The organism is Nonomuraea sp. NPDC049028, assembly GCF_043197735.1.
GTDB lineage: Bacteria > Actinomycetota > Actinomycetes > Streptosporangiales > Streptosporangiaceae > Nonomuraea.
This window is the reverse complement of sequence record NZ_JBICTR010000005.1, coordinates 501,661-556,075: the sequence shown is the minus strand read 5'-3', so window position 1 is coordinate 556,075 and position 54,415 is coordinate 501,661. Positions and strand designations below refer to the sequence as shown.

The 54,415-nt window shown below is 69.6% G+C and carries 60 protein-coding genes (2 of these 60 running past the window's edge); 19 read left to right on the top strand and 41 right to left on the bottom strand.

Going from position 1 to position 54,415, the window contains the following annotated elements; translation table 11 throughout:
• Positions 1-533: the 3' portion of a sulfite exporter TauE/SafE family protein gene (locus tag ACGFJ2_RS22190; RefSeq protein WP_393471423.1), read on the top strand. The gene continues 223 nt to the left of window position 1, outside the view; 533 of the gene's 756 nt are visible here — the last part of the coding sequence; its start codon lies beyond the left edge, outside the window; the stop codon is at positions 531-533.
• 4 nt (positions 534-537) lie between these two features.
• Here ACGFJ2_RS22190 and ACGFJ2_RS22185 read toward each other — a convergent pair whose 3' ends face one another.
• The 11 genes from ACGFJ2_RS22185 to ACGFJ2_RS22135 form a co-directional block, all read right to left on the bottom strand.
• Positions 538-1,926: a lanthionine synthetase LanC family protein gene (locus tag ACGFJ2_RS22185; protein WP_393470973.1), complete on the bottom strand. Its 1,389-nt coding sequence runs from the start codon at positions 1,924-1,926 to the stop codon at positions 538-540.
• Entirely contained in the window at positions 1,923-2,915 is a 993-nt protein-coding gene (locus tag ACGFJ2_RS22180) for a T3SS effector HopA1 family protein (RefSeq protein WP_393470970.1), read from the bottom strand. Before ACGFJ2_RS22180 ends, ACGFJ2_RS22185 begins: the two co-directional genes overlap by 4 nt.
• On the bottom strand, positions 2,908-4,119 hold the full coding sequence (locus ACGFJ2_RS22175) for a phosphotransferase family protein (RefSeq protein WP_393470967.1): 1,212 nt from the start codon (positions 4,117-4,119) through the stop codon (positions 2,908-2,910). The genes ACGFJ2_RS22180 and ACGFJ2_RS22175 overlap by 8 nt, the downstream gene beginning before the upstream one ends.
• A gap of 3 nt (positions 4,120-4,122) precedes the next feature.
• Positions 4,123-4,389: a hypothetical protein gene (locus tag ACGFJ2_RS22170; RefSeq protein ID WP_357939282.1), complete on the bottom strand. Its 267-nt coding sequence runs from the start codon at positions 4,387-4,389 to the stop codon at positions 4,123-4,125.
• Positions 4,390-4,520: 131 nt separating this feature from the next.
• A complete protein-coding gene (locus ACGFJ2_RS22165; protein ID WP_393470964.1) occupies positions 4,521-5,402 on the bottom strand; it encodes an alpha/beta fold hydrolase in 882 nt (293 codons plus the stop codon).
• Between the two features lie 78 nt (positions 5,403-5,480).
• Complete coding sequence (locus tag ACGFJ2_RS22160; RefSeq protein ID WP_357939278.1) at positions 5,481-6,110, bottom strand: GNAT family N-acetyltransferase; 630 nt, start codon at positions 6,108-6,110, stop codon at positions 5,481-5,483.
• Between the two features lie 142 nt (positions 6,111-6,252).
• Positions 6,253-6,768 (bottom strand): hypothetical protein, encoded by a 516-nt coding sequence (locus ACGFJ2_RS22155; protein WP_393470961.1) that lies wholly within the window; start codon positions 6,766-6,768, stop codon positions 6,253-6,255.
• Positions 6,769-7,043: 275 nt separating this feature from the next.
• Positions 7,044-7,583, bottom strand: coding sequence for an RDD family protein (locus ACGFJ2_RS22150; RefSeq protein WP_393470958.1), 540 nt, complete (start codon positions 7,581-7,583; stop codon positions 7,044-7,046).
• Positions 7,584-7,878: 295 nt separating this feature from the next.
• Positions 7,879-9,075, bottom strand: coding sequence for a hypothetical protein (locus ACGFJ2_RS22145; protein ID WP_393470956.1), 1,197 nt, complete (start codon positions 9,073-9,075; stop codon positions 7,879-7,881).
• On the bottom strand, positions 9,075-9,572 hold the full coding sequence (locus ACGFJ2_RS22140; RefSeq protein WP_393470953.1) for a sigma-70 family RNA polymerase sigma factor: 498 nt from the start codon (positions 9,570-9,572) through the stop codon (positions 9,075-9,077). The genes ACGFJ2_RS22145 and ACGFJ2_RS22140 overlap by 1 nt, the downstream gene beginning before the upstream one ends.
• Positions 9,573-9,655: 83 nt before the next feature.
• Complete coding sequence (locus ACGFJ2_RS22135) at positions 9,656-9,910, bottom strand: winged helix-turn-helix domain-containing protein (RefSeq protein ID WP_358532978.1); 255 nt, start codon at positions 9,908-9,910, stop codon at positions 9,656-9,658.
• Positions 9,911-10,032: 122 nt separating this feature from the next.
• Between ACGFJ2_RS22135 and ACGFJ2_RS22130 the strand changes: the two genes are divergently transcribed.
• Both ACGFJ2_RS22130 and ACGFJ2_RS22125 read left to right on the top strand, forming a co-directional pair.
• Positions 10,033-10,260, top strand: coding sequence for a hypothetical protein (locus ACGFJ2_RS22130; RefSeq protein ID WP_393470950.1), 228 nt, complete (start codon positions 10,033-10,035; stop codon positions 10,258-10,260).
• Positions 10,257-10,493 carry a hypothetical protein gene (locus ACGFJ2_RS22125; protein ID WP_393470947.1) on the top strand — a complete coding sequence of 79 codons (237 nt, stop codon included), beginning with the start codon at positions 10,257-10,259 and terminating at the stop codon, positions 10,491-10,493. The genes ACGFJ2_RS22130 and ACGFJ2_RS22125 overlap by 4 nt, the downstream gene beginning before the upstream one ends.
• 395 nt (positions 10,494-10,888) lie before the next feature.
• Here ACGFJ2_RS22125 and ACGFJ2_RS22120 read toward each other — a convergent pair whose 3' ends face one another.
• The gene (locus ACGFJ2_RS22120) at positions 10,889-11,494 is read right to left on the bottom strand and encodes a TetR/AcrR family transcriptional regulator (RefSeq protein ID WP_393470944.1); all 606 of its coding nucleotides are present in this window, start codon (positions 11,492-11,494) and stop codon (positions 10,889-10,891) included.
• Positions 11,495-11,651: 157 nt separating this feature from the next.
• On the opposite strand from ACGFJ2_RS22120, the gene rph reads away from it, so the two are divergent.
• On the top strand, positions 11,652-14,300 hold the full coding sequence (gene rph, locus ACGFJ2_RS22115) for a rifamycin-inactivating phosphotransferase (RefSeq protein WP_393470941.1): 2,649 nt from the start codon (positions 11,652-11,654) through the stop codon (positions 14,298-14,300).
• Here rph and ACGFJ2_RS22110 read toward each other — a convergent pair.
• Positions 14,279-15,253, bottom strand: coding sequence for a YihY/virulence factor BrkB family protein (locus ACGFJ2_RS22110; protein ID WP_393470938.1), 975 nt, complete (start codon positions 15,251-15,253; stop codon positions 14,279-14,281). The two genes, rph and ACGFJ2_RS22110, sit on opposite strands and share 22 nt — an antisense overlap.
• A 128-nt stretch (positions 15,254-15,381) precedes the next feature.
• Here ACGFJ2_RS22110 and ACGFJ2_RS22105 point away from each other — a divergent pair, with 128 nt between their 5' ends.
• The gene (locus ACGFJ2_RS22105; RefSeq protein WP_357939255.1) at positions 15,382-16,011 is read left to right on the top strand and encodes a helix-turn-helix domain-containing protein; all 630 of its coding nucleotides are present in this window, start codon (positions 15,382-15,384) and stop codon (positions 16,009-16,011) included.
• Here ACGFJ2_RS22105 and ACGFJ2_RS22100 read toward each other — a convergent pair.
• Positions 15,999-17,315, bottom strand: coding sequence for a M28 family peptidase (locus ACGFJ2_RS22100; protein ID WP_393470935.1), 1,317 nt, complete (start codon positions 17,313-17,315; stop codon positions 15,999-16,001). The two genes, ACGFJ2_RS22105 and ACGFJ2_RS22100, sit on opposite strands and share 13 nt — an antisense overlap.
• A gap of 75 nt (positions 17,316-17,390) precedes the next feature.
• Between ACGFJ2_RS22100 and ACGFJ2_RS22095 the strand changes: the two genes are divergently transcribed.
• A complete protein-coding gene (locus ACGFJ2_RS22095) occupies positions 17,391-18,218 on the top strand; it encodes an alpha/beta hydrolase (RefSeq protein ID WP_357939251.1) in 828 nt (275 codons plus the stop codon).
• On the opposite strand, the gene ACGFJ2_RS22090 is transcribed toward ACGFJ2_RS22095, so the two are convergent.
• The 10 genes from ACGFJ2_RS22090 to ACGFJ2_RS22045 are packed head-to-tail and all read right to left on the bottom strand — an operon-like array spanning position 18,215 to position 28,484.
• Positions 18,215-19,159 carry a phosphotriesterase gene (locus ACGFJ2_RS22090; RefSeq protein WP_393470932.1) on the bottom strand — a complete coding sequence of 315 codons (945 nt, stop codon included), beginning with the start codon at positions 19,157-19,159 and terminating at the stop codon, positions 18,215-18,217. The two genes, ACGFJ2_RS22095 and ACGFJ2_RS22090, sit on opposite strands and share 4 nt — an antisense overlap.
• Entirely contained in the window at positions 19,156-20,373 is a 1,218-nt protein-coding gene (locus ACGFJ2_RS22085; protein ID WP_357939247.1) for an FAD-dependent oxidoreductase, read from the bottom strand. The genes ACGFJ2_RS22090 and ACGFJ2_RS22085 overlap by 4 nt, the downstream gene beginning before the upstream one ends.
• Positions 20,370-21,062, bottom strand: coding sequence for an SDR family oxidoreductase (locus tag ACGFJ2_RS22080; protein ID WP_358200800.1), 693 nt, complete (start codon positions 21,060-21,062; stop codon positions 20,370-20,372). Before ACGFJ2_RS22080 ends, ACGFJ2_RS22085 begins: the two co-directional genes overlap by 4 nt.
• Positions 21,059-21,823, bottom strand: coding sequence for an SIS domain-containing protein (locus ACGFJ2_RS22075; RefSeq protein WP_357939243.1), 765 nt, complete (start codon positions 21,821-21,823; stop codon positions 21,059-21,061). Before ACGFJ2_RS22075 ends, ACGFJ2_RS22080 begins: the two co-directional genes overlap by 4 nt.
• Positions 21,820-22,674, bottom strand: coding sequence for an ROK family protein (locus ACGFJ2_RS22070; protein ID WP_358200782.1), 855 nt, complete (start codon positions 22,672-22,674; stop codon positions 21,820-21,822). The genes ACGFJ2_RS22075 and ACGFJ2_RS22070 overlap by 4 nt, the downstream gene beginning before the upstream one ends.
• Entirely contained in the window at positions 22,671-24,671 is a 2,001-nt protein-coding gene (locus tag ACGFJ2_RS22065; RefSeq protein WP_393470927.1) for a GH36-type glycosyl hydrolase domain-containing protein, read from the bottom strand. The genes ACGFJ2_RS22070 and ACGFJ2_RS22065 overlap by 4 nt, the downstream gene beginning before the upstream one ends.
• Positions 24,668-25,468, bottom strand: a complete 801-nt coding sequence (locus ACGFJ2_RS22060; RefSeq protein WP_357939237.1) for a carbohydrate ABC transporter permease — start codon at positions 25,466-25,468, stop codon at positions 24,668-24,670. Before ACGFJ2_RS22060 ends, ACGFJ2_RS22065 begins: the two co-directional genes overlap by 4 nt.
• Complete coding sequence (locus ACGFJ2_RS22055; protein WP_393470924.1) at positions 25,465-26,382, bottom strand: carbohydrate ABC transporter permease; 918 nt, start codon at positions 26,380-26,382, stop codon at positions 25,465-25,467. Before ACGFJ2_RS22055 ends, ACGFJ2_RS22060 begins: the two co-directional genes overlap by 4 nt.
• Positions 26,379-27,665, bottom strand: a complete 1,287-nt coding sequence (locus ACGFJ2_RS22050) for an extracellular solute-binding protein (protein WP_393470921.1) — start codon at positions 27,663-27,665, stop codon at positions 26,379-26,381. Before ACGFJ2_RS22050 ends, ACGFJ2_RS22055 begins: the two co-directional genes overlap by 4 nt.
• 51 nt (positions 27,666-27,716) lie before the next feature.
• Entirely contained in the window at positions 27,717-28,484 is a 768-nt protein-coding gene (locus tag ACGFJ2_RS22045; RefSeq protein ID WP_393470918.1) for a GntR family transcriptional regulator, read from the bottom strand.
• 108 nt (positions 28,485-28,592) lie between these two features.
• On the opposite strand from ACGFJ2_RS22045, the gene ACGFJ2_RS22040 reads away from it, so the two are divergent.
• The 3 genes from ACGFJ2_RS22040 (at position 28,593) to ACGFJ2_RS22030 (ending at position 32,001) form a co-directional block, all read left to right on the top strand.
• Positions 28,593-30,017: an FG-GAP-like repeat-containing protein gene (locus tag ACGFJ2_RS22040; protein ID WP_393470915.1), complete on the top strand. Its 1,425-nt coding sequence runs from the start codon at positions 28,593-28,595 to the stop codon at positions 30,015-30,017.
• 115 nt (positions 30,018-30,132) lie between these two features.
• Positions 30,133-31,296, top strand: a complete 1,164-nt coding sequence (locus ACGFJ2_RS22035) for a pyridoxal phosphate-dependent aminotransferase (RefSeq protein WP_393470912.1) — start codon at positions 30,133-30,135, stop codon at positions 31,294-31,296.
• A gap of 111 nt (positions 31,297-31,407) precedes the next feature.
• Complete coding sequence (locus ACGFJ2_RS22030) at positions 31,408-32,001, top strand: DUF305 domain-containing protein (protein WP_393470909.1); 594 nt, start codon at positions 31,408-31,410, stop codon at positions 31,999-32,001.
• Positions 32,002-32,010: 9 nt separating this feature from the next.
• On the opposite strand, the gene ACGFJ2_RS22025 is transcribed toward ACGFJ2_RS22030, so the two are convergent.
• Positions 32,011-32,454 carry a protein-tyrosine phosphatase family protein gene (locus ACGFJ2_RS22025; protein ID WP_393470907.1) on the bottom strand — a complete coding sequence of 148 codons (444 nt, stop codon included), beginning with the start codon at positions 32,452-32,454 and terminating at the stop codon, positions 32,011-32,013.
• A 19-nt stretch (positions 32,455-32,473) separates the two neighbouring features.
• A complete protein-coding gene (locus ACGFJ2_RS22020; RefSeq protein WP_393470904.1) occupies positions 32,474-32,788 on the bottom strand; it encodes a cupin domain-containing protein in 315 nt (104 codons plus the stop codon).
• 71 nt (positions 32,789-32,859) lie between these two features.
• On the opposite strand from ACGFJ2_RS22020, the gene ACGFJ2_RS22015 reads away from it, so the two are divergent.
• Positions 32,860-33,852, top strand: a complete 993-nt coding sequence (locus tag ACGFJ2_RS22015; RefSeq protein WP_393470901.1) for a GlxA family transcriptional regulator — start codon at positions 32,860-32,862, stop codon at positions 33,850-33,852.
• Here the strand turns inward: ACGFJ2_RS22015 and ACGFJ2_RS22010 are convergent.
• Positions 33,749-34,591, bottom strand: coding sequence for a BTAD domain-containing putative transcriptional regulator (locus ACGFJ2_RS22010; protein WP_393470898.1), 843 nt, complete (start codon positions 34,589-34,591; stop codon positions 33,749-33,751). The genes ACGFJ2_RS22015 and ACGFJ2_RS22010 overlap by 104 nt on opposite strands.
• Before the next feature lie 118 nt (positions 34,592-34,709).
• On the opposite strand from ACGFJ2_RS22010, the gene ACGFJ2_RS22005 reads away from it, so the two are divergent.
• Positions 34,710-35,615, top strand: coding sequence for a hypothetical protein (locus tag ACGFJ2_RS22005; protein ID WP_357939215.1), 906 nt, complete (start codon positions 34,710-34,712; stop codon positions 35,613-35,615).
• Positions 35,616-35,674: 59 nt separating this feature from the next.
• Here ACGFJ2_RS22005 and ACGFJ2_RS22000 read toward each other — a convergent pair whose 3' ends face one another.
• Positions 35,675-35,977 (bottom strand): metalloregulator ArsR/SmtB family transcription factor, encoded by a 303-nt coding sequence (locus ACGFJ2_RS22000; protein WP_357939213.1) that lies wholly within the window; start codon positions 35,975-35,977, stop codon positions 35,675-35,677.
• Between the two features lie 24 nt (positions 35,978-36,001).
• The gene (locus ACGFJ2_RS21995) at positions 36,002-37,486 is read right to left on the bottom strand and encodes a long-chain fatty acid--CoA ligase (RefSeq protein ID WP_393470894.1); all 1,485 of its coding nucleotides are present in this window, start codon (positions 37,484-37,486) and stop codon (positions 36,002-36,004) included.
• Between the two features lie 164 nt (positions 37,487-37,650).
• On the opposite strand from ACGFJ2_RS21995, the gene ACGFJ2_RS21990 reads away from it, so the two are divergent.
• Positions 37,651-38,472: a PaaX family transcriptional regulator C-terminal domain-containing protein gene (locus tag ACGFJ2_RS21990; protein ID WP_393470891.1), complete on the top strand. Its 822-nt coding sequence runs from the start codon at positions 37,651-37,653 to the stop codon at positions 38,470-38,472.
• Between the two features lie 5 nt (positions 38,473-38,477).
• On the opposite strand, the gene mmsB is transcribed toward ACGFJ2_RS21990, so the two are convergent.
• Genes mmsB through chvE form a run of 3 tightly spaced genes read right to left on the bottom strand, consistent with a single transcriptional unit; the run spans position 38,478 to position 42,416 of the window.
• Entirely contained in the window at positions 38,478-39,740 is a 1,263-nt protein-coding gene (gene mmsB / locus ACGFJ2_RS21985) for a multiple monosaccharide ABC transporter permease (RefSeq protein WP_393470888.1), read from the bottom strand.
• The gene (mmsA, locus tag ACGFJ2_RS21980; RefSeq protein ID WP_357939207.1) at positions 39,737-41,275 is read right to left on the bottom strand and encodes a multiple monosaccharide ABC transporter ATP-binding protein; all 1,539 of its coding nucleotides are present in this window, start codon (positions 41,273-41,275) and stop codon (positions 39,737-39,739) included. The genes mmsB and mmsA overlap by 4 nt, the downstream gene beginning before the upstream one ends.
• Before the next feature lie 4 nt (positions 41,276-41,279).
• Entirely contained in the window at positions 41,280-42,416 is a 1,137-nt protein-coding gene (chvE, locus tag ACGFJ2_RS21975; RefSeq protein ID WP_357939205.1) for a multiple monosaccharide ABC transporter substrate-binding protein, read from the bottom strand.
• Between the two features lie 338 nt (positions 42,417-42,754).
• Between chvE and ACGFJ2_RS21970 the strand changes: the two genes are divergently transcribed.
• From ACGFJ2_RS21970 to ACGFJ2_RS21960, 3 genes are read left to right on the top strand one after another with little or no spacing between them, the layout of a single operon-like run.
• Positions 42,755-43,225 carry a VOC family protein gene (locus ACGFJ2_RS21970; protein WP_357939203.1) on the top strand — a complete coding sequence of 157 codons (471 nt, stop codon included), beginning with the start codon at positions 42,755-42,757 and terminating at the stop codon, positions 43,223-43,225.
• A gap of 38 nt (positions 43,226-43,263) precedes the next feature.
• Positions 43,264-43,884, top strand: coding sequence for a YciI family protein (locus ACGFJ2_RS21965; protein WP_357939201.1), 621 nt, complete (start codon positions 43,264-43,266; stop codon positions 43,882-43,884).
• Positions 43,881-44,663, top strand: a complete 783-nt coding sequence (locus ACGFJ2_RS21960) for a CPBP family intramembrane glutamic endopeptidase (protein WP_393470883.1) — start codon at positions 43,881-43,883, stop codon at positions 44,661-44,663. The genes ACGFJ2_RS21965 and ACGFJ2_RS21960 overlap by 4 nt, the downstream gene beginning before the upstream one ends.
• A gap of 44 nt (positions 44,664-44,707) precedes the next feature.
• Here the strand turns inward: ACGFJ2_RS21960 and ACGFJ2_RS21955 are convergent, their stop codons facing one another.
• Positions 44,708-45,106 carry a substrate-binding domain-containing protein gene (locus ACGFJ2_RS21955; protein ID WP_393470880.1) on the bottom strand — a complete coding sequence of 133 codons (399 nt, stop codon included), beginning with the start codon at positions 45,104-45,106 and terminating at the stop codon, positions 44,708-44,710.
• 394 nt (positions 45,107-45,500) lie between these two features.
• Here ACGFJ2_RS21955 and ACGFJ2_RS21950 point away from each other — a divergent pair, with 394 nt between their 5' ends.
• Genes ACGFJ2_RS21950 through ACGFJ2_RS21940 form a run of 3 tightly spaced genes read left to right on the top strand, consistent with a single transcriptional unit; the run spans position 45,501 to position 47,353 of the window.
• On the top strand, positions 45,501-45,863 hold the full coding sequence (locus tag ACGFJ2_RS21950; protein ID WP_358200636.1) for a YbaB/EbfC family nucleoid-associated protein: 363 nt from the start codon (positions 45,501-45,503) through the stop codon (positions 45,861-45,863).
• 14 nt (positions 45,864-45,877) lie between these two features.
• Positions 45,878-46,780 (top strand): hypothetical protein, encoded by a 903-nt coding sequence (locus tag ACGFJ2_RS21945; protein ID WP_358200628.1) that lies wholly within the window; start codon positions 45,878-45,880, stop codon positions 46,778-46,780.
• Between the two features lie 3 nt (positions 46,781-46,783).
• Complete coding sequence (locus ACGFJ2_RS21940) at positions 46,784-47,353, top strand: hypothetical protein (RefSeq protein WP_358200621.1); 570 nt, start codon at positions 46,784-46,786, stop codon at positions 47,351-47,353.
• 8 nt (positions 47,354-47,361) lie between these two features.
• Here the strand turns inward: ACGFJ2_RS21940 and ACGFJ2_RS21935 are convergent, their stop codons facing one another.
• Entirely contained in the window at positions 47,362-47,727 is a 366-nt protein-coding gene (locus ACGFJ2_RS21935) for an ArsC/Spx/MgsR family protein (RefSeq protein ID WP_357939188.1), read from the bottom strand.
• 447 nt (positions 47,728-48,174) lie between these two features.
• On the opposite strand from ACGFJ2_RS21935, the gene ACGFJ2_RS21930 reads away from it, so the two are divergent.
• Positions 48,175-49,056: a CAP domain-containing protein gene (locus ACGFJ2_RS21930; RefSeq protein WP_393470875.1), complete on the top strand. Its 882-nt coding sequence runs from the start codon at positions 48,175-48,177 to the stop codon at positions 49,054-49,056.
• A 135-nt stretch (positions 49,057-49,191) separates the two neighbouring features.
• On the opposite strand, the gene ACGFJ2_RS21925 is transcribed toward ACGFJ2_RS21930, so the two are convergent.
• The 7 genes in view from ACGFJ2_RS21925 to ACGFJ2_RS21895 are tightly spaced (at most 25 nt apart) and all read right to left on the bottom strand, a layout consistent with a single transcriptional unit that may run on beyond the window.
• On the bottom strand, positions 49,192-49,599 hold the full coding sequence (locus ACGFJ2_RS21925; protein WP_358200598.1) for a cupin domain-containing protein: 408 nt from the start codon (positions 49,597-49,599) through the stop codon (positions 49,192-49,194).
• A gap of 10 nt (positions 49,600-49,609) precedes the next feature.
• Positions 49,610-50,431, bottom strand: a complete 822-nt coding sequence (locus ACGFJ2_RS21920; RefSeq protein ID WP_358200589.1) for a phosphoenolpyruvate hydrolase family protein — start codon at positions 50,429-50,431, stop codon at positions 49,610-49,612.
• A gap of 25 nt (positions 50,432-50,456) precedes the next feature.
• Positions 50,457-51,686, bottom strand: a complete 1,230-nt coding sequence (locus tag ACGFJ2_RS21915; RefSeq protein ID WP_393470871.1) for a Tm-1-like ATP-binding domain-containing protein — start codon at positions 51,684-51,686, stop codon at positions 50,457-50,459.
• A 1-nt stretch (position 51,687) separates the two neighbouring features.
• Positions 51,688-52,056, bottom strand: coding sequence for a carboxymuconolactone decarboxylase family protein (locus tag ACGFJ2_RS21910; RefSeq protein WP_393470868.1), 369 nt, complete (start codon positions 52,054-52,056; stop codon positions 51,688-51,690).
• 5 nt (positions 52,057-52,061) lie between these two features.
• The gene (locus tag ACGFJ2_RS21905) at positions 52,062-52,811 is read right to left on the bottom strand and encodes an SDR family NAD(P)-dependent oxidoreductase (RefSeq protein WP_357939175.1); all 750 of its coding nucleotides are present in this window, start codon (positions 52,809-52,811) and stop codon (positions 52,062-52,064) included.
• 11 nt (positions 52,812-52,822) lie between these two features.
• Positions 52,823-53,641 (bottom strand): carbohydrate ABC transporter permease, encoded by an 819-nt coding sequence (locus ACGFJ2_RS21900; protein ID WP_357939173.1) that lies wholly within the window; start codon positions 53,639-53,641, stop codon positions 52,823-52,825.
• Positions 53,638-54,415 carry the 3' portion of a carbohydrate ABC transporter permease gene (locus ACGFJ2_RS21895; protein ID WP_393470864.1) on the bottom strand. Its footprint extends 134 nt past the window's final position, so the window shows 778 of its 912 coding nt (coding positions 135-912); its start codon lies beyond the right edge, outside the window; the stop codon is at positions 53,638-53,640. Before ACGFJ2_RS21895 ends, ACGFJ2_RS21900 begins: the two co-directional genes overlap by 4 nt.

The window sequence follows — 54,415 nt, the reverse complement described above, 5'->3', positions numbered from 1 at the left end:
GTGCCATGCTGGGCGGGCTCGCGGGCGCCACGCTCCTGCTGACGCTGCCCGCCACGGCGTTCGAGACGATCGTGCCGGCTCTGGTCGGCCTCGCCCTCGTCCTGGTCGCGTTCCAGCCCTTGATCAGCAGGTACGTACGAAGCCGCCGCGAATCGCGCGGTAACCCCGGCAGCCGGGACGGCGGTCCGCTGCTGTACATCGGCCTCACGCTGGCCAGCGTCTACGGCGGCTACTTCGCCGCCGCCCAGGGCATCATCTACGTGTCCCTGATGGGCATGCTCCTGGACGAGACCCTGCAGCGCCTCAACGCCATCAAGACCGTTCTGGTCGCCGTCGTGAACGCCGTCGCCGTGCTCTTCTTCCTGTTCGTCGCGGACTTCGACTGGACGGCCGTCATACTCATCGCGCTCGGGTCCGCTCTCGGCGGCCAGATCGGCGCCCGCGTGGGCCGCCGCTTCAGCCCCGCGGTGCTACGAACCCTGATCGTGGCGATCGGCACCGTCACCGTCGCCCGCCTGCTGCTGTGGCCGTGATCGGTCACCGGTCCCACCGAACCGGCAACAGCGCGGACGGGACCTGCGGCACGGCCAGCCGCAGGTAGAAGTAGCCGATCCCGGCAAGACCGAGCATCAGGTTCGGGGTCTCCGCGGTATGAGTCCCGCACGGCCAGCTCACACCGGTGCGCGCGTACCGCTCCAGACCGTGGTCGGCGACAAGCCGCGGGATGTCCATGCCGACGGCGTCGGCGCCGAGCCGTGGGATGACCGTGCCGACGGCGCCGAGGACCTCGCGGGCCTCCTCGAAGGGTTCCGCGTTGCCGGCGAGCCCGTGGCAGAGCGAGAAGTCGGCCCCGCCGCCGTTCGTCAGCGGGCGTGTCACCCGCTCCGTGGTGGCGAGTGCCGTCATCGCGTCATGCCGCCACCGCGCCTCGCCGAGCAGCTCGTACGCGTACAGCCGGGACAGCGCGATGCCCGGCGCGCCATGGCACCACAGGGTCACGAAGGTGCGGGCGCGGCGGTCGGCGGTGTTCTCCCGGAAGTCCGGCCAGTTGCCCTCCCCAACGTCCAGCCAGCGGTCCTCGTAACGCATCGCGTTGCGGGCCCCCGTCGCGAACATCTCCTCGCCGGTCAGCCGGTACGCCTCCAGAAAGGCCACGGCGACCCCCGCCGCCCCGTGCGAGAGGCCGGTGAGGTCGTGCTGATTGCGCAGGCCGGGCGAGCGCCAGGACCAGCCGGTACGGGACTTCCTGGCGGATCTCCCCAACCAGAGGGCCGCCGTGACCGCCGCCTCGGCCATCCGCTCGTCGCCGGTGCACCGGTATGCAAGGGCGAATGCCGGAACGGACCCGGCCACCCCGGACATGAGGTCGTACTCCTGCTCCCCGCCCTCCGTCACTCCGGACATGAGGTCGCGTTCCTGCCCCTCACTCTCCGTCACTCCGGACATGAGGTCGCGTTCCTGCCCCCCGCCCTCCGCCATCCCATGGAGCTGCTGGGCGAGGTCGCGGAGCAGGCCGCTCCCGGCGTCGACGAGCTCCGCGGAGTCGAGCAGCCGGCCGATGCGCAGCGCGGTCGCCGCCATTCCGGCCCAGCCGCTGTAGAAGCCCAGACGGGCGGCCGGGCTGACGTCGTCGCGCCGGGAGACCGCGTGCCGCATCGCCGCCAGCGCCGTCCGGCGGAACTCGTCCTGGCCGGTGGCAGTGGCCAGCTGGGCAAGGAATAACGCGACGCCACTGCTGCCCACGTACAGATTGGGGCCCAGCGCCCGATACGTCAGCGCACCGACTCGGTCCCGCAGGTCCACCGGCTCGGCACCGACCCAGTTGCAGCGCTCCCCCGACCAGACAGCCTCCTTCACGAGCCGCTCGCCGATCGCCACCGCGACCGTCAACTGCTCGGCCGCGGGCCCGCCAAGCGGCGCGGTCATGGGGCGAGAGCCAGGTCTGCGGGCGGGTCAGGGCTCAGGTGTGGGGCGTCCAGGTCGATCCCGGCGCGGGCGAAGCGTTCTTCGACGGCCGCCAGTCTGGCCGCGTCGTCCGTCCACCCCGATTCGTGCGACCGCACCAGCGCCTCCGCGAGCAGCGGGCAGCGGTGCTCCCCGAAGCTCTCCCCCGTTCCCGGATCTTCGGCGAACCCCAGGCCGGGCGCCAGCTCGGCGGTGAACACCGGTGTCCGAGGCGACAGGAATCCACCGATCTCGGCATGCAGCGCCAGCATCAGGTCGGCCAGCTCCGGGTAGTCGTCACGGGCCAGGTAGACCACCCCCGCGTCGCACCGGCTGAAGGCGCCGGGGTCGTTCAGCACCTTGAGCTGGAAGGCCGCGCCCGCCGAGTTGAGCAGCCGCGTCGCGGCCCCGACGAACGGGACGGCCCCGTCCGCGCGGAGGTTCCAGTACAACCGCACCACCCGGCCGCTCGGCCCGGTGTCCATCGGGCGGTCGGCGCGGGCCAGGTAGAAGCCCGGGGAGATCTCGAAGAGCTCCTTGGGCAGCCGCATCGCGGCCCGTTCGCCGACGACCGATACGCCCGCCAGCTCGGTGGCGTGGACGGTCAGCTCCAGCCCGTTCTTGGCGACCATCACCCCGCGCTCGTCGATTCCGCGCACGTGCCAGCCGTCGTCCAGATATCCCTGCCCGCGGTTCGCCGCCGACAGCGCGGCCGCGAAGCCGCTACGGCTCGCGGACGACCCCTGGACATTCCAGCGTGGCGGCTCGGCCCGGCCGCGCCGGTAGAAGTCGCCGTACAACTGACCGGCCAGCCGGTGCACCAGATAGTCCCGGCTGGCACGCGGGCTGAGCACCCGGGCGACGCGCGCGGTCAGCCGGGGCGACATCCGCCCGAACCAGGTGTAGCGCGTCGGCGGGTGAATACGCGTCGCGGCGACGGCCTCGGCCACCAACGCGCGGCTGTCACTCATCAGCCCCTCCTTGCAGGCTCACGCCGACCAGGTCAGCTTCTCGCCGTAGGGGTACACCCAGTCGGCCAGGTTCGCCTCGCAAAGGCACACCGAGCAGATGCTCGACCGCTTCTTCCGGCCGTACCAGCACGTTCTCCGCCAGCTGGGCCAGGCACACCACGGTCGTGGAGACGCGGGCAGCACCCTGGGCCCGTTCGTACGCCGACTGCAGCAGGCGCGCCCCGGCGTAGCGGGCGCTGCGGATCAGCGCCGCGTCCGCCGTCGCGGCGTCCCACCCGCGCGCGCCGGCGTACGCCGCCCAGAACGCGCGCATCGCCGGCCGCATGCGCGTCAGCGGGTACTCGGCCAGCTCCAGATAGCGGTCGGGCAGCTCGCTGCCGGTCACCGGGATCGAGGCCAGCCAGCAGCCGAGGTAGGAGCCGAACACCGAACCGGTGTCCCAGCACGCGTCTCCCAGGTCTGCGAACTCCCAGTCGACGAGCGCCATCCGGGTACGCCGCCCCGACGCCCCGCCCGCAAGGACCAGGCAGTTGTCCCATTTGACGTCGTGGTGGACGAAGGCATCCTGACGCCAGCCGGTACGCAGTGCCGCGAGCGCCGCCCGGAGCTCCGGGGACGACTGCAGGATGCGGACGAGTTCGAGGCCCGCGTTGCTCATCGCGCGGTAGAACGCCGTTCCCGGACGGTCGATCCCGAGAACCCAGGGCAGCCGCCCGGGAAAGTCCGCCGGATTTCGCCGCGCCGCGTGAAAGGCGCGCTCGTGCAGGTCGGCGAGCGCGGTCCCGAGCCGGGTTCCGACGGTGGCCGGAAACCGGCGTGTACGAGAGTGGTACGAGGTGAGATCCGACGCGTCCGGCAGCGATTCCAGGATGAGCAGATCGCGGTCGGCGTCGAATCCACGGCAGCGCGGCAGTGCTCCCGTTATCCCCCCGCCGCTGGAAGGGCGCGGTAGTGAGTCGAGCAGAGAGTAGACCGCCGCCTCGTGCGCCAGCGATCCGCTCCCGGTCCAGCCGGTAGCCGACTGGACCGGATCGGAACGACCCTGCTTGACGAACAGCCCGACCGCCGGCTCAGCACTCACCAGGACGTTGTGATTGCGGCGGGACGCGTCGACGATGGTGAGACCACCGTCGACCACCGCCTCCGGGTGAACGTGCCGCCGATCCAGCAGGTACGTGGTGAGTTCCGGCAGAGCGAGAACCATCGGCTAGCACACGAACTCGCGGGTCGGGCAGAAGGAACCGGTCGGCGTGTCAGGGCAGCGGTTGGTGCAATCGGTCGTCGGGAATCGGCAGGTCGGGATGTGCTGGTTGATCGAACAGTCGATGCCCTGCGTCCCCGAGGCGCGGACGTAGGGGTCCCGGCGCACCGCGAACGGAGCGACGTCGGCCGAAGGCAGGTACCGGGCCGCGATGCCGCCCTGGAGAAAGGACGCTTGCGCCGTGACCGCGGTGACGCCGTACTGAATGCTCATGCTTGTTCTCCCCAAGGATGTGCGGCGAATGATGTCGTCGCATCCGTTTGTGAGGCGGCCCCCTGGAGATATGGCGTTCCACTACGTTCCAACCCGTTCCATGCCGCATGGCCGGGAACCCCGGGGTGAGATCAGCGGCCGGCGAGCTCGGCGAAGATGTCCACCAGCTCAGGCCGGTCGAACGGCCCGAAATGGGGTGCCGCGATGCTTCGCACGTCAGTCGGGTTGTCCGGAGTGAGGCGGTCGGCCTCGTTGATGAACCGGTCCTGCAGCGCCGGCGGAACCAGCCGGTCGAGGGTGAAGCGCACATAGGTACGGGGAATCCGGCCCCAGGTCTCCGCCTGGCCTCGGGCTTCGGCCATGGGAATGGTGGCGGTCTCGTCTGGTTCGAGCAGGTTGAGCAGCCGGCTCACACCTTCGTCGGTGAAGTCACCGGCAACGGCCGCTTTGACGCCTTGGAACACCGCCGGGTCGGCCGAGCGCCAGTTGAGCCGGCTCACCCCCAGGGCCGCTGGGTCGGCGACCATCGCCGCGGTCAATTGGGGGAACAGGCTCTCGCTGTTCTCCGGCGTTTCGAGATAGGCGGCCATGTTCGGCAGGTCGACGCAGCAGTACGCCGCGACATAGACCACCCGGTCGAGCAGGTCGGGGATGGCGTTGCCGACCCTGCTCACGGTGACACCGCCCTGGTCGACGCCGGCGAGGATCACCGGCCCGTGGCGGCGGGCGCGGCGCACCACATCAGCGACCCGCTCGACATAGTCGTCAATGGTGATCTTGGCGAGCGGCGACGGCTCGGTCGCCAGCGCCTCAAGATCCTGCGGCGCCTGGTACCCACGGGGGAAGAACGCCTCGCCGCCGTGTCCCGGAAGGTCGACGGCCACGCTCCGGTGCCCGCGCAGGTTGAGTTCGGTGATCAGCCCGGATGCCAGGGCGGACGAGGAGTTGGTGCCGTGGACGAACACCAGGGTCGGCGGGCGCCGATCAACGTTGGCCGCTGCTTCGTCGTTCATCTGTTCTTCCCTCGTGGTTATTGGGTACCGCTGTGTTTGCTGGATGCCGCGAGTCGGCGGCGTTGTCGTACGTCGCCGTCAACGGCTGGGTGGGCGCCACATCGGCCACAGGAGCGGGCTGTCGGCCACGCGAAGCGGTTCGCCGAGATTCTCGAATCCGTACCGCAGGTAGAGGGCACGGCTCCGGGGCGAACTCGCCTCCAGATAAGTGCCGAGCCCGTCGGCGTCCGCTCGTGCCAGCCGGTGCCGCAGCATCGCCGAGCCCAGCCCGGCCCCCCGCCGCTCGCCGACCACCCCTATGCACGGCAGGTAGAGGTGCGGTTCGTGAGCGGGGTGCCGCTCAGCCAGCGCCTCATCCAGAGCCCGCGCCCGCGCACTGCTCTCACTGAAGAGCATGTCCGGGCCCGTCTCTGGTGCATCCGGACGCCCCTCAGAGACCGGATGCTCCGCAGAGAGCGTCTGGCCCGCCGCCAACGTCAGCCACACCGACGCCCCCTCGCGACGGCCGATCAGGTATGCCTCCCCGGCGGGATGGCTGAGCAAGGAGCGGTAGAAGCGCGGCTGCAGCCGACCTCTCTCGCCCGCCTCAGGGAAGGCCCAGCAGGCGACGGGATCGTTCATGAACGCCACGGCGAGGACGTCCAACACCGCCTGATGGTCTTCGACATCCGCCCGCCGCACGGATGCGTACGCCGTATCAAGTGCCATGCGCACACGGTATCGATGCCGTCGGCTATACGCGCCCTATCCGGACATTTACCGAAAACAAGTGCACTAGTGCTACCAGGAATTGCACTAGTACACCTCCGACCTCACCACCAAGAGATCGGGAGCTCCAACCCGAACATGGTCATGAGGATCCGCCGCCCAGCCCCTGAGGCCGCTCCCACACGTCACGGCCGTTGCGCCAAAGCTCGGAAGCATGCTGCGCGAGCCGGTCGAACAGGCCGTCGTCCTGATGGCGCCGCAGGTGCAGCATCGGTGAGTCGTGCCCCACCAGCTTGGCCAGATGCGGGGCGACAAGCATCTCGGAGTCGAATCGGAAGACACTCATGGCGAGATGCTCATCGCCGAACCGGGCCTCCACCCCCGCGACGTCCCGCAGCCGCTCGATCTCGGACAGAGTGATCCGGATGCGGGTCGAAACGGTCAACGGGGCGTTCTCCGCCTCCTCACGGCGACGGGTCACGTCGCTGTCCGGGTCTCCGACCACGAACCAGATCCTGCATCCCTGCTGGGCTTTCCGCTCAAGGAGCGTTGCGAGGTTGGGGTGTTCGAGCCACAAGAAGTAGTTGGTGTAGTCGGCGAAGACGATCTCGTCGCCCGCGGAGTTGATCAGATTGCACCAGATCGACTTTGGACACACGGAGCGATACGGATAGACGGTCAGGACTTCGCGATCCGGCCCAGTTTTGAGGGTGTTGCGAAGGGCGTCTGGCCATAGCACGGATGTCTCAGCTCCTAGTGCCTCTCCGACGGACCACTGGCGTCGAAGGCGTGGAAGGCGAGTTCGTCCTGCAACCAGCGTCGGCCACGGTGCACCTCGGGGGACTGAGGACGTCGGGGACGTTTTGACGGTAACGCCGCAAGGTCCTGGACGTCTCGATAACGCGGTGTGCACGGCAGGTGACGCTCGGGGAACTATGGCGACGGTACGACGCGAGTGGCCACCACGACGTCGTGCAAGGCGGCCCGGTCGCGGCGGACCAGCAGGAGCGCTATCGACACCCCGGCCAGGGCATACGTCGCCACCAGAAGGGGCATGGCGACGATCGTCTGGTGGCCGCCTGCCAGCCGAGACACCGCCATGTGACCGCACTGCCACGGGAGCACCTTCACGGCATTGCGCATCACGATCCGTGCCGCACCGGGCCGCGCCCCTCTGGTGGTGACCACGGCAAGCCCTGCTCGCCGCTTGCCCCAAGTGGCCTGGTGCCGTCCTGCCTCGCCAATGATCAGATACGCGCCGACCGGCAGTACGGTCAGCGCGGTGATCAGCAGATCGCCGCCCACCGTGCCGGGCCCATCAAACGGCCGTACGCCCGCGAGACGCGGGGGGACGAACACCACGGCCAGCAGGGCCAGCCAGCCGACGATCGCGAGATAGTCCCAGCCGGCCGCCACCAGTCTCGGACGTAACTTCGCCCGGCCACCCTGCGTCTTCCCCAGTTCGTTCGGCATACGGCGCCTCCTCGGCCGGCACGATTGTCCCACTGCGTGCGCCGGCGAGCGCGGTCGCGCCCGGGGCTGACGTCAGGGGCGCTACCCGACCTGCTGGACGATGTTCAGGTCCCTGTCCGGCGGCAGCCGGCCCAGGCGCGGGCCCTTCTCAAGGCGTCGTTGCCACGTGGGGCGAACCGGCTTTGATCCTCACTTCGCCCGTCCCAATAGCCGCGAGACTTCCCGGAAATGCCTCCAGGATTCCGGACATGGACACATATGACCGATGATCCAGTTAAGGAGACCGGATGGGAGATCAGTCAGGCACAGCTGCCAGGTTGAGCACCACCAGTTCGGGGGCCTTCCCCTGACGGCAGGGCTTCGCGCAGGGCGGCGCGTCCCAACTGATCACCAGGCTGGCTGAGGACGAAAGGCCCACACTCATGGCTACCGAACCTTTCGCGTCCTTCCGCCCGATCTCGGCGCTCTGCCAGGTCGCGAGGTCGTACACCTGCGGGCCGGTGTTCACGAACCGATCCGCTCGGATCTGCGAGAACATCGCGTCGAAGATGCCGCGCAAGGGCTGCGGGGAACCGCCGTCGCGACGCCACGCCACCGCCTGCTCGCCCTGCATGCCCGCGCACCAGGTCGGGGCGCAGCGCATTTGCTTGACTCCCTTCGGCGCGCGCAGAGGAGTGCGCTTGCCGGTCTCCAGGTTGACCAGCACCCGCTGGTTCACCTGGTGATCGATGGCCTGCCCAGCGTCGGCCGCCCAGGGCCAGGACACCAGGTGCAGGCCATCTGTGCCGGGCATGGCCCGCGCCGTGCCCCCGGTGATCGGGACCGAGTACAACCCGCCCTCCTTGACCGACCAGACGACGCGGTCACGTAGGACCCCGATGCGGTCGATCGACATCAGTGGCCCGCTGATCCGGCCCACCCTGGCCGCCGTTCCGCCCGAGCGGGGCAGCACCCACAGATCGACGGCGTCGCGGGCATTCAGAACCGTGGCCCACCAGAGGATGTAAGTGGGACCGAGCTCGACGCCCTGGGGGAAGGAGTAGTCCCGCACGTTAGGAATCTCGCCCAGGACCGTGGCCTTTCGCCGCGCCGTGTCGTACACCTCCAGCCTGCGGCCCTCTTGGGGTGACTTGTCCGCCCGCAGCAACAACTCGGTGGCGCTCATCGCGGTGACGGGCCGGTACGTCCAGCCGTCCGCCGCCTTGGCGGGGATGGTGGAGACCGCGGACGGCCAGACCTCGGCGGCGGGCCGGAGCGCACCGGTGCGCGTGGGTGAAGGGCTGGTGGCCATGTCCCGTCGGCCGGACGCGGTCAGCGACCCGGTCGCCAGCACCAGCGCGGTGGCGGCCGCGGCGGCGACCGGCACCAGGACCGCCAGCGCCCGGCGGCGGTGGCGGAGCCTGCGTCCCGCCTGGATGGCGCCCTTCACGTCCACCCGCGAGGGTGGCTGCTCTTCCGGCACCAGCGTGTCGAATATTGGCTTGAGGTCCATCAGCGATCCTCCTTGGTCGCCGCCATGTCCAGCAGCGCGCGCAGGGCCGCCAGTCCGCGGGCGGTCTGGGTCTTGACGGTTCCGGTGGAGCAGCCGAGCACAGCGGCGGTCTGCTCCACGCTCAGGTCGCAGTGGAAGCGCAGCACCAAAGTGGCCCGCTGCCGCGGTGACACCAGGTCCAGCGCGCGGTGCAGATCCATGGCGAGGTCCGCGTCCCCCGCGCGGGCCGCTGCCTCGGGCGGGGCCGCGCTCAGCCTGGTACGGGAGAACCAGCCGGCCCGCTGCTCCTTCAGGAAGACCCGGACCAGGATCACCCGTACGTACGAGTCCAGGTCGGCGGCCTCGCGGGCGTGGCGCCACTTGACGTACAGCCGCGTGATCGCCGTCTGCACCAGGTCGTCGGCCCGATGCCAGTCCCGGCACAGCGCGTACGCGATACGGCGTAACCAGAGCAGGCGTCCGCTGACGTACGCGGTGTACTCCTCGTCGGTGTTCACGCCTGGTGGATGCCTCCGGCGGCCCGCCAGGTTGACAGACGGCTGGGACGAATCTATTTCACCGTCACGATGATGCGGCCGCGCTAGGTGGTCTCAGGCTCCCAGTGTTCGCGATCCGCGACCTTCGAGCCAATGCCCGGCTCTGTCCGGATCAAGCCGTCCGCGCGAAGCTGCCGGATGACCTTCTGTGCCGTGGCGTTCGCGATGCCGAACTCTGCCGTCAGGTCCACGAGCGACGGGACGCGCTCCCCGACTTCGATTTCTCCTGAGCGGATCCGTCCGCTGATCACCGCGTACACCTGTCGCCAACGAGGCTGTTCGGTCTCGATCTGTGCCACGTGATCACGCTAGGGACATCTGCCTCACGTGGCGATGGCGGCGCACCTAGTAGACCTAGCGCACGTAGCGCACTAGTCCTACTCTTGGCACCAGGAAAGACAGGTGAGCGAGGCGAGGCTCAATGGATCAGCCCGATTACGAGACCCCGACCCCGATGGTCGGCTTCGAGGTCTGGCGCCAGGATGACGGGACGTGGCGCGCTCGGCACAAGGACAGCGGCCGGGAGATCAGCGCGGAACACTGGGAACTGCTCATCTGGCGGGCCCGCGAAACGGTCATGTTCGTAGCGATCACGAACATGACCGATTTTCTCCAGCGAGCCACCCCAGACACTGGCGAATCAAAGTGACCGCCGTTCATGTCGCCCTGGAGTGGACCCCGTACATCAAGCGCGTCGAGCGCTCCCGCGTGCTGGAGTTCGTCGCGATGGGCAGAGTCGAGTACGAACTGTGCGGCGAAGGTGGACAGTGGGTCATCCGGCGCACCGACCGAACGAACGGCCCGACCGTCGTCACGGAGTCGAGCCGGGGACGGCCACGCGATGTTCAAGAAGTCTGGCGGAGGATCTGGCTATGGGGTTGACCACTCAGGGCTGGCCGTGTCGCTTCAGGAGGCCACCGCAAGGGCCACGGCCCGTCATCAGGGCGGAAGAAGGAGCGAGCCATCGGCCACCAGCGGTCAACGATTCTGTTAATGGGGAGAGGCTTAAGGGGCTCGAATACTTGGGTTTCGCTGCCGACCAACTCCGGTGTCCCCCTGGACGACAATGCGCTGCTCGCTTTCGACCGCCAGTAACTGGACGGGGTCGAACCGGCTGAACGCCGGGGAGCGCGAGGGGCTGGCAAGCCCCTCGCCCGGGGGCGAAGCCCCCAATAAGGGCGCCCGAGCAGAGCGAGGACCATGCCTTTGCGCGCTGAGCCCCCATAAAACAGTCTGACTTCTATAGCGCGAAGCGCCCCAAGGGAAGTCCTTGCTTGTCAGGGGTGGTAGCCGACCTGCTGGAGTACGGCCGTGAGGTATGTCTTGACGTCGTCCGCGCTCGTCGAGTCCGGGTACGCGCCGAGGTGGTGCAGTATCGCGCCGGTGAGCAGCTGCTGGATGATGTTCAGGTCCCTGTCCGGCGGTAGCTGGCCGTTGTCGCGGGCCCGGCTCAGTGTCGTGACCTCGGCCGAGGCGCGGCCGCCGCCATAGGACTTGCGGTACGTCTGGAGCAGCTCGGGATAGTCGTCCACAGCGCCATAAAGCCTGCGGAGCATGCAGCGGTTTCGCGGCATGCTCAGATAGGTGGCCCAGTCGGTCAGCATCCGGTCGATGTCCGGCCAGTCGAGGACCTCCGACTCGGGGGCCTGGTGGACCGACTCGATGGCCTGGATCAGCAGTGAGGTCTTGTCGGGGAATCTCCGGTAGACGGTGGCCCGGGTCACGCCGGCCCGCTGGGCGACCTGCTCGATGCTGGTGAGCACGGCGCCCCGTTCGATCAGCAGGTCCAGTGCGGCGGCGAGGATGGCCGCGTCCACCTCCTGGCTGCGGGGCCGACCGGCCGGCCGCTGCGAGGTTCCGGTCATGTCGAAGGGGCGAGACACGACCGCATTCTAGCCGCGCGGCGCCGGACCGGCCCGAGCGGCGAGCCTGGGTGATCGAAGGGCATGGGGCCTCCTGCGGTTTGATTTCAATACAGTACTGTACTGTATTGGTAGTGGCTCGAAGCCCTTCACACGAGAGGGCAGATGGGATTCAGCGATGAGCGCCTACGTACTCGGCTTCCACGAGATCGACAAGACCCTGCTCCCCCAGGTCGGTGGGAAGGGCGCCAACCTCGGCGAGCTGTCCGGCATCGACGGCGTTCGCGTGCCGGACGGGTTCTGCGTGACCACTGCGGCGTATCGGGCGATCGTGGAGGGGGATCCCACGGTCAGCATGCTGATCGATGGGCTGGCCGGTCTGCGGGCCGACGACCGCCCGGCCATCGCCGCCGCCTGCGCCCGCCTTCGTGCGACGATCGAGGCGCTGGCCGTGCCCGCTGAGATCGAGCGGGACATCATCACCCACCTGGCGGACCTCGGCGACGTCCCCTGTGCCGTACGGTCGAGCGCCACCGCCGAGGACCTGCCGTCGAGTTCCTTCGCCGGCCAGCAGGACACCTACCTGAACGTCCGCGGACCCGAGTCGGTGGTCCACAACGTCAGGCGGTGCTGGGCGTCGCTGTTCACCGACCGGGCGGTGGCGTACCGCATCAGGAGCGGCTTCGACCACCGCGCGGTCCAGGTCTCGGTGGTCGTGCAGCGGATGGTCTTTCCCGAGGCGGCGGGCATCATGTTCACCGCCGACCCCGTCACGTCCAACCGGACGGTGGTCTCGATCGACGCGGGCTTCGGCCTGGGCGAGGCGCTGGTCTCCGGCCTGGTCAACGCCGACACCTACCGGGTCAAGGCGGGGCAGATCATCGACAAGGTGGTCTCCGTCCAGACGATGGAGCTGCGCGCCTCGGCGGACGGCGGCACGGAGGAGCGGCCGGTGGAGGCCGCGCGGCAGAACGCGCAGACCCTGGCCGACGAGCAGATCCTTCAGCTGGAGACCCTCGGGCGGCGGATCGAGGCCCACTTCGGCCGGCCGCAGGACATCGAGTGGGGCCTGTCCGACGGTGTGTTCCACGTGCTGCAGAGCCGTCCCATCACCACGCTGTACCCGGTTCCGGCCTCGGACGACGGCAAGAACCACGTCTACATCTCGTACGGGCACCGCCAGATGATGACCGACGCGTTCACCCCGCTCGGCCTGTCGTTCTTCCTCCTGCTGGACGAGTGGCTCGGCCGCCCGAAGATGGCGGTGGCCGGGAACCGGTTCTACAAGGACATGTCCAACGAGCTCTCGTCGACGTGGGCCCGGCCGGTCACGATCAAGAGCCTCGGCCAGGTCGACGTGCTGATGGCCAACGCCCTGCGCACCGTGCTGAGCCGGAAGGACTTCGTCAAGTCGCTGGCCCACGGAAAGACGTCGGTGATGAACTTCGGCAAGGGCGGTCCCCTGCCGATGGCTCGCCAATACCTCAAGCTGTCCCGCGAGGACGACCCCAGCGTGGTCCCCGAGCTCATCGCTCAGAACGAGGAGTCGGTGGCCAGGCTCCGGGAGGCGATCGCCGGGAAGTCCGGTGACGACGTGTTCGCGTTCATCATCGAGGACCATCGCGAGCTGACCGACATCATGTTCGAGCCGCGGAGCGTGGCGGCGGCCTTCCTCGGCATCCAGTCGGTGAACTGGGTCAACAAGCACATGAACGCCTGGCTGGGTGTGAAGAACGCCGCCGACGCCGTCGGCCAGTCGGCCGACCACAACGTCGTGGCGGCGATGGGGCTCGACCTGCTCGACGTCTCCGACGTGGTACGGCGGTACCCGGCCGTCGTCGACTATTTCGCGGAAGGCGCGGGCAAGGGCGGACCCGAGCGCGACACGTTCTTCGCCGGGCTCTCCGACCTCGACGGCGGCGACGTCGTGCGCCAGGCCATCGAGGAGTACCTGCACAAGTACGGCATGCACTGCCAGGGCGACATCGACATCACCAGAACGCGCTGGAGCGAGGACCCGACGCTGCTCGTCCCGCTCATCCTCGGCAACATCAAGAACTTCCCGCCCGGCGAGCGCGAGCGCCGCGTCGAGCAGGGGCGCGCGGACGCCGAGCGCTCGATGAACGACCTCCTGGACCAGCTGAGAAGCAAGGTAGGCGGCCGGAAGGCGAAGAAGGCGGCGCGGCAGATGAGCCTGGTGCGCCACTTCATCGGGTACCGGGAGTACTCCAAGCACGCGTGCCTGCAGCGCTACGGCCTGTACAAGCAGGCGCTGATGGGCGAGGCCAGGAAGCTGGTGGCGCAGGGCGTGATCAAGGAGCCGGAGGACGTCTACTTCCTGTCGCTGGAGGAGTTCAGGCAGGTGGTCAACAGCGGGCGGCTGGACTACGCGGTGATCACCGAGCGGCGTGAGGCGCACGAGACGTACCAGAAGCTGACCCCGCCGCGAGTGATCACCTCGGAGGGCGAGGTGATCAACGGCGAGTACGACGCGGGCGACCGGCCCGAGGGGGCGCTGGCGGGCATCCCGGTGTCGTCCGGCGTCGTGGAGGGCCGCGCGCGGGTCGTCCTGAGCATGGAGGACGCCGAGGTGGAGGAGGGCGACATCCTGGTCACGGTCTTCACCGACCCGAGCTGGTCGGCGCTGTTCGTCTCGGTGAAGGGCGTCGTCATGGAGGTCGGCGGGGTGATGACGCACGGCGCGGTGGTCGCGCGGGAGTACGGCCTGCCGTCGGTCGTCGGCGTGGAGGGCGCCACCCAGCGCATCAAGGACGGGCAGCTCATCCGGGTGAACGGCAGCGAGGGCTACGTGGAGCTGCTGTCCTGATCACGGGTTCCGTCAATGTCCGCATCATCGATCTTCGTGGTGTCGCGCGGCTGGACGTACGGCTCCCGTCCGGGGGACTGACCGGCCTCGATGGCGCGTTCGCGGGCGAGCTCGGCGTCGAACTCCACGCCGAGCAGCACGGCGATGTTGGTGATCCACAGCCAGATCAGGAAGACGACGACACCGGCCAGCGCGGCGTAGGTCTTGCTGTAGGTGGCGAAGTTGGCCACGTAGAAGCCGAACACGGCGGACGCGACGATCCACACCGTGACGGCCAGCAGGCTGCCGGGGGTGATCCACCGGAAGCCGGGGTGTACGACGTTGGGCGCCGCCCAGTACAGCAGGGCCAGCACGAACGTCACGACAAGGACCAGGATCGGCCACTTGGCGATGCCCCACACGGTCAGGGCGGTCTGGCCGATGCCGAGGAGCCGGCCGGCCTGGTCGGCGAGCCCGCCGGTGAACACGACGGCGACCGCGCCGGCCGCCATCAGGACCACCAGCACGGTGGTGATGGCCAGGCGCAGCGGCAGTGTCTTCCAGACGGGGCGGCCTTCCGGCATCTCGTACATGACGTTCGAGGCCCGCATGAAGGCCCCCACGTAGCCGGAGGCCGACCACAGGGCGATGGCGAGGCCGACCACGGTGGCGAGGCTCGCGGCGCGCGGGCTCTCCTGCAACGCCTGGAGCGCGGTGTCGATGATCTGCCGCGCGGGTCCCGGCGCCATCGCGCTCAGGTTGTCCACCAGCGGCTGCGTGGCCGACTGGCCGAACACGCCGAGCAGCGAGACGACCGCCAGCAGCGCCGGGAAGATCGACAGGACCGCGTAGTAAGTGAGCGCCGCCGCCCAGTCGGTGACCTTGTCGTCCCTGAACTCCTTGACGGTCCGCTTGAGCACTCCCCACCAGGAGCGCTTGGACAACTCCGCCGGCCCTTCGACTACCTGCGTCACGATCTTCCCGCCCTCAGCTGGTCGTGGCCTGGCGGCTACCCTCGCCCTCCATCCCTATGCCTACGACCGCTATACGCACGCATAGTAGGCTTTCTCAGCAGGCAGCGAGCTATACAAAAGGTGGCAGCGTGACGATCGCACCCGACCCCGAAGACCTCACCGCCCGCGCCCGGATCCGCGACGCGGCGCTGCGGCACTTCGGCGAGCACGGGTTCGAGCGGGCCACGATCCGGGGCATCGCCGAGACCGCCGGTGTGTCATCCGGGCTGGTACGCCACCACTTCGGCTCCAAAGAGGCGCTGCGCGACGCCTGCGACGAGCATCTGGCCAAGTTGATCCGCCGGATCAACGACCAGGTCCGGAGCGACCCCATGCCGAGTGACGTGAACTATATCGCCGTCGCCCGGACCCTCCTGGGGCCCTACCAAGCGTATGTGGGGCGGGCTCTGGCCGAGGGACGGGCCGAGGCGGTCTTCGACGAGCTCGTACGGCTGGGCGAGGAGTGGATCGAGGAGTACGACAGGACCCGGCCCGATCCCTCTCCGGTGCCCCGCAAGGCCCGGGCGGCGGCGGTCACCGCGATGGCGCTGTCGGTCACCGTCCTGCGCCACCACATGTCCCGGGCCATGGGTGTCGAGGTGCTGAGCCCGGAGGGGGACAAACTGCTCGCCAAGACCCTGATCGACATCTACTCGCATCCCATGCTCAGCCTGGAGGACGCCGCCAAGGCCCAGGCCGCCCTCGATCAGTCCCGCTGAGGCGCCGGGTAATCGCCGGGTGACCACCCGGCGGTCCCGGCCACGATGCGCACGGCCGCGCGGGCCAGCGGCTCCAGCCCCGCCACATCGATCTTGTCGAGAGTGTCGGCCGAGTCGAACAGGTACATCGGCGCCGACAGGAAGTGCACGAGCGGCACCCCTTCCGGATGGAAGAACGCCCCGTCGGTCGGCGGCATGGGCGAGAACGCGTCGGGCGGCAGCACGAAGGACCGCCGCAGCCCCTCCTCCGCCAGCGTCTCGGCGACCAGCTTCTCCAGCCGCGGCACCCGGCTGGTGAACCACCACCTGACCTCGGGGTCCGCGGTGGGGACGAGCTCGCCGTCCACGGCCTCGCAGCGCAGCGCCGCGTGTTCGAGATGAACTTGAAGCACCACGTCGGCCAGCGCCGGGCGATGGCGCTCGATGAACGCCCTGGTGCCCGCCGCATGCGCCATGTGCCCGGATGTGAGCAGGAACATCAGGTTGTGCGGCCGCGCCGAGACGGGCACAGCGGCCCAGTGACGCGCGGCGGCCAGGACGAGCGCGATGCCCGAGGCGTCCTCGACGGCCGAGGCCCACGGCCCGTCGTGGTGGGAGCCGACGATGACCGTGTGGGGCGAGTTGCCAGGCAGCGTGGCGACCACGTTGTGCGTGGTCACCGTGTCGGTGACCGACTGGGCGACCAGCTCGCCCGTGCAGGGCAGCCGGTCCAGGAGCCGCCGGGCATCAGCCCCGGACAGCCACAGAGCGGGAATCGGCCGCTCGATCGCGTCATAGGGCACGTAGTAGTCGCGCGTCTCCCACGGCAGCCCGGTCAGCGCCCCGATGAAGCCCGCCGCGCCCGCCTCCAGCGCGGGCTCGACGACCTCCATCATCCGCGGTCCGAACGGGAGGGTCTGGACGAGCGTGTCGAAGACGCCCTCCGGGTCGTAGGACGACGTGGCCAGCGTGCTGACGTACGACTGCGGCAGCTCGGTGAAGGCCAATTCGTCCACCGCGATGTCGCCGGGCCGCGCGTCGGCGAGCGGCGCGATCCTGGCGCGCAGGCCGTCCGTCGGCAGGGTGTGCGGGAGCGGGAACCCGGTCAGCTCCGTGCCGTCGTCGAGCCGCAGCACCCCGGTGCCGGGCTGCCATCGGGGCACCTCCACCGGCTCCAGCGAGACCTCCAGCCCGAACTCCGTCAGCCGCTCGGCCAGCCACCGCTCGGTCCACGCGTCCGCCGGATAGCCCGGCCGCCGGATGCCCCGGGACACGACGGTCTCGATCCAGCCGAGCATCTCGGCGGCGGAAGGCACGTGATCCATGGGCTGATCCAACCATTGACAGCGGTCCTTTGTGAAGCGACAGTTTCGGTCATCCGTACAACTTGTGGAGGCTGTATGAAGCTCGTCGTGGCCGTCATCATGGTCCTGCTGGGGATCATGGCCAGACCGGCCCAGGCCGCGGACACCATCGAAGCGCACTACAAGGTCGCGGGCCCCTGGGCGGTCACGACCGCCGACGCCCCGGGTTACAAGCTCTACTACCCGGCCGACCTCGGCGCCGGAGGCGTCAAGCATCCGATCATCACCTGGGGCAACGGCACGGGCGCCGTGCCCACGCAGTATTCCGGGTTACTCAACCAGCTCGCCTCCTGGGGCTTCGCCGTGGTCGCCTCGACCGACACCACGACCGGCACCGGGTCGGAGATGATCGCCGCCGCCCAATACCTGATCGCCAGGAACACCGACAGCTCCAGCGTCTTCTACGGCAAGCTCGACGTGACGAAGGTCGGCGCGGTCGGCCACTCCCAGGGCGCCGGCGGCTCGGTGAACACCGCGACCAAGTCCGGCGGCCTGATCGACACCGTCGTCCCCATCGCGCTGCCCGCGCCCATCTGGGTGGGCTCGGGGGACAAGTTCTATGTCGACCAGCTGGCCTGCCCGGTGCTGTTCGTCAGCGGCGCCAACGACACCCTCATCTCGCCCAACTCGGCCCTCCAGACGTACTACGGCCAGGTCCCGGGAGCGGCGGCGAAGGCGCAGCTCAAGGGCGCCGACCACAACACGATCCAGGGCACGGGCGGCGGCTTCCTCGGTTATGTGACGGCCTGGCTGATGTACCAGCTCCAGGGCGACACCTACGCCAGGGGCGCCTTCGCCGGCACCACCCCGGAGCTCAACACCAACGCCAACTGGCAGAACCAGGTGGAGAAGAACCTGCCCTAACGGCGCAGCGCGAAGGCGGCGCGCGGGTTGCCGATCAGCGCCGCCTTCGCCACCTCGCCCAGTCCCGCGGCCTCCAGCCGCGGCACGAATCGCCCCAGAAGGTACGTCAGGCCGGGCCCGCCGCCCAGGCTCGGCCAGTACGACCTGCGCGCCAGGTCCATCCCGAACAGCACCCGATCCCCCAGCCCGCGCTCGGCGAGCTCGGCGACCAGCGAGACGATCTCGCTGTCCGGGCCGTACTTGACGCGGCCCGGCCGGTCGAAGGCCAGATAGGCCCCTCTCTCCGCCAACGAGGCGAGATATCCGGCGTCGGGATTGTGGTCGATGTGCCCGAGCACCACCCGATCGGCCGCCACCCCTTCAGAGGCCAGCGCGTCGAGCAGCTCGTGTCCCATCGTGCCCTTGTCGCAATGGGTGACGACCGGCACCCCGGTCCGCCGGGCGGCGGCGGCCACCGCGCCGACCAGCCGCGCCACCCCGCGCCCGAACGAGTGGTACGCCGTGGCGATCTTGATGGCGCCCGCACGGGCCGACGACCGCCGCACCAGCGGCCCCACCAGCCCGTATTCGTCCATGCCCTGGTCGATCTCGGCCACGAGGAGCTCCGTGATCTCGTCGACCGAGTAGCGGTGCATCCAGTGCATGTCGCTGTAGTAACCGCTCTTGTGGAACCCGGTCACCGCGATCACGTGCAGCCCGGTCCGCTCCGCCAGCTCCTTCATCAGGGACGGACTGCGGCCGAAGCCGAGCGGCGTCATCTCGACCACCGCGGAAAGGCCCAGCCGCTGCGCCTCTGTCACCTCCACCACGGCCGCGTCGAAGGAGTCGAGCCGGTAGTCCGGCTCGTTGCGCACCGGCCAGCCACCGGTCATGAACAGGTGCTCGTGCGCATAGGTGATGCCAAGCTCCTCGACATCTCCCAGCACGGTACGGACGGTCACAGAAGCGCTCCTTCTTCTCGCAGCCGCGTGCGAAGCAGCTCCACGTCCACCGCCGCGGGCTCCACCCCGGCCTGTACGGCCAGCGCCGCGGCCGTCCCCGCCGCCTGCCCCATCGCCATGCACTGCCCCATGGACCGGGCGGAGGCGTGAGCGTCGTGCGTGGCCGACAGGCAGCGCCCCGCCACGATCAGCCCGTCTACCTCGACGGGGAGCAGGCACCGGTAAGGGATGCCATAGGTGCCGAAGTCGTGGACGTACTCCCAGCGGGTGGCGGCCCCCGAGTCGTGGTCCTCGATGGGCGCGCCGCACCGCGCGATCGTGTCGGGAAAATCCCTCCCGGCCAACACATCATCAGAAGTCAGGACATATCGTCCGACCAGGCGGCGTGACTCCCGTACCCCGATACGTACGGACGTGCTGAGCAGCACGGCCGAGCCGTACCCCGGGACCTTCGCCCGCAGGAAGGCGACATAGTCGCGGACCTGCCGCCGCCCCACCCGCTCGGCCTCCGCCAGCTCGACCGGGTCGGTCGGATCGAGGCCGGTCACCCGCGTGAGGTTGGTGTGCACGATCCCGTCGTTCACGGTCCGGTGCACGGACCCCTCACGCCTCGGCAGGTCGGCGTCGGCCATCAGCGCGTGCAGCTCCGCCGTGCTGGTGGCGGACAGATCGACCCCGCCGAGCCGGAACGTGGCCGTCATCGGCTGGAGCCGCATCCCGGGCCGTTCGAGGGTGGCCCCGGCCCGCCAGGCCACCTCGGCGTCCCCGGTGGCGTCGATCACCACCCGGGCCTTGACCAGGAACCGGCCGGCCACGGTCTCCACGACGACGCCGGTGCCCGGCACGAAGTCGCAGACCCTGGCGTGCAGGAGCGCGTCCGGGACCAGCTCGTCCCAGACCAGCTTGAGCTCCTCGGGCTCGTAGGTCACCCCGGTGCCCGCGCCGTAGGTGTTGGGCCGCTCGAAGGCGGCCCCGGCCTCGAAGAGCCGCTCGCACACCTCCCAGCCGACGCCGCCGACGACCCGCCGCGAGACGGGGCCGGGGGCGTAGAAGCCGTAGAAGGTGTCGAGCACCGCGGCACCCGTACCGCCGAGGAAGCCCGCCGACTCCACCAGCAGGCACGACGCCCCGGCACGCGCCGCCGCGACGGCGGCCGCGCACCCCGCGCTGCCTCCGCCCGCGACCACGACATCGCCTTCCCACAGGACGTTCATCGCAGGTGCCACCCTCCGTCGACGGGAATGACCGCGCCCGTGGTCCGTCCGGACGACGGCGACAGCAGCCACAGCACGGCCTGGGCGACCTCCTCCGGCTGGCACAGCTCGGCGCCGAGCGGCATCAGCGACGGCAGCTTGGCCTTGATCGCCTCGGAGGTCTGGGCGCGGCGGCTCATCGGCGTGGCCACCAGCCCGGCCGAGATCAGGTTGACCCGCACACCGTGCGGCGCCGCCTCGCGGGCCGCGGTCCTGATCAGCGGGATCAGCGCGCCCTTGGCCGAGGCGTAGGCCACGGTGCGGAAGTCGTCGTCGAGCGACGAGGCCAGCGCCGAGCCGATCACCACGATCGACCCGCCCTCCCGCATCGCGGGGATCGCCGCGCGCAGCAGCCGGAACACCGACTCGTGGTTGACCCGGTGCACCTCGTGCCACGCCGTGTCGGTGCACTCGACCACGCCGCCGTCGCCGAGCGAGCGGCCCGACATGCCGACCGCGTGCACGACTCCGGAGATCTGCCCGTGCGCGGCCGTCGCCTGGGCCAGGGCCTTCTCCGCGTGCCCCGGCGTGGTGATGTCGATCCCGCCGGCCAGGTCCACGCCGAAGGCGGCCCCGCCGGTGGCCTCGACCGCCGCCACGCAGGCCCGGCCGATGCCGCCGTCCGAGCCGGCCACCAGTACGGCGCTCATGGTTTCCTGAGCACCGCGGCGGCGCGGCGGGCGTGTTCGAGGTAGGCGGCCTCGAACAGCTCCTCCGAGCGCGGGCCGCCGACGAGCTTGGCGCTGGAGATGACCGGCGGGACCCAGCCGCCCGCGACGAGCAGTTCGGCGGTACGGACCTTGATCTCGTTGACCACGGAGACCGCGGCCAGCGTGCTGCCAGGACCGACCGGCTCGGCCAGCCCGTCGACGGAGCACAGCGCGTCGCCGACCGGGGTGCACAGGTCGATCACCACGTCGGCGTGGTCGGCGAGCCGGGTCCCGCTGGGGTGACCGGGCTCGACGGCCGTGGTCTCCCGCATCGACGTGACGGCCACCACGGGCAGTCCCGCCTTGCGCAGCCCCATCGCCATCTCGATCGGCACGGCGTTCAGGCCGCTGACGCTGAACACGATGGCCGCGTCGGTCGGCCGCAGCTCGAAGTTGGCCAGGATGGCGTCGGCGAGCCCTTCGACCCGCTCGATGAACATCGCCTGCCGCATCCCGTTCGACCCGGCCACCTGCGTGTAGAACGTCGTCGACAGGTCCACGATGGGGTGGAAGCCGGGATAGGAGCCGTAGCGGGGGAACATCTCCTCCACACCCATCCGCGAATGTCCGGTCCCGAACGTGTGCACCACGCCCCCGCCGCCGATGGCCGAGGCGGCCGTCCGAGCGGCCGCGGCGAGCGCGTCCTCCTGTGTCCGCTCGATCTCGCCGAGCAGGTCCATCGCGCGCCGTATCCATTTCATCCAGATCTCCTCCCGTAGAGCGCGGCACCGATCGCCCCGGCCATCGGGCCGAGTACGGCGGGTAGCACCGCGATTTCCCCGATGAGCGGACGTCGCCGCTCAAGTTCCTTGTCCAGGGCGGATCGCATGAGATCGAGCGCGCCGGAGATCCCGCCGCCCACGACCACCGTGCCGACGCCGAAGAACGCCGCCGCGTCGCCCAGCGCGATACCGAGCGCCCAGCCCGCCCTGGACAGCACGCCCAGCGCCCGCCCGTCGCCCGTCCTGGCGGCCTCGGCGACCTCCTTGGGCGAGCCGGAGCCGAAGGCCCGCACGATGCCCGGCCCGCCGGCGAACGTCTCCACGCAGCCCCGGTTGCCGCAGCAGCACACCGGCCCCCAGGGGGAGACCGTGACGTGCCCGATCTCGCCGAGATTGTCGCGCGGGCCGACGAGTATCCCGCCGCGCAGCGCCACCGCCCCGCCCACCCCGGTCCCGAGCACCGCGAACAGCACGTCGGGCAGCCCGCGAGCCGCCCCGAGGAGCAGCTCGGCGAGCCCGAACGCGCGGGCGTCGTTGACCACGGTCACCGGCGCCCCGGTCAGGGCGCCCAGCCGCGAGCCGACCGGATAGCCGTCCCAGTCACCGGGCGGGTTCGGCACGAACAGCGCGGTCCCGGTGTCGCGGTCCACGTGGCCGGGCAGCCCGATCCCGATGCTCTCCACCCGGTGGGCGGCAAGCGAGGCCACGAACGTCATCGTCTCGTCGGGGTCCGGCGGCGTGGGGACGGTGCCCTCGCCGACCACCCTCTCGCCCTCCAAAACCACCCATTTGGTGTACGTGCCGCCGACGTCGATCCCGAGCCGCGTCACAGCCCGACCCTCAGGACCCGCGAGGCGAACCCGGCGTCCTCGGGCACCGCGACCGGGCGGAACGGCTCGACACCGAGCAGCCGCAGGTAGGCCAGCAGCGGCTGGGAGTGGCTGTGCAGGTTGGCGACGGGGTACGCCTGCATGGCCACGCCGACGTCGGCCAGGTCCCAGGTGCGTCCCGGCCGCTCGGTCTCGGGCGCGAGGTAGGCGTCGGGGCCGGACAGCGTGCCTTCCCATACGTCCGGATAGGCAGCCGTATGGGCGGCCAGGGACATCCGGCGCCACCACTGCCAGCCGAGCTCGGGAGCGTGCTCGGCGGCGGCCCAGATCAGCGTCATGTTGATCGCGTACCAGATCGTGCCGACCCCGCCGGGGCCGTAAGCGCCCTTGTCGGGCCAGCGCAGCCGGGCGCCCAGCGGCGAATCGGCGGCGGAGGTCCGCTCGATCGTGTGCAACAGCTCCACAGCCCGCTCAGGAGGAGCGGCGCCGCACAGAATCGCCCAAGGCTGCACCTCCAGCCACAGGTCGGACTCCCCGACGATGGCTCCCGGGCCGTACGCGCGCCGGTACCATCGGCCGTTCCACTCCCCCGCCACCAGCTCGCGCAGTTCCTCGCCGAGCTTGCGGGCCTCGGCCGCGGTGGCGTGGTCGCCGAGCCGCTCGGCCAGGACCGCGTAGCGGGGCAGGACCCAGGCGGCCATGGCGGAGTTCAGGACCGACTCGCCGTGGGAGATCATCAACTCGCGGTCCACCCCGCTCTCGGTGATGGCCATGTCGTTCCAGTCGGCGTTCAGTATCCGCAGGTGGCCGTGCTCTCCCCGGCCCACCACGTCGGTGAGGAACCTGAACTGCCGGCGCAGGTTCGCGCCGAGCGACACCGGCGCCGCCCCATGGACCGGGTGGTACGACACGGGGTCGCCGAAGGCCGCCAGGTCGCCCGTCGCGCTCAGGTATTCGGCCGCCAGCCACAGGGCCCACAGGTTCTGGTCCGAGGGCCGGAACAGGTCGGTCCATGGCTGCTTGTCCGGTCCGAGCGCATAGGGCAGGTCACCGTCGGGTCCGCCCCAGGCGCAGGTGTTGCGCAGCACGGACAGGGCCAGCTCCGGCTCGATGTACACCAGCGGCAGGGCGTGCTGGAGCGGGTCGCGCGCGGCGCCGTTGAAGCCGTGCCGGAAGGAGTAGCACGAGCCCTGGTCGAGGGTGTGCCCGCCGAGCACGCCGTCGGCGCAGGCCGCGCCGGTCAGCAGCGCCGCGTGCCACGGGACCTCCCGCTCGGCCGCGGGCGCCCGCGCCGCGACCGCCCGCGGCAGCCGCTCGCGCAGCGCGGCGAGGCTGCTCGCGAACGCCCCCGTCACCTCGCCAACTCGGCCGTCCGTCTCGTCGTCCAGCAGCCCATATCTCAGCTCCAGCAGGCGCTGTCCGCCCGCCGCCAGCTCCAGGGGTACGGCCAAGCGGCCGGACCTGGTCCTGGGGCCGCCGACGAGCTCCAGCTCCAGCCCGGGATCCTCGGTCGGCTTCGCGCCGCTGATGAGCTCGACCCGGGCCGCCCCGGCCGTCCACTCCTCGGTCAGCTCCAGACGTACCGGCTCGTCCAGCAGGTTGCGCACGTGCAGCCGGATCAGCACCCACGGGTGCTCGCCCTCGGGGCACAGCACCGTGCGGTCCAGCGCCACGCGGTCGTCGGCGACCCGGACGATCGCGAACGTCGGCCCGAAGATCCGCTCCGATGTCGAAATATCGGTGGAAAGGGTGCCGACGCGCGTCACGCCGGTGCCACGGGTGAGCCACAGCAGCCCGGTGTGCTCGTCGAACAGGTCGCTGAGCCCGTAGTTGTCCGCGACCAGCGTGATCCGCCGGTTCCCGACATGGACGAAGTGCCGCCGGGTGAGCGGGTCCAGGACGGGATCCCACTCCGCGCGCGGGTCGCTCTCCTGGTCCGTCGTGTAGGCGAAGGCGGGCAGCCCGTACGCGGTGGTCCATGCGCCGAACGCGCTCATTTCCGTACCCCTCCCAAGGTCAGCCCCGCCACGTAGTAGCGCTGCAGCAGGAACATCAGCACCAGCGGCGGCACCGCCGTGATCAGGGCCGCGGTGCTGACCAGGCCGATGCTGAAGTCGTACTCCGTCTGGAGCTGCGAGAGCCCCACGGGCAGCGGCCAGAGGCCGGGATCGTTGGCCACGATGAGCGGCCACAGCAGGTTGTCCCACTGCGCGAGGAACTGCAGCAGGAAGAGCGTGAGCAGGGCGGGCCGCAGCAGCGGCACTCCAATGCGGAGGAAGATCCGCAACTCGCTCGCGCCGTCCACCCGCGCCGACAGCAGCAGCTCATGCGGCAGGGCCAGGGCGAACTGGCGGACCAGGAACACCCCGAACGCGCTCATCATGAACGGCACGATCATCCCCTGGTAGGAGTTGATCCAGCCCAGCTGCTTGACGATGAGGTACATCGGCACGAGCACCACGATCGGCGACAGCGACAGCGTCCCCACGATGACCGCGAACAGCACCCGGCTGCCGGGGAACCTGAGCTGCGCGAGCGCGTATCCGGCGGCCGAGGAGAAGATCACTTCGAGGACGCCGATGCCGAGCGCGAGGATCAGGCTGTTGCGCAGGTAGACGGGGAAGCCGCCCTGGTCGAACAGCTGCGAGACGTGCGCGCCCAGCTGGGAGACGTCGAAGCCGAACCCGCCGAGATCGGTCGCGTCCGACGCGGACGAGACCGCGAACATCGCGTACACCGGCAGCAGCAGCACGGCCACGACCAGGGTCAGGATCGTGTTGCGGACCACCTTCACCCGTCATCGCCTCCCCTGAGCACCCTGAACTGCACGAGCGAGAGCGCCAGCATGGCCACCAGCAGGACCATCGCGATGGCCGAGGCGTAGCCCATGCGCTCGAACCCGAAGCCGGTCGCCCACAGGTAGAGCGGCAGCACCTCGGTGGCGCCCGCCGGGCCGCCCTTGGTGAGCAGGAAGGCGGGCACGAACGACTGCATCGCCCCGACCACCGCGATGACCAGCACGAACAGCAGCGTGCGGCGCAGCAGCGGGAGCGTGATGCGGTAGAAGACCCGTATCGGACCGGCACCGTCGAGCGCGGCCGCCTCGAACACGCTCAGCGGCAACCCCTGCAACCCGGCGGTCAGGATGATCACGAACAGCCCGAGGTGCTTCCACGTCGTCATGATCACCAGGGCCCAGAGCGCGAGCCCCTCGTCGGTCAGCCACGGCTTCGGCTCCGCTCCGACGAGCCCGATCAGCGCGTTCGCCAGGCCCTTGTCGGCGAAGATCACCGACCACACCATCGAGGTGGCCACCAGCGGCATCGCCGCCGGGATCATGACCAGCCCGCGGAGGAAGGCGTTGTAGCGGCCCGGCTTGCTCAGCGGTACGGCTATCGCCAGGCCGAGCACGATCGACGGGACCACGGAGCCGATCGTGTAGAGGGCGGTGACCCGGGCCGAGTTCCAGAAGCCGGGGTCGCCGAGCATCCTGCGGTAGTTGTCCAGGCCGGTCCATTCGGGCGTCCCGGCGAAGTCGTAGCTGGTGAAGCTGAGATACACGGCCGCGACGAACGGCACGAGCCAGAAGACCAGGAAGTAGACCGCCGCGGGGAGGGCCAGCAGGCCGCCGGTACACGCCTCCGCCCACCGCTGGCCCTTGCCCGAGACCTGCGTGACGGGCGGCACCAGTCGTAAGGAGACCGTCACAGCGTCATCCGCATGGCCTGGTCGAAGTCCGCCGCCGCCTGCTCGGGCGTCTTCTTGCCGAAGGCCACCGCGTCGGCCGCGTCGGTCAGCGCCTTGGCCATCTCGTTCCACACCGGCGTCTGCGGGCCGAAGTCGGCGTACGGGGCCGCGTCCGCCATGATGTCCAGCGCCTTCTGGTCGGCGCCCGACAACTTCTCCCAGCCCTTGACCGGGGTGAGAATGCTGGCGTCCTTGAGCTGCTTGGCCGCGACGTCCTGGCGCTGGAGGTAGTCGACGAAGTGCCAGGCGGTGTACGGCAGCTTCGACTGCTTGGCCACCGCCCAGCCCCAGGTGTAGGCCGGGGCGACCGGCTTGCCCGCGTCCCAGCGCGGCATCGGCGCGATGTCGAAGACGTCGCCGAACGTCAGCTTGGGATTCAATGTGGGGAACAGGTCCATCGCGAACAGCCCGGAGACCAGCATGGCCGCCTCGCCGGTGGCGAACAGCCCGAAGCCGGACAGCGGGCTCGACAGCTTCGGGTTGCCCAGGCTCCCGTAGTAGCGCAGCGCCTCGACCCCCGCGTCAGTGGCCAGCGTCGCCTTGGCGGCGTCGGGGCTGAGTATCGTGCCGCCCTTCCCCTTGACCAGGGCGAGCAGCTGCATCAGCGTCCACTGCGGATTGCCCAGGATCCACTGCAGGCCCACCTTCTTGCCGTCGGCCGAGGTCAGCCGCTTGCTGTATTCGGCGACCTCCTCCCAGGTCGTGGGCGGCTTGTCCGGATCCAGGCCGGCTGCCGCGAACCTGTCCTTGCGGTAGTAGAGGTAGCAGATCGTGTAGTCGGTGGGGACGCCGTAGAGCCTGCCCTCGTACGACAGCGAGCTGATCGCGTGCTCGTCGTAGTCCTGGACCAGCGCCTTCTCGTCGGCCACGCCCATGGCCTTGGGGATGATCGGGGCCAGCCGTCCCTTGCGCGCGTGACCCGGGATGGTCCAGCCGCCGATCCTGAACAGGTCCGGCGGCACGTCACCGGCGAAGGCGGTCAGCAGCTTGGCGTCGAGCTTGTCCACGGGCACGTAGAGCGGGGTGATGTCGACGCCGCCGAACTCCTGCATGTAGCTGCGCAGCAGCGGGGTGAACACCGCGTCGTACGCCTTGGTCTGGTGCAGCCAGACGGAGATCTTCCCGCGCGGCACCCCGTCGGCGGGCACCGTGGCCACCGGATCGGAGCCGCAGGCGGCCAGCAGGCCGGACGCCGTGGTCAGTGCGGCGGTCTTGAGCAAGTTGCGCCGGGTCATCATGGACATGCTCAACCTCCGGAACGGCGATGCCGTCCAGGTAGATGACTGTTTGGGGGGTTACTGGCCCATCAGGGCGTTCTTGGCGTCGTTGAGCTCCACGGAGAACACGGCGAAGTCGCCGCGCGCGTGGCGGATGGTGTATTCGAGCGCGACACCGCTCTCGGTGCACGTGTTGCGGGCGGTCGCGAGCAGGGCCGCGGCCATGGGGACGCGCAGCAACTCGGCGAGCCGGTAGTCGGCGTTGACCGCGCCGATCGTCTCCCTGCCGCTCGCGGGGGACAGTCCGTACTTCACCCGCAGCAGGTCGTAGAGCGAGCCGGTCAGGTCCTCGTCGAGGATGCCGGGCACCAGTTCGGCGGGCAGGTGGGCGCTCTCCAGCATGCAGGGCGCGCCTTCGAGCAGCCGCAGCCGCTCGACGAAGACGATCTGCTCCGTCTCCCTGACACCGAGCGCCACGGCGACCTCGGCGCCCGCCTGTTGCAGATGGGCCTTGAGCACCTGCGTCGTCGGCCTGCGGCCGAGCCGCGCCATCGTCTCGGTGAAGCCGACCGGGCCCGCCCCCAGCTCGGGGGCCACGGCCAGCGGCGCGGTGTAGGTGCCGCTGCCCTGCCTGGCCACCAGCAGGCCCTCCTGCACCAGGTCGCCGATCGCCCGGCGGGCCGTCGCCCGGCTCACGCCCGCGTACGCCATGAGGTCCTTCTCGGCGGGGATGGGCGTGTCGGGCTCGCAGTCGCGGATGGCCGCCCTCAGGCGCTCGCGCAGTTGGTAGTAGAGCGGCACCACGGCTGACGGGTCGAGGGCCAGCCGGCGTTCCCAGTCGGTCATACGCTCACGTCCTAAGTTGTACGGACGACCGTATCTTTTCCGCTCGACCCGGATGGTGTCAACCACTCGTTGTGTATCGTGCTGAGGTCGAGCGCCGGTGGAGGGTCTGTGCGGGGCGTCATGTGTACGGTGATCTGCGCGTCTCTCGTGCTGGGCGGCGCGGAATCCCGGCCCCACGAGGACAACTCCCGCTCCGCTGCGACCTTGCCAAGCACCACCGCCAAGGTCGACTTCAACCGTGACGGTTTCGAGGACTACGCGGTCTCGGCCCCGGCGGGCACGGTCGGCCACATCCTCAAAGCCGGATATATCGCCATCTTGTATGGCGCGGCTGGGGGCGTAGATCCCGCTCGGCGCCGGATCCTGCACCTCGACAGCTCCAATGTGGCGGGCGATCCCGTGGCCGGGGACGCGTTCGGGGCCCGCACCGCCGCCGGTGACTTCGACGCCGACGGCTACACCGACCTGGCAGTCGGCTCGTACAACCCCTTCGAGCTGGACCGGCGGTTCGTCACCCTGCTGTGGGGCGGCAAGGACGGGCTGGCGCTGGGCACCCCGCTGGTCGACCCCCCGCGCACCGACGTCCCGCCGGACCTGGTCGACCGTACCGAGGGCCGGGAGCTGGCGGTCGGCGACTTCGACGGCGACGGCAAGGACGACCTGGCCGCCACCAGCGAGCGGGGGCTGGTGAACGTCTTCCACGGCCCGTTCCCGCGTGACGGCCGCCCGGCCCGCAAGGTCGTCCTGGACGGGACCTACGAGCAGCCGACCAGGCTGGTCGCCGGCGACCTGACCGGCGACGGCAAGGACGACCTGGTCACTACGCACGCCTGGGAGGAGACGGCCGAGCCGTCCCTGTTCTGGAAGGGCGGCCCGCAGGGGCTCGCCGGGCGGCCGAGCCGGCTGGACGCCGCCGCCACTGGCACTGTGGGCGACCTCGACGGCGACCACTACGGCGACCTGGTGCTGCGCGTCATCCCCAGCGGCTTCGTCGACACCCTGAAGGCCGACAAAGGCACCATCAAGGTCCTGTACGGCTCGCCGGACGGCCCCGGCCGCCGTACCCGCACCTTCACCCAGGACAGCCCCGGCGTGCCGGGGAGCGGCGCGCGAGGTGACCAGTTCGGCTTCGACCTGGCCGCCGGGGACGTGGACGGCGACGGATACGCCGACATCGCCGCGGGTGTACCCGGCAAGGCCGGCGGCGGCGCCGTGCTGCTGCTCAGAGGCGGCAGGAGCGGCCCGACCGGGGCGCGACTGTTCACCCAGGCCAGTCCGGGCATCCCGGGGACCGCCGAAGACGGGGACCGGTTCGGCGCCTCCGTCAGCCTGCGCGACCTTGACGGCGACGGCCGCGCCGACCTCGGCGTGGGCGCCCCCGGAGAAGACGGCGAAGCTGTGAAGACCGGCGCGGCGTGGGTGCTGCCCGGTTCACCCGGCGGCTTGACCACCGATGGCGCCCTCTCGTTCGACCCGGCCGCCATCCAGGCGTCCGACACGGGCTCCCACCTGGGAATGTGGTCCGCCAAATAGGGCCGACAGCGAGCTGCCCCGGCGTAGGCGCGGTCCGAAAGATCAGTTTCGGCTGAACCGACTTCCAAAGCCCCGCGTACCTACTCACGTCCGGACACGTGCCCCAGGAGGTGTCGTGGAGCTCAGCCTTTTGCGAGCGCAGGCGCACAGCCCTTCGTACTTCTCACTGCTGCGCGGATCATCGGGACAGCTTGCCCCGGTGGACTTCTGCATCCCGTGTAACCCTTACTTCCCGACCCCGGAAATATTCGAGCATCTCGGGAGGAACCTGGAGACGATCCTTAAGTTCTATCCGAGCGACGCGGACACGATCACCGCGGAGCTCTGCTCCACCCTCGGGCTCCACCCCAAGACGGTCGCGATGGGAAACGGATCCACCGAGCTGATCACCTGGATCGACCACCTGCTGGTGAAGGAGAGCCTGGCGGTGCCGATCCCCACCTTCGGCCGCTGGACCGACCAGCCCATGGAGACCGGGAAGCGGGTCGACATGTACCCGCTGATGGAGGGCCACAATTTCGGCCTCGACGTCAATGATTTCGTGCGCTTCGTCCGCATGCGCGGCTCCCGCGTGGCGGTGATCTGCAACCCCAACAACCCCGACGGCGGGTACCTGCCCAAGCACGAGGTCAGGCGCCTGCTCGACCTGCTCATCGACCTGGACCTGGTGATCGTCGACGAGTCGTTCGGCGAGTTCGTGGACGCCGAGCCGTATCCGGGCGTGGCCGCGGAGGCCGCGGTCCGGCCCAACGTGATCGTGCTCCGCAGCCTGGGCAAGAACTTCGGGCTGCACGGCATCCGGTTCGGCTACATGGTCGCCAACCCGGCGCTGGCCGGGAAGATACGCGACGCGCTGCCCAAGTGGAACCTCAACTCGTTCGCCGAGGTCGTGGTGTTCATGATGAAGCAGTGCCGACCCGAGTACCAGGAGAGCCTCAGGCGGCTCGCCCAGGACAGGCGGGCGATGTTCCACCAGCTCAGCGCGATGCCGGAGCTGACCGTCTACGCCTCGCAGGGCAACTTTCTGCTGGTGAAGCTGCCCCCGGGACATGACGGGGTGCCGCTGCGCGACCACCTGCTGTCCGAGCACGGTGTGTACGTCCGCGAGTGCGGCAACAAGCTGGGCACGACCAGCCAGTTCCTTCGCCTGGTGGTCCGGCCGCAGGAGGACGTACGGCGCTTACTGGTCGGCATGACCCAGTATCTGTACTCCGGCAGCCTGCACGAGATCCCCGTCACCGGCCTGCACCATCGAGCCGTGAACCCGTTGTCCGCCTGACTCACCGGCGGAAACCCCACATTCGTGGTGCCGCGCCCGTCCACCCGGGCGCGGCACCCGGCCCTACCCAGTAAGCCGACTGGACCGAGAAGGGACCGCGTCGCGGTGCGCATGAAACGCAAGATCTCCTACACCGCCGCCACGGGCACACTCGCCCTGCTCACGGCGTGCGGCGGCAACGACATGACCGGCCAGGACGGCAGAGCGGGCGGCGCGCTCGGCGCCGCCACGTCGGCCGCGTCACCGTCGGTCGTGTTCAACGACGCCGACGTCATGTTCATGCAGATGATGATCCCGCACCACGAGCAGGCGGTGGAGATGGCCGGCCTGGCGCCGTCCCGCGCGAGCGACATCGAGGTCACGGAGCTCGCCGAGAAGATCAAGGCCTCCCAGGAGCCGGAGATCCAGACCATGAAGGGCTGGCTGACGGCGTGGAACAAGCCCGAAATGTCCAGCCATGTGGGTCATGAGATGCCGGGTCTCATCTCCGAGGAAGCCATGGAGCAGCTCAGGAAGGCCAAGGGCAAGAAGTTCGACAAGCTGTTCGCCCGGCACATGATCGTGCACCACAACGGCGCGATCGAGATGGTCCGTACCCAGGAGGCTGAGGGGGCCGACCCCAAGGTCAAGAAGGTGGCCACGCACATGGCGACCCACCAGCGGGACGAGGTCGCCCAGCTCCAGACGATCGTCGACCGCCTCTGAGCCGGACGCTCATCCCACCGGGAAGCGTGTCACCCACCTGCGTTGCCACGGGGTCTCGACCGCCCGCCGGTTGTGGTGCTCCCGTGTCCAGGTGATCGCCTCAGCCGGGGACAGCCCGGACAGTACGGCCAGGCAGGCGATGACAGTGCCGGTACGGCCGACGCCATGTCCACAGGCCACCTCCACCTGGCGACCGGCCTTGGCCTGCTCGTGCAACGAGCGGATCAGGCCGACCGCGCCGTCGCGGTCGCGCGGCAGCAGGAAGTCCGGCCAGTCGATCCAGTCGTGCGGCCACGACAGCCCGGCCCCGCCACGCCGCCGCAACTTCGAGGTTCCCAGGTAGAGGCCGTAGTCGGGGGCGGGCCCGGTAGGCGGCGCGTCCAACAGGCCACGGCCGCGAACATAGGTTCCATCGGGGAGGCGGATCGCTCCCACAAGCTGCGAGTCGGTCATGTCCCCATTTTTGCCCCTCTCAGCCGACCAGGAGGTTGATACCGAGCATGCGCGCCCCCGTCTCGGTCCGCGGCTGGTGACGGCTGCCCGCGGCGAACACCACGTAGCTTCCCTCCCTGTACCGCGTCTCGCCCTCGATCACCTCGCCGCTGAGCACGTAGTAACGCTCCTCCCCCTCGTGTACGTCCACCTCGGGCCACTGCGTGCCGGGGGCGAAGTCGATGAGCCAGCCCCGCGCCAGCCCGGTCGCGGTGAGCCGCCGCCTGATGATGCCGGGCGCCACCTCCACCGGCTCCACGTCGTCGATGTGCAATGCCTGCCGGTCCGTTTCCATGCCGCCATCCTGGCGAGCGCGACGGGCATCCACCCAGTGCCAGAAAAGACGTCATGGAGTACTTTTCTGCCATGTCATCAGAGCATCGCGTCGTCGCGCTGGCCAGCCCGCCCCAGGCGACGTTCGAGCTGAGCTGCGCCGCAGAGGTGTTCGCCACCGTACGGCCCGGCCTGGCCCGCCCCTACGACTTCTGCGTCTGCGCCGAGACGCCGGGGCCGGTGCCCACCCTGGCCGGTTACTCGATCACGGTCACCGAGGGCCTGGCCGCGCTGGAGAGCGCCGACACGGTCGTCATCCCCGGCTGGCAGACCCGCACGGCCTCGGGGGCCGTACTCTCCGCGCTCCGCCAAGCGCACCGGCGCGGCGCGCGGATCGCCGCCATCTGCTCGGGCGCGTTCGTCCTGGCGCAGGCCGGGCTGCTCGACGGACGGCGGGCCACGACACACTGGCGGCTGGCGGCCGAGCTCGCGGAACGCTTCCCCGCCGTCCCAGTCGATCCCGACGTGCTCTACGTGGACCATGGCGACGTCGCCACCAGCGCCGGCACCAGCGCGGGGATCGACCTGTGCCTGCACCTCGTACGGACCGACCACGGCGCCGCCTACGCCGCGAAGGTGGCCCGCCACATGGTCATGCCGCCGCACCGGGAGGGCGGGCAGCTCCAGTACGCCATCGCGCCATCGCGCGGCCGGGCGCCCGACTCGCTCGCGCCCCTGCTGGAGTGGGCGGCGGAGCGGCTCGGCGAGCCACTGACCGTCGACGACCTTGCGGCCCGCGGCGGTGTGTCGACCCGGACGCTGGCCCGGATGTTCACCGCCCAGCTCGGCACCAGCCCCGGGCAGTGGGTGCTCGCCCAGCGGATCGCCGGGGCGCGGGCGCTCTTGGAGGAGACGGACCTGTCCGTGGACGCGATCGCCGCCCGGGTGGGCCTCTCCTCGGCCACGAACCTCCGCCGCCGCTTCAACGACGCCCTGCGCACCACCCCCGCCGCCTACCGGCGCGCCTTCCACCTGCGCACGCGGACCGAGCCACCGGCCTCAAGTGCGCGGGTGCGGCCGGAATAGGCCGGTCCAGGACGGGATCCTGTCTCAGCACGGCCACCTCCAGCTCCCGCAGCGGCTGGCTGGGCTGAATGCCCAGCTCGTCGACCAGGGTGCGGCGCAGCCGTTGGTAGACGGCCAGCGCCTCACCCTGCCGACCGGCCCGGTACAGCGCGAGCATCAGCTGCGCGTGCACCTGTTCGTGGAGCGGATGCTGCCTGCTCAGGTCCGTCAGCTCGGGGACGAGCTGCCGATCCTGCCCGAGGGCCAGCCGCGCGTCGATGAGGGCATGGCGCGCCTCCAGCAGCAACTGCTCCAGCCGCTGGGCCTGCTCGTCGAACCAGGCCAGCCCGGCCAGTTCGGCCAGCGGCGCGCCCCGCCACAACGCCACCGCGGCCCGCAGGCGGTCGGCCCGCACGTCCGGCGCCCCGGTCTCCATTCCCTGCCGGATGAGGCGCTCGGCGGTCTGGACGTCGGTGGCCTCCCGCTCGCCGAGGTCCAGCAGGTAACCGGGCCGGCGGGCCGTGATCGCCTCCCGGCGGCCGAGCACGCCGCGCAGGTAGGAGACGTGGGACTGCACGGTCGTGGCGGCCGAGGCCGGCGCCGTCGTACCCCAGACCGCCTCGACCAGGAGATCGACGCTGACCACGGCACCGGGCCGCAGCGCCAGCGCGGCGAGCACGGCCGTGCGGCGAAGCCCCCTCACCCTTCGCGGGACGTCGTCCACCAGCACGTCCACCGGCCCCAGCAGTCTCACCCGCATGCCTGTCCCCTTCCGCACCACCAGCCCCCGTCGTCTCATACCCCGTTCCAGCCTGGTTGGAGCTCCATTACAGCCCGTGATGGCACCCTGACGGAGTTTCCACCCAGGAGGGATCAACATGAGGGTGACCGTCAAACCCGGCCTGTCGGCCAGGACACGCATAATCAGGACAATCGCCGGGCTCTTCGCCCTGGTCATGGCCATGGTGGGCCTGGTGGCGACACCGGCCTCCGCCGCCGTCGCCCACACCATCTGCGCGCTCTCCCCGGGGAGCGCGGGCGTGTGGCGCTACGACGACGATGGCACCAGCTGGACGCAGATCGGCGGGCCCGCAGGGAAGCTGTACGGCGGCGGCTTCGGCCTGTTCGCCACGTCGCCCGACGGCAGCGGCATCTGGCGCTACCTGAACTCGCCCAACCTCTGGCAGAACGTGGGCGGCCCCGGCCTTACCTGGTCTGTCACCAAAAACGCCCTCTACGGCCTCGCCCCTGACCGCAGCGGCGTGTACAAGTGGAACGGCGCCGGCACCAGCTGGACCCAGATCGGCGGCCCGGCCAACTGGCTGTACGGCGGCGGCTTCGGCCTGTTCGCCACCTCCCCGGACCGCAGCGGCATCTGGCGCTACCTGAACTCGCCCAACCTCTGGCAGAACGTGGGCGGCCCCGGCCTTACCTGGTCCGTCACCAAAAACGCCCTCTACGGCCTCGCCCCTGACCGCAGCGGCGTGTACAAGTGGAACGGCGCCGGCACCGACTGGACCCAGATCGGCGGCCCGGCCAACTGGCTGTACGGCGGCGGCTTCGGCCTGTTCGCCACCACCCCGGACCGCGGCAGCATCTGGCGCTACCTCAACACGCCCTACGCCTGGCAGCTCGTCGGCGGCCCCGGTTGGGACTGGGCGGTCACCAACGGTGACATCTACGGCCTGAGCCCTGACCGCAGAGCCGTCTACAAGTGGACCGGCTCGGGCACCAACTGGGTCCAGGTCGGCGGCCGGGCCGAGCAGATCGTCCCCTGCCCGTAACGGGTGCCGTGCACACGAACCATGGGCTCGTGTGCACGGCACCACAGTCCGCGTGGGAATCACCAATCGCCGCCCAGCGCCTCCTTGGCGGCCGCGATGCGATCCTCGTTACGCCGGTAGAACACCCACTGCTTGATCTTCTTCCCGCGCACCAGCCCCGCCCCGCTGAGCACCTTCAGATGCCCGCCGCAGGTCGGCTGGCTCACCCCGAGCTTCTCCGCGATGAACAGCGAGCAGACCCCGTCCTCGACCAGGTCGCCGTCACGCTGCGGCCGGAAGTGCCGTTCGGGCTCGCGCAGCCACTCGAGGATCAGCAGCCGCTTGTCGTTGGCCAGCGCCTTGACCAGGTCCACATCCAGCACCAGGGCATTGTGGCAATTAGCTAACTAGCTGTCCAGCGGCCGGTCTCGCAGCCGGGCCTTCTGGATCTTGCCCGACCCGGTCCGGGGCAGCTCGTCCACCAGGTCGAAGTAGCGCGGGATCTTGTACCTGGCCAGCCGCCCGTCGAGGAACTCCCGCAGTTCGTCGGCGGTCACCGCCGCCCCGCCGACCACGAACGCCCGACCGACCTCGCCCCATGTCTCGTCCGGCACCCCGACCACGGCGACCTCGGCCACCGCCGGGTGCTCGAAGAGGACGCCTTCCACCTCCGCCGGATAGACGTTCTCCCCGCCCGAGATGAACATGTCCTTGACCCGGTCCACGATGTACAGGTGCCCCTCGGCGTCGAACGTCCCGACATCGCCCGAGCGCAGCCAGTCGCCCTCCGCGAACGCCGCCGCGGTCGCGGAGGGGTTCTGCCAGTAGCCGGGGGTCACGTTGGGCCCCTGGACGAGCACCTCGCCCCGCTCGCCGACGGCGGCGTCGGTGAGATCGGGCCGGACCACGCGTACGTCGGCGAAGAACACCGGCACCCCGGCCGAGCCCACTTTGCGCACGCTCTGCCCGGCCTCCAGGAAGGTCGCGCCCGGCGCCGTCTCGGTCAGCCCGTACCCCTGGCAGAACACCAGGCCCCGCTCCTGGTAGACGCGGATGAGCGCGGGTGGGATGGGGGCGCCGCCCGACATCAGGTTGCGCAGCGAGGAGAGGTCGGCCGTGGCCCAGCGCGGCGACCGGGCGAACGCGGCGAACATCGCGGTGACGCCGAACATCCAGGTGATGCCGTGCTTCTCGATGAGGTCGTAGCACCCGTCCACGTCCCAGGACGGCATGATCACCGAGCAGCCGCCCTTGGCGAAGGTGGGCAGCAACGTCTGGTTCAGCGCCGCGACGTGGAAGAGCGGTGCGCTGATCAGCGTCATCTCCTCGCTCGTGACATCGACGCCGATCAGCATGTTGTAGGTGTTCCACACCAGGTTGGCGTGGCTGAGCATGGCGCCTTTGGGCCGGCCCGTGGTGCCGGAGGTGTAGAGGATGAGCGCGATGTCGTCGAGCCCGACGCGTACGTCGATCGGCGCGGGATCACCCTCGGCGAGAAAGCTCTCGTAGTCCGACACCAGCAAGGGCGGAACCTCGGGAAGCGCCCCGACCACCTCGGCGCACTCAGGCGCGTGGATCAGCACAGACGGCTCACAGTCGCCCAGCATGTAGGCGATCTCGGGCGCCGCCAGCCGGAAGTTCAGCGGCACGAAGATCCCGCCGAGCAGGTGCGTGGCGAACATGGTCTCCGCCAGAGCCGGGTGGTTGGTGCCCAGGTAGGCGACCCGATCCCCCGGCCGCACCCCGGCCTCGCGCAGGCGCGCGGCCAGCTTCGTCGTACGCGTGTGCACCTCGGCGTAGGTGACCGCCCGCCCCTCGAAGACGAACGCCGTACGGTCCGGCGTCATCTGGGCCCGGCGAGCCGGCCACCCTCCCACTCCCGCGTTGTTCATGGGCGTACGGCCTCCCGCGTCGGTAAGTCGCCGTGATCGCGAGGCTAGGCAGCACGATCACGCCCGTCAACAGCGTCGGTCGGCAATTTCCCAACCTGAGTCAGAGTTTTGCCGACTGTGACGGATCCGTCTACCCTCTTGCTGTGATGCTCGGCGAAGGAGACGTGCTGACAGCCCGTCCGCAGTCCCTGATGTTCAGCTTTCTCGGCGTCTACGTGCTGGGGCGCGACACCGCCGTCTATTCGGGCAGCGTCATCGACGTCTTCGCCCGGCTCGGCGTCACCGAGGAGGCGGTGCGCTCGACGCTCACCCGCATGGTCAAGCGCAACCTGCTGGCCCGGCACCGTCAGGGGCGCAGGATGTACTTCGGGCTCACCGAGCACGCGGCGGAGGTGCTCGACGACGGGCGCCGCCGAGTCTGGGAGACCGGCGCGGTCAACCGCGACTGGGACGGCGCCTGGACCCTGGTGGGCTTCTCGATCCCCGACAGCCGGCGCAGCACCCGGCACGACCTCCGCTCCCAGCTCATCTGGGCCGGGTTCGGGCTGCTGCAGAGCGGGCTGTGGATCGCGCCGGGCGCCAAGGACGTCGCGGGCATCCTCGCCCCGCTCGAACTCGGCGATCACATCACCGTTCTGACGGCGCGGGCCTTCGAGCCGACCGAGACGGCCGACCTCGTACGCAAGGCGTTCAGCACCGAGCGGATCGCCGCCCGCTACCGGGCCTTCCTCGACCGCTGGGACACCCCGCGCCCGCTCCCCTCGGCGGCCGACGACCTGGCCCGGCAGCTCCTCCTGCACACCGACTGGCTGCAGCTGGTCCGCCAGGACCCGCACCTGCCGGCCGAACACCTGCCGGCGGACTGGCCGGCGATCCGGGCCGAGCAGGTGTTCCGCGCCCTGGCCCGCGACTACGCGCCGAGCGCCAGGGCGCTGGCCGACACCGTGCTGGACGAACTGGCGCTCACCCCGGCCGAGGTGAGCTGAAGCGATCAGCGGGTGCCGGCAGCCGCCCGGCGCTTGGTCCACACGTCGAAGGCGACCGCGGCCAGCAGGACGGCGCCCTTGACGAGCATGACCCGCTCACTCGGCGCGCCGACCAGCGACATGCCGTTGTTGATGACGCCCATGATCAGACCGCCGGTCACCGCGCCGACCACCTTGCCGACGCCGCCCTGTACGGCCGCGCCGCCGATGAACGCCGCCGCGATGGCGTCCAGCTCGAAGGAGTTACCCGCCGTGGGCCCCGCCTGGTTCAGCCGGCCGGCGAAGATGATCCCGGCGAGCGCGGACAGGACGCCCATGTTCACGAAGATCCAGAAGACGACGGACTTGACCTTGATGCCGGACAGCAGCGCCGCCTGCAGGTTGCCGCCGATGGCGTAGATCCGCCGGCCGAACACGGCGCGGTTGGTCACCAGCGAGTAACCCAGCACCAGCGCCGCGAGCAGGATCAGCACCCAGGGCAGGTTCTTGAACCTGGCCAGCTGCACCACCACGGCGAGGATGACGGCGGCGGCCGCGGCGATGCGGAGCAGGAAGATCGGCAGGGGGTCCACGCTCTGGCGGTAACCCAGCCGGGCCACCCGGCTGCGCCACTGGCTGACGGCCATGCCGGCCACCGCCACCAAACCGAGCAGCAGGCTGAACAGGTCGGCGCCGCCCAGCGGGCCGAGCCCGATGTTGCCCAGATAGCTGTCGGTGAAGCCGTTCGACAGCGTACGGACGGCGTCAGGGAAGGGCCCGATGCCCTGGTTGCCCAGCACGGTCAGCGTGAGCGCGCGGAACAGCAGCATGCCGGCCAGCGTCACGATGAACGCCGGGATGCCGTAGTAGGCGATCCAGAACCCCTGCCACGCGCCGATGAGCCCGCCCGCGACCAGCGTGATGACCAGCGCCAGCGGCCACGGCACGCCGTAGTTGACCATCAGCACGGCGGCGATGGCCCCGGTGACGGCCACGACGGAGCCCACCGACAGGTCGATGTGCCCGGCGATGATGATCAGGATCATCCCGATGGCCAGGATCAGGATGTAGGAGTTCTGGACGATGATGTTGGAGATGTTCTGCGGCTGGAGCAGCGCCCCCTTGGTGAGGAAGGCGAACAGCACGACGATCAGCGCGAACGCGACATAGATCCCGCTCTGCCGTACGTTGAACGACAGCCACGATGATTTGCCCGCTTCCCGCGGCGGAGGCGGCTCCTGCCCGGTGGGCGCCGGCCCCGCGGCGGTGGATGAGGTACTGCTGCTCATCGGATCTCGTCCTGTCCTTTCGTCATGTACTGCATGAGGCCCTCCTGCGTGGCCTCCTCGCGCGGGACCTCACCGGTGATCCGGCCGGCCGACAGCGCGTAGATCCGGTCGCACAGGCCCAGGAGTTCCGGCAGCTCCGATGAGATGACCAGAATGGCCTTACCGTCGTCGGCGAGCTGGTTGATGATCGAGTAGATCTCGTACTTGGCCCCGACGTCGATGCCCCGGGTCGGTTCGTCCAAAATGAGCACGTCGGCGTCCGTGAAGATCCACTTCGACAGGACGACCTTCTGCTGGTTGCCGCCGCTGAGCTTGCCGGTGACGCTCAGCACGCTGGGCGCCTTGATGTTCATGCTCTTGCGGAACCCCTCGGCGACCTGGTGCTCCTCATTGTCGTTGACCCAGCCACGGCGGGCCAGCTTCCCGAGCGCGGCGGCGGAGACGTTCCGCTTGATGTCCTCGATCAGGTTGAGGCCGTACCTCTTGCGGTCCTCGGTGGCGTACGCGATGCCGTGGCGGATCGCGTCCTGCACCGACTTGATCTCTATCTGCCGGCCGTTCTTGTAGATGCGGCCGGAGATGTCGGTGCCGTAGGAGCGGCCGAAGACGCTCATGGCCAGCTCCGTACGACCGGCCCCCATGAGCCCCGCCAGGCCGACGATCTCGCCCTTGCGCAGGGTGAGGCTGGCGTTGGAGACCACCACCCGGCCCCGCTGGGCCGGGCTGTGCACCGTCCAGTCCTCGATGCGCAGCGCCTCCTCGCCGACGTTCGGCTCGTGCGGCGGGAAGCGGTGCTCCAGGGCGCGGCCGACCATGCCGGAGATGATGCGGTCCTCCGTGACGTGGTCGGTGACCATGTCGAGCCGCTCGATCGTCCGGCCGTCGCGCAGGATGGTGATCGAGTCGGCGATGTCGATGACCTCGTTGAGCTTGTGCGAGATGATCACGCAGGTGATGCCCTCGTCACGCAGGCCGCGCAGCAGGTCGAGCAGGTGCGCCGAGTCCTCGTCGTTGAGCGCCGCGGTCGGCTCGTCGAGGATGAGCAGGCGCACCCGCTTGGACAGCGCCTTGGCGATCTCCACGAGTTGCTGCTTGCCGACCCCGATGTCGGAGATGAGCGAGACGGGGTTCTCCCGCAGCCCGACCCGGTTCAGCAGCTCACCCGCCTCGTGGTTCGTCCGGTTCCAGTCGATCAGGCCGCGAGTGGCCTGCTCGTTGCCGAGGAAGATGTTCTCGGCGATGGACAGTTGCGGGCACAGGGCCAGCTCCTGGTGGATGATGACGATCCCGCGGTGCTCGCTGTCACGGATGTCGGCGAACCGGCACGGATCTCCCTCGAAGAAGATCTCGCCCTCATAGGAACCGTGCGGGTAGACGCCCGACAGCACCTTCATGAGCGTGGACTTGCCCGCGCCGTTCTCGCCGCAGATCGCGTGGATCTCGCCCTGTCGTACGGACAGGTTGACGTCTTGCAGCGCCTTTACTCCGGGGAAGGTCTTGGTGATCCCGCGCATCCGCAGGATGTCATCAGTCATGACGTCAGCCCAGCTGAGACTTGGTGTAGTAGCCGGTGTCGACGAGTTCCTTCTCGTAGTTGGTCTTGTCGACGATCAGCGGCTGGAGCAGGTACGACGGCACGACCTTGTTGCCGTTGTCGTAGTCCTTGGTGTTGTTGACCTCGGGCTTGCCGCCCTTGAGCACGGTGTCGGCGATCTTCACGGTCACGTCGGCCAGCTGCCGGGTGTCCTTGTAGATGGTGGAGTACTGCTCACCCGCGATGATCGACTTCACCGACGCGAGCTCGGCGTCCTGACCGGTCACGATCGGGTACGGCTGGCCGGAGGTGCCGTAGCCGTTGCTCTTGAGCGCCGACAGGATGCCGATCGACAGGCCGTCGTAGGGCGACAGGACACCGTCGACCTTGGTGCCGCCGCTGTAGGTCTTGGTCAGCAGGTCTTCCATGCGCTTCTGCGCGGTGGCCGGGTCCCAGCGCAGGATGGCGACCGTCTTGAAGTCGGTCTGGCCGCTCTTGACGGAGAGCGTCTTCTTGTCGATGTACGGCTTGAGCACCGACATGGCGCCGTTGAAGAAGAACGTCGCGTTGTTGTCGTCGGGCGAACCGGCGAACAGCTCGACGTTGAACGGGCCCTTGGCGCTGCCCGCGGAGCCGTCGGCGTTGAGCAGCTTCAGCCCGACCAGCAGCGACGTGGCCTGCTGCACGCCGACCTTGAAGTTGTCGAAGGTGGCGTAGTAGTCGACGTTCGGGCTGTTACGGATCAGCCGGTCGTAGGCGACGACCGGGATCTTCTTGTCGGCCGCCTCCTGGAGCTGCGTGGTGATGGCCGTGCCGTCGATCGAGGCGATGATCAGGAGCTTGGCGCCCTTGGTGATCTGGTTCTCGATCTGGTTGACCTGGGTCGGGATGTCGTTCTCGGCGTACTGCAGGTCGACCTTGTAGCCGAGCTTCTCCAGGCTGGTCTTGACGTTGTCGCCGTCGTGGATCCAACGCTCGGACGACTTGGTCGGCATCGTCACGCCGACCAGGGCGCCGGCCGAACCGGCCGAGGCGCTGGCGGCGGCGTCCTTGTCGACCGTCTTCTCGGCCGAGCCGCACGCGGTCGCGACCGTGGCTAGCGCCAGGACGGAGACCACGGTCGCGAATCGTGGAAATCTCATGTTTCTCCTTGCGGAAATGGGGAGGTGCCCGTGCGTCACGGGAGACAGCCGATCCCGCGAGTGTTATCGCTAACATTTCCGGTGTCAAGCGCAGCCGATAACGTAGACGTAACACAACCTTCACGGTTGAAGTGGCCCTGGGCCTGCGGCGCGGGCCGATCGCGGGCGGATGCCCGGTGGGCTCGGCGGGTTCGTGGACCTAGAAGTCACAGGCCAGCAGCGTCAGCCGGAAGGCCGGCCACCCCCCGAGCGTCGGCGCGGCAGCGCGGCGTTCATGTGGGACAGAAACTGACCTCTATGCCCTCTAGCGTCGGGCTACCCGCTTCAAAGGAGAGATCATGGCCGTTCCCGAGGGCTACACCACTGTGACGCCGTTCGTCGCCTGCCGTGACAGCGCCCGGTTCATCGACTACGTCAAGGAGGCGTTCGGCGCCGAGGAACTCGGCCGGGTGACCGATGAGAAGGGCCGCATCGGTCACGCGGAGGTCCGGATCGGCGACGCGGTGGTGATGATGTTCGACGCCGTGCCGGACTGGCCGCCGACGCCCGCGTTCCTGCGCCTGTACGTGGACGACGCCGACGCGGTGCACCGGCGGGCCGTCGCGGCCGGTGGCACCTCGGTGACCGAGGTCACCCACCTGTACTGGGGCGACAAGGTGGGACGGGTGCGCGACCCGCTCGGCAACCTGTGGTGGATCCAGACCCGCGTCGAAGAGGTCGGGCCGGAGGAGCTCGAGGCGCGCCTCAGCGACCCGGTGTTCGTCAAGGCGATGGAGTATGTCCAGAGCGCCGACTTCTTCGCACGCTGACGGCTATCGCCGGGATCCAGGTGGTACACACTGTGGGGATGGAGTTCTTCTGCTACCACCGCGATCGGCCCGGCTCGGTGGCGCTGCGCGACGAGCTGCTGGAGGAGCACTGGTCCTACATGGACGGGTACGCGAAGGAGATGATCGCCCGCGGCCCGACCTTCGCCGCCGACGACGACGAGACGCCCACCGGCAGCGTGCACATCCTCGACCTGCCGGATTCCGCCGCCGCCCGCGCGTTCGCCTTCGACGAGCCCAACTACCAGGCCGGCGTCTACCGTGACGTGCTGGTGCGCCGGTGGCGCAACCTGCTGGGACGCACCATGTGGGACTTCCCCGGTGGCCGGACCGGTGGCAGCAAATACCTGGTGCTCGGCCTCGGCTCGGGGCAGGCCGCCGATCTCACCGTGCCGCCCGGCCGGGACGAGCTGATCGCGTACGGGCCGCTGCTGGCCGACGACGGCACCACCTGGCTGGGCACGGCGGCGCTGCTCCGGGCGCCGGACCAGGACGCCGCACGCGCCATCCTGACGCCGGACCGGTACGCCGACATCGAGGTCCACGACTATGACTTCGGCGGGCGGCCGGACAGCTGGCCGACGGTTCCTCAACCGCCTGCCCCTCCGGCGACTCCTCGACCGTCTGCCCCGCGGTCATGACCGCGCAGTCCCCCGCCGCACCGCTCTCGACCCTCGGACCGAGGCTGATCAAGGCCGAGATCCTCGTGGTGTTCTCCGTCTCGCTGGGGGCCAGCGGCCTTCTGGCGCTCGTCCGGCTGATCGGCGCGCTCACGGCGCCCGAGCAGCTGAAGGGTCAGCAGGCCGTGCTCGTCCGGTCGCTGGCTCCGGGGCGGCCCTGGCTGGACCTGACGTTGCAGCTCGTCGACATCGCGATCAGCGTGGCCCCGGTCGCGCTCGTCGCCTACCTGCTGGTCCGCTCCGGCGAGTCGATGCGGACCATCGGCGTCGACCTCCGCGAGCCGCGCCGCGACCTGGTGCGCGGCGCCCTGCTCGCGGCCGCGATCGGCGGATCCGGGCTGGCCTTCTACCTGGTCGTGTACGCCATCGGGATCAACCTCTCGGTGGTCGCCGGGCAGCTGCCCGACGTGTGGTGGCGGATCCCGGTCCTGCTACTGGCCGCCGCGCAGAACGGCGTGCTCGAAGAGGTGCTCGTCAGCGGCTACCTGCTGCACCGGCTGGAGCAGGCGGGGTGGGCGCCCTGGCGCTCCGTCGTGGTGGCGGCGCTGCTGCGCGGGTCGTACCACCTCTATCAGGGGTTCGGGGGTTTCGTCGGGAACGTGGTGATGGGGCTGGTGTTCGGCCGCCTGTACCAGCGCTGGGGCCGGGCCATGCCGCTCGTCGTCGCGCACACGCTCATCGACGCCGTCGCCTTCGCCGGCTACGCCGCCCAGCACGGCAAGGTGAGCTGGCTCCCCTGAGCCCGCTCACCCGAGCGAGAGCAAGCCGGCTCCCCTGAGCCCGCTCACCCGGTCGAGAATCCGACGATCTCGCCGAAGTCCACCTGCTGGAGGGCCCGCTGGCCGAGGGCGTACCCGGACTCGTAGAGTCCCTGGCCGATGTAGGCCAGCCGCGCGCTGCCCTTGTCGTCGCGGGCGCCGTCGGCGTTGTACGACACCACGGGGATCCCCGCGTCCAGCGCCTTGGCGACCGGCTCGCGGAAGGCGGCCTTGTCCACCACGGCCACCGCGAGCCCGTCGGCCTTGGCCGAGATCGCGGTGTTGCAGGCGTTGACCATCTCGGCCACGATCGAGTCCTTCGAGCCGGTCCACTGGAAGTCGGTGCCGAGCAGGGCGCACGCGTCCTGCGCCCCGTACTGGGTGGGGGTGAAGAACGGGTTCGTGGTGACGTGGCAGACGAGCACGAACTTCCACTTGGGCGTGGCCGGGAAGTCTCCGGGAGCGCCCGAGCCGCCGGGCGACCGGGTTGAGGTTGAGGGTTTCGACTGCCTCTTCGACCTTGGGAGGGATCTTTTCCATGTGCTCGACCTCTAGTTCCTGACGGATGGGTCCAGGGGTGATCGCTTCCCCCCGTCAGCACGCCCAATGAAGAAGCTAAGAGGTTTTCGGAGTGTGTCAATGGGCCATCCTTGACTGACCTGCCGGGAGTGTTGGTTAATCCTTTATTTCCGACCGGTAAACTCCCCTTTGCAGGGGTTACGATCTACGTGACACGCGGGGCGGGTGTGTTGAGACGAGCCTCGTGGGGACGTACTCATGTCATGCCTTGCCGACGCGCACCGACCTCTGGGAGACCCGATGACATCGCCCGCAGACGCGCTCCGGGGAAGCGGAGATCCGGAGATCGAGCGCCTGCTGGCGCAGTTCAACGCCGACGTCGCGCAGGTGGAGCAGCTCAGGGACCGGATCACCGAGGTGCGCGGCCGGGGTGAGGCGGCGGACGGGCGGGTGGTCGCCGAGACCGCGCCGACCGGCGCGCTCGTGGGCCTCACGATCGACCCGCGCGCCATGCGGCTGGGCTCCGACGAGCTGGCCGCCGCGATCCTCGAAGCGGCCGAGGCCGCGGCGCGCAACGCGGAGGAGGAGATGACCGACCTGGTCGATCCGTTCATCGCGGACACCGTGCTGGGGTCGACCCGTCGCCCCCGGGACAGCCGGTAGCCGGCTGATCTCCCATGGCCATCAGTCCCGCACGCGGTGCGATCTATGGCGTCGGCGCGGTCGGCATCGGCGCCTTCGTGTTCAAGATGCTCGCGGTCGACTACCCGGACGGCGATCCGGCGAAGGCTCGACAGGCCGCCGCCGTCTGGGCGCGGCTCGCGGACCGGCTGGAGCAGAGCCAGAACCGGACCTACCCGTTCGCCGAGGCGGTGTGGAAACGCAACGGCGGCGAAGGGATCGAGGCCTACAAGAAGGCCGTGACCGCCGGGCTCTATCCGAACCCTCCCGCGCTGGGCTACGCCGACAAGCTCGCCCAGCGCTGCCGGCAGAACAGCGAGGCGTGCCTGGAGTACGCGGAGGTCATCGAGAAGGCGCAGCACGCGTACTGGACCCTCGCCCTGGCCAACCTCGCCAGTTTCATGTTCATCACCACCTTTCCCTGGCAGGCCGGGGCCGCCTACCAGCTCACCCAGTTCCTCATGCGGCGGGCCGAGGCGGGCCTGCTGGCGAAACTGCTCGAACACAACATCGCCAAGATCGTGCTGAGCAAGCTCACCGAATACAGCATCGGCAGCGCCTTCTTCGCGGTCGGCGACGTGGGCGTGGTGGCCGGGGTCAAGGCGCTGCGCGGCGAGGACCCGGGCTCGTGGGGCGACAACGGGAAGCAGATGCTGAAGGAGTTCACCGCGTCGGTCGCGTTCTACGGCGCGTTCGACGCCGCCATGCCGGCGGCCAGAGCGGTGAGCAAGAACGCCGACGTGCAGTATTTCATCAGCCGGATGGTCGGCGGATCCACCTACGGCCCCACGTACGACGCCCTGAACGGGGAGAGCGGCACGGACCTCATCCCCACCTGGAAACAGACGCTCGGCAGGGTGCTGCTCTATTTCACGATGGCCCACAAACCAGCGGGATGACGCATGGCTCCTGAACCTGACCCCAAGCCGCCGGAGCGGCCGGAGACCGTCACCATCACGCCCCCCGGCGGGGACTACGACTCACTCCAGGAGATCGCCCAGCGGCTCTTCGAGGACCCCTCACTCTGGGAGAGCATCTACCAGGCGAACCGCGACGTCCTCGACAGCCCCTACGACGTGCGGCCGGGCATGCGGCTCCGCCTGCCGATGGAGATCTACCCGGGTCACATCAGGGCAGCCGCAGGGGGCTTCGACACCGAGAAACACGACCTCGGCGAATTCGTCAACGCCGCGGCGGCGGAGCTGAACGCCATCGGCAACTTCTGGGGCGACGACAAACTGGGGACCACCTTCCTCAAGGGCGAAGGCGGCCGCGTGGGCTACGAGGCCGTGTCAGGTCAGATCATCGAGGGCATCGACGCCCTCCAGGACGCCCATCACGAGATCCCGAAGCGCCTGCGGCTCGTGGCCGACCGGACCGAGGTCACCGACTGGGAGAACGTGACCACCGTCCTCGCGGCGCTGCCCACCCCTGACCCCGATCGGCCGATCTGGGGCGAGCCACACCGTTAAGGGGAAGGTCAGGACGAGCGCGACAGCACCGAGCGGACGGCCTCCGGGGTACGGCCGACGACGGCCGCCCCGTCCCCAGCGGTGATGATCGGGCGCTGGATGAGCATCGGGTGGCTGGCCAGCGCCTTGATCCAGCGGTTCCGGTTGGCCGCGTCGCGCGGCCAGCCGGCGATGCCGAGGTCGGTGGCCGTGGCCTCGCCGAAGCGGGTGATGTCCCACGGTTCGAGGCGCAGCCTGGTGAGCACCTCGCGCAGCTCGAGCTCGTTGGGTGGGTCGTCGAGGTAGCGGCGAATGGTGTAGTCGGCGTTCTCGGTGTCCAGGAGTTCGAGCGCGGAGGTGCACTTGGAGCAGTCGGGGTTGATCCAGATCTCCATGCTGACTTCCTTTGGGGATGCGAGGAGCGCGGAGCCATCCGGCAAGGCGTCCCATGGAAAAACAGGGGGCGCACTGGACGTGGCCAACCCCCTATTTCACTAGCAAGTGTTAGCCATTCGGATTACCACGTCAATCTGCGACACCGCTTATACGGCTTCCGCCACCCGGCCACGCGCCGCGTCGAGCCGGGTTCCAGCCGCCCCGCCCACCACGGCCCAGAGCACCGCGGTCACAGAGTGTGACATAACGGGCGTCGCTTAAGTAAAATCCCAAACCATCGTTTACGGCCGCAAACCCCCGGCCAAGCAGGGGTTCCCGACGCCTCAGACCCCCCTCTGGTTTACCCCCGTCACACCTGGATGTCCGAAATTTCATGACAAAGGGTGCCTGGCACCGACAGAATGCGGAACGCCCACCCGCCGTCCATCCATACGGAGGACACCCATATGCGTAGACCCCTAGGGGTACTCGCGTGTGTTGTGAGCCTGGCCACCCTCGGTGCGCCGGTCGCCACGGCCCACGCCGCGACGGTGCCGCAACCCGCATGCCGCGTGACTGTCGCCAAGCCGCAGGTCACCGCCGCCGGAAAGATCCAGACATCCGCCACCAGGCGCGGCTGCGAAGGCAGCGCCCTCGTCCGCGTCCGCATCAAGCGCGCGGTGGCCGGCCCCGACCGGATCGTCAAGAGCGCGTCGGGCAGGGGCATCAGCCCTCGGGTCACGGTCTCGATGCTGTGCGCCCCCGGTGTCTACTACGCGGTCGCCACCGACTACGCCGGCAACTCCGGCAAGTCGCGGCCGGTCCGGCTGTCGTCCTGCACGCCGACCACGCCGACTCCGACTCCCACCGACACGACCACACCGACGCCATCACCGAAGCCGACGGCCACCGCCACTCCCACTCCGACCGACACGACCAATCCGCCGACTGACGTGGTGGGAACGGTCGACGAGAACGAGGTCCTGCGGCTGACCAACGCCGAGCGGGCGAAGGGCGGCTGCAAGCCGCTCAAGCACGACGCCCAGCTGCACAAGGCCGCCTTCGGCCACTCCTCCGACATGGCGACCAAGAACTACTTCAGCCACACCTCGCAGGACGGCCGCAGCTTCATGGACCGCATCCGCGGGGCGGGCTTCACCGGCGGAACGGGCTGGGCCGAGAACATCGCCATGGGCCAGCCGACCCCGGCCTCGGTGGTCACCGGCTGGATGAACAGCGCGGGCCACAAGGCCAACATCATGAACTGCAAGTACAACCTCATAGGTGTCGGCGCGGCCAAGAACTCCAAGGGCCAGATCTACTGGACCCAGGACTTCGCCGCCAAGTAGCGGCCGCCCGAGCAGAACGATGCCCTGCGGCCGGCCGCCCGGCCGCGGGGCATCACCCTATTCAGGGCCTGGCGCTCGCCAGGCCACCCAGCCGGGCGCTCGTCCGTTACCGGTCGGCCCGCCCGATGAGGCTCGTCAGGCTTGGCGCCACTCCGCCACGCTGCCGGGATCGTGCAAGTGCAGGTCGGGGGCTCCTTCCAGGGCCTTCTCCTCGCCACCGGGCGTGTACGTGACGATCAGCCGCAACGGCCGCCAGGTCGAGTTGAACGTCGAGTGGTAGGCCCCCGCCGGAATGTGCACGGTGTCACCCTCCTTGATCGGGAACGGTTCACCGTCGTCGACCATCTGCGACGCCTCACCCGAGATGACGTAGATGATCTCCTCGGCCGTCGGGTGGTTGTGCCGGGCGTGTCCCTGCCCGGGATTGATGATGACCTCGCCCAGCGTGCTGCTCGCCCCCTCGATGGCCGACGGGGTGACGAACCACTTGATGGACCCCCAGTCGAAGGCCATCGTGGGCACGGAGTCCGGACTGACGTGCATGGGCAGCTCCTCAGAAGTTCAGTGACTTGAAGGCTCGTACCTGCTCGGTGATGGCCCGCTCCGTGGGCAGCCGCTCGACGGACGAGGCGCCGAAGAAGCCCACCACGCCCTCGGTGTGCGACAGGACGTGGGCCGCGTCGGCGGGCTCGGCGATCGGGCCGCCGTGGCAGAGCACGAGGATGTCGGGCCGGACGGCCGCCGCCGCGTCGCGCATGGCCTGTACCCGGGTCACGGCCTCGTCCAGGGTCAGGGCGGTGCCCGCGCCGATGCTGCCCTTGGTGGTCAGCCCGACGTGCGGGACCAGCACGTCGGCGCCGGCCTCGGCCATGGCTCGGGCCTGGTCCTCGTCGAAGACGTACGGGGCCGTCACCAGGTCGCGCTCGTGGGCCAGCCGGACCATCTCCACCTCCAGCTCGTAGCCCATGCCGGTCTCCTCCAGGTTCTGCCGGAAGACGCCGTCGTACAGGCCCACGGTGGGGAAGTTCTGGACGCCCGCGAAGCCCATCGCGGCCAGCTGGTCGAGGAAGCGCGGCATGACCCGGAACGGGTCGGTGCCGCAGACGCCCGCGAGCACCGGGGTGTCGGCGACGACGGGCAGCACCTCGGCGGCCATCTCGACGACGATCTGGTTCGCGTCGCCATAGGGCAGCAGCCCGGCCAGCGAGCCGCGCCCGGCCATCCGATAGCGGCCGGAGTTGTAGATGATGATCAGATCGACGCCGCCGGCCTCGGCGCACTTGGCCGACAGGCCGGTGCCCGCGCCCGCGCCGATCACCGGCCGCCCCTCCGCGACGGTGCGGCGCAGCCTGGCCAGCACCTCCTGCCTGGTCATGCGGCATCCCCTCCGAGCTGCCTGGTCATGCGGAATCCTCTCCCGAGATCAGGCGATGCAGCCGCTCGGCCATCGCCCGGCCGAACTCCGGATCGTTGATGTGCAGGTCGAACCGCTTGGTCGCGGGAAAGGCGGCCAGCGCCTCGAAGCAGGCCGCGTCGGCCTTGGGATCGTGGAAGTCCATGCCCGGCGCGTCCAGGGCGGACACGCCGCCCAGCGGGACGAACAGCTCCGTCGGGCCGCTGGCCGCGCCGAGCTTGGCGGCCACCCGGGCGCCCAGCTCGGCCATCTCCTCCGGCGTGGTGCGCATCAGCGTCACGGTCGGGTTGTGCACGTACAGCAGCCGGCCCGCGAACCGCTCGGGCACGGTGTCGCGCGGGCCGAAGTTGACCATGTCCAGCGCGCCGGGGGCGACCACCTGCGGCACGCCGTGCGCGCCCGCCGCCGTCAGCCGGTCAGGTCCGGCCGACAGCACCCCGCCGACCAGGTCGTCCGCCAGTTCGGTGGTGGTCAGATCCAGCACCCCGGCCAGCAGCCCGCTCGCCGCCAGCCCCTCCAGCGCCCGGCCGCCCGACCCGGTCGCGTGGAAGACCAGCACCTCGTAGCCGAGCTCGTCCAGCCGCTCGCGCGCCGCGTCCACGGCGGGCGTGGTCACGCCGAACATCGACGCGCCGATCAGCGGCCGTTCGTCGCTCTGCGTCGTACGCACCGCCCTGGCCAACTGGTGCGCCTTGGCCATGCCCGCCGCCGCGGCGGCCGCGTTGCCGAGGATCGCCCGGGAGACCCGGTTGACGCCGGCGATGTCGACCACGCTGTACATCAGCGTGACGTCCCTTGCTCCGACATAAGGCGACACATCGCCCGACGCCATCGTGGACACGATCAGCTTGGGCAGGCCGATGGGCAGGTCGCGGATGGCCCGCGCGGCGATCGACGATCCGCCGCTGCCGCCCACGGCCAGCACCGCGTCGACCCGGCCCTCGGCGTACAGCCCGGTCAGGATCGCCGCCGCGCCCTCGCCCATGGCGGTGACGGCGGCCCCGCGGTCGCCCCCCTCCTGGAGCGCCCGCAGGTCACCTCCGCCCGCCGCGGCCACCTGCTCGTTGGAGACGTCGGCGAGCAGCGGCACGCCGGGCTCCTTCACTCCCGCGTCGACCACGAGCACATCGCTGCCCAGCTCCACCAGCCGGTTGCGCAGCCAGGCGTACTCCTCGCCCTTGGTGTCGAGCGTCCCGATCAGTACGACGGTCGGCATCTCACGCCACACCCCTCTGTTCGAAGACCTTCTTCGCCACATTGATCGCGTTGATCGCCCTTGGGAAGCCCGCGTACTGGACGCAATGAATGATCACCTCGACGATCTCCCCGGGCGTGAGGCCCACGTTGAGCCCCGCGTTGATGTGCCCGGTGAGCTGAGGTTCGACGCCACCGATGTTGACCAGCGAGGCGATCGAGGCGATCTGCCGCTGCTTGAGGTCCAGGCCGGGGCGCGAGTAGATCTCGCCGAAGTTGAACTCCACGCCGTAGCGCCCGAGGTCGGCGCCGGGGCCCGACAGCGCGTCGAGCAGCCGGTCGGCCGCGCCCTCGCCGTACACCTCGTCGTACTTGGCTCTGCCGCTGTCCATCGACATCAGATCGAGTGACCTCCGTCCTGGGGCAGGATGACGCCGGTCAGGTAGGCGGCGGACGGCAGGCAGAAGTGCACGATGCTCTCCGCCAGGTCCTCCGGACTGCCGAGCGTCCTGGTGGGGATCTGGCCCAGCAGGGCCTCCCGCTGCTCGGGCGTGTCGCGGTCGCGGCCCGGCGTGTGCTGGGCGCCGGGGGCGATGCAGTTGACCGTGATGCCGTCGGTGGCGTACTCGATGGCCAGGGCCTTGGTCAGGCCGACCACGCCCGCCTTGGCGGCGGCGTAGCCGCTCGCGTGCCGGACCAGGCGCCCGCCGCGCAGGGCCGCGATGGAGGCGATGTTCACGATCCGGCCGCCGCCGCGCGCCAGCATCGACGGTACGACCGCGCGGGTCACGTTGAAAACACTGGTCAGGTTGACGTCGACCATCCGCTGCCACTCGGCGGCGGTCATCTCGTGGAAGGGCCGCACCATGCCGCCGCCCGCGTTGTTGACCAGGATGTCGATCCCGTCCCAGGCCCGGACCACCTCGTCGATCGCGCCCTGGGTCGCGTCGAGGTCGGTGATGTCGGCCTTGAGCTCCAGCGCCTCCCGCCCGGTCTCGCGTACGGCCGCGCCGAACAACTCCAGCCCCTCGGCCGCCACGTCCAGCCCGGCGACGTCGCAGCCCTCCCTGGCCAGCACCTGGGCGAACACCTTGCCCATGGCCCCGCCGGCGCCGGTGATCACGGCCTTCCTGCCTGCCAACCTCATAACGCAACCTTTCACTTAAGAGCTCCGGCGGTCATGCCCTGGATGAAGTGCCGCTGGAGGAGGAGATAGAGGGCGATGATGGGGATGCTCGCCAGCGTCACCCCGGCCGCGATCATCGACCGGTCCACGCTGTACTCACCGACGAAGAACATGATCCCGGTGGAGATCGGGCGCAGCCCCTCGTCCTGCCCGTACAGCAGGGGGATCAGGAACATGTTCCAGGTGAACATGAACTGCAGCACGACCAGCGTGATGATGCCAGGCCTGGCCAGCGGCAGGACGATGCGGGTGAAGACCCGCCACTCGGTGGCGCCGTCGATCCGGGCCGCGTTCGAGATCTCCTCGGGCAGCCCGCGGAAGAACGCGCGCATCAGGAACACCCCGAAGGCGAGGCCGAGCGCGACGCTCGGCACGATCACCCCCCAGTACGTCCCCAGGATGCCCAGATCCCTGACCAGGTAGTACTGCGGAATCATGATCGACTGAAACGGGATCATGATGCCGAGCAGGAAGGCGCCGAAGATGATCCGCTCGCCGGGCAGCCGGCGGGTGCCCAGGGCGTACCCCGCGAGGCAGGAGAAGAAGGTCACCAGCGGCACCACGAAGGCGGCGTACAGCACGGAGTTGCCGATGTAGGAGCCGAACCGGCCGGTCGTCCACGCCTCGGCGAGGTTCTCCCAGTGCAGCGCGGTCGGGATGCCGAACGGGTCCTGGTTGATCTCCGACGTGCTCTTCAGCGCCGAGAACCAGATCCACAGGAACGGCATCACGAACAGCAGCGCGAACAGCCCGAGTATCAGGTACCTGGCCGTCTTCACGGTGATCGTCATGCGCGCTCCCTGACCCGGACCACCGCGACCGACACCAGGAGCGAGATCACGGTGAGCACCAGCGACAGGGTGGAGCCGTAGCCGACCTCGTTCTCCATGAACGCCTTCTGGTAGGTGTAGGTGGCGATGAGCTGGGTGGCGTTGTCCGGGCCGCCCTTGGTCATGATCCAGACGTGGTCGAACGCCTGGAAGCCGTGGACCAGCAGCAGCACGGTGACGAGCGTGATCGCGTTGGACAGTTGCGGGATCACCACGTGACGGAAGCGCTGCCAGCCGTTCGCGCCGTCCATCCGGGCCGCGTCGAGCAGGTCGGTGTCCACGTTGTGCAGCGCGGCGGTGAAGATCACGAAGGCCAGTCCGACGGTCGCCCAGACCGAGGCCACCATCACCGCGTACAGGGCGAAGGTCGGGTCACCGAGCCAGCCTCTGGTCCACGATTCGAGGCCCACCGCCTCCAGCGCCCGGTTGAGGATGCCGAAGGCCGGGTTGTAGATCCAGCTCCAGACGATGCCGACGATGATCGCGGGCAGCACCTGCGGCATGAAGTAGATCGTGCGCAGCGCGGTGAAGCCCCGTGGCCGGTTCCACACGAACATGGCCAGCAGCAGCGCCACGCCCATCGTCAGCGCGGTGCCTGCGACGACCCAGACGAGGTTGTGCCCGAGCGAGCGCCAGAACAGGCCGTCTCCGAGCATCCGCTGGAAGTTGGCCAGGCCGACGAACCGCTTCTCCGGGCTGGCGCCGTCCCAGTCGGTGAGGCTCAGGTAGACCGAC

Bases quoted from the DNA above. Each gene is read 5' to 3' on its own strand.
- ACGFJ2_RS22185 (WP_393470973.1), bottom strand. From the start codon at position 1,926: ATGACCGCGCCGCTTGGCGGGCCCGCGGCCGAGCAGTTGACGGTCGCG.
- ACGFJ2_RS22180 (WP_393470970.1), bottom strand. From the start codon at position 2,915: ATGAGTGACAGCCGCGCGTTGGTGGCCGAGGCCGTCGCCGCGACGCGT.
- ACGFJ2_RS22175 (WP_393470967.1), bottom strand. From the start codon at position 4,119: ATGGTTCTCGCTCTGCCGGAACTCACCACGTACCTGCTGGATCGGCGG.
- ACGFJ2_RS22170 (WP_357939282.1), bottom strand. From the start codon at position 4,389: ATGAGCATTCAGTACGGCGTCACCGCGGTCACGGCGCAAGCGTCCTTT.
- ACGFJ2_RS22165 (WP_393470964.1), bottom strand. From the start codon at position 5,402: ATGAACGACGAAGCAGCGGCCAACGTTGATCGGCGCCCGCCGACCCTG.
- ACGFJ2_RS22160 (WP_357939278.1), bottom strand. From the start codon at position 6,110: ATGGCACTTGATACGGCGTACGCATCCGTGCGGCGGGCGGATGTCGAA.
- ACGFJ2_RS22150 (WP_393470958.1), bottom strand. From the start codon at position 7,583: ATGCCGAACGAACTGGGGAAGACGCAGGGTGGCCGGGCGAAGTTACGT.
- ACGFJ2_RS22145 (WP_393470956.1), bottom strand. From the start codon at position 9,075: ATGGACCTCAAGCCAATATTCGACACGCTGGTGCCGGAAGAGCAGCCA.
- ACGFJ2_RS22130 (WP_393470950.1), top strand. From the start codon at position 10,033: ATGGATCAGCCCGATTACGAGACCCCGACCCCGATGGTCGGCTTCGAG.
- rph (WP_393470941.1), top strand. From the start codon at position 11,652: ATGAGCGCCTACGTACTCGGCTTCCACGAGATCGACAAGACCCTGCTC.
- ACGFJ2_RS22100 (WP_393470935.1), bottom strand. From the start codon at position 17,315: ATGGATCACGTGCCTTCCGCCGCCGAGATGCTCGGCTGGATCGAGACC.
- ACGFJ2_RS22095 (WP_357939251.1), top strand. From the start codon at position 17,391: ATGAAGCTCGTCGTGGCCGTCATCATGGTCCTGCTGGGGATCATGGCC.
- ACGFJ2_RS22085 (WP_357939247.1), bottom strand. From the start codon at position 20,373: ATGAACGTCCTGTGGGAAGGCGATGTCGTGGTCGCGGGCGGAGGCAGC.
- ACGFJ2_RS22080 (WP_358200800.1), bottom strand. From the start codon at position 21,062: ATGAGCGCCGTACTGGTGGCCGGCTCGGACGGCGGCATCGGCCGGGCC.
- ACGFJ2_RS22075 (WP_357939243.1), bottom strand. From the start codon at position 21,823: ATGAAATGGATACGGCGCGCGATGGACCTGCTCGGCGAGATCGAGCGG.
- ACGFJ2_RS22065 (WP_393470927.1), bottom strand. From the start codon at position 24,671: ATGAGCGCGTTCGGCGCATGGACCACCGCGTACGGGCTGCCCGCCTTC.
- ACGFJ2_RS22050 (WP_393470921.1), bottom strand. From the start codon at position 27,665: ATGTCCATGATGACCCGGCGCAACTTGCTCAAGACCGCCGCACTGACC.
- ACGFJ2_RS22045 (WP_393470918.1), bottom strand. From the start codon at position 28,484: ATGACCGACTGGGAACGCCGGCTGGCCCTCGACCCGTCAGCCGTGGTG.
- ACGFJ2_RS22030 (WP_393470909.1), top strand. From the start codon at position 31,408: ATGAAACGCAAGATCTCCTACACCGCCGCCACGGGCACACTCGCCCTG.
- ACGFJ2_RS22025 (WP_393470907.1), bottom strand. From the start codon at position 32,454: ATGACCGACTCGCAGCTTGTGGGAGCGATCCGCCTCCCCGATGGAACC.
- ACGFJ2_RS22020 (WP_393470904.1), bottom strand. From the start codon at position 32,788: ATGGAAACGGACCGGCAGGCATTGCACATCGACGACGTGGAGCCGGTG.
- ACGFJ2_RS22015 (WP_393470901.1), top strand. From the start codon at position 32,860: ATGTCATCAGAGCATCGCGTCGTCGCGCTGGCCAGCCCGCCCCAGGCG.
- ACGFJ2_RS22010 (WP_393470898.1), bottom strand. From the start codon at position 34,591: ATGCGGGTGAGACTGCTGGGGCCGGTGGACGTGCTGGTGGACGACGTC.
- ACGFJ2_RS22005 (WP_357939215.1), top strand. From the start codon at position 34,710: ATGAGGGTGACCGTCAAACCCGGCCTGTCGGCCAGGACACGCATAATC.
- ACGFJ2_RS21995 (WP_393470894.1), bottom strand. From the start codon at position 37,486: ATGAACAACGCGGGAGTGGGAGGGTGGCCGGCTCGCCGGGCCCAGATG.
- mmsB (WP_393470888.1), bottom strand. From the start codon at position 39,740: ATGAGCAGCAGTACCTCATCCACCGCCGCGGGGCCGGCGCCCACCGGG.
- mmsA (WP_357939207.1), bottom strand. From the start codon at position 41,275: ATGACTGATGACATCCTGCGGATGCGCGGGATCACCAAGACCTTCCCC.
- chvE (WP_357939205.1), bottom strand. From the start codon at position 42,416: ATGAGATTTCCACGATTCGCGACCGTGGTCTCCGTCCTGGCGCTAGCC.
- ACGFJ2_RS21970 (WP_357939203.1), top strand. From the start codon at position 42,755: ATGGCCGTTCCCGAGGGCTACACCACTGTGACGCCGTTCGTCGCCTGC.
- ACGFJ2_RS21965 (WP_357939201.1), top strand. From the start codon at position 43,264: ATGGAGTTCTTCTGCTACCACCGCGATCGGCCCGGCTCGGTGGCGCTG.
- ACGFJ2_RS21960 (WP_393470883.1), top strand. From the start codon at position 43,881: ATGACCGCGCAGTCCCCCGCCGCACCGCTCTCGACCCTCGGACCGAGG.
- ACGFJ2_RS21950 (WP_358200636.1), top strand. From the start codon at position 45,501: ATGACATCGCCCGCAGACGCGCTCCGGGGAAGCGGAGATCCGGAGATC.
- ACGFJ2_RS21945 (WP_358200628.1), top strand. From the start codon at position 45,878: ATGGCCATCAGTCCCGCACGCGGTGCGATCTATGGCGTCGGCGCGGTC.
- ACGFJ2_RS21940 (WP_358200621.1), top strand. From the start codon at position 46,784: ATGGCTCCTGAACCTGACCCCAAGCCGCCGGAGCGGCCGGAGACCGTC.
- ACGFJ2_RS21935 (WP_357939188.1), bottom strand. From the start codon at position 47,727: ATGGAGATCTGGATCAACCCCGACTGCTCCAAGTGCACCTCCGCGCTC.
- ACGFJ2_RS21930 (WP_393470875.1), top strand. From the start codon at position 48,175: ATGCGTAGACCCCTAGGGGTACTCGCGTGTGTTGTGAGCCTGGCCACC.
- ACGFJ2_RS21925 (WP_358200598.1), bottom strand. From the start codon at position 49,599: ATGCACGTCAGTCCGGACTCCGTGCCCACGATGGCCTTCGACTGGGGG.
- ACGFJ2_RS21920 (WP_358200589.1), bottom strand. From the start codon at position 50,431: ATGACCAGGCAGGAGGTGCTGGCCAGGCTGCGCCGCACCGTCGCGGAG.
- ACGFJ2_RS21915 (WP_393470871.1), bottom strand. From the start codon at position 51,686: ATGCCGACCGTCGTACTGATCGGGACGCTCGACACCAAGGGCGAGGAG.
- ACGFJ2_RS21910 (WP_393470868.1), bottom strand. From the start codon at position 52,056: ATGGACAGCGGCAGAGCCAAGTACGACGAGGTGTACGGCGAGGGCGCG.
- ACGFJ2_RS21905 (WP_357939175.1), bottom strand. From the start codon at position 52,811: ATGAGGTTGGCAGGCAGGAAGGCCGTGATCACCGGCGCCGGCGGGGCC.
- ACGFJ2_RS21900 (WP_357939173.1), bottom strand. From the start codon at position 53,641: ATGACGATCACCGTGAAGACGGCCAGGTACCTGATACTCGGGCTGTTC.